Raw genomic sequence first — 57,671 nt, 5'->3', positions numbered from 1 at the left:
TTGCAAATGCTGCAACGGAGAATCGTCGTGGCGCAGGGTTTCGACCTGGTGCTGGGCGAAATAGCCGATCTGCAAACCCTTGCCGGTCTTCACCTCACCCGCCAACGGCGCAAGCGTGCCGGCGAGCGTTTTGATGAGCGTCGATTTGCCCTGACCGTTCGCGCCCAGCAGGCCGATACGTTGCTCGTTCTGCACCGACATCGTGACGTGCGGGAGGATGACCTTCTCGCTGCCGTCTTCGAGTGGATAACCGCAACGCACCGCGTCGAGGACGAGCATCGGGTTCGGTGCACTGTCGGCCGGGCGGAACTCGAACGTAAACGGCGACGCGATATGCGCGGGCGCGATGCGCTCCATCTTCTCGAGCGCCTTCATCCGGCTCTGTGCCTGACGTGCCTTCGTTGCCTTGGCCTTGAAGCGCGTGATGAACGATTCAAGGTGCGCAATCGTCTTCTGCTGCTTGTCGAATGCGCTTTGTTGCAGCACCAGTTGCTGGCCGCGCAGGATCTCGAACTGACTGTAGTTGCCGCCGTAGCGCTTGATCTGTTGATTCTCGATATGCAGCGTGACGTTGCAGACCTCGTCGAGAAACTCGCGATCGTGCGAGATCACGATCAGCGTACCGGGGTAACGCTTGAGCCAGTCTTCGAGCCAGACGATGGCGTCGAGATCCAGGTGATTGGTCGGTTCGTCGAGCAGCAATAGATCGGACGGGCACATGAGCGCCTGTGCCAGATTCAGACGCATGCGCCATCCTCCCGAGAAACTGGCGACGGGCAGTTGCGTTTGCGCGAGCGTGAAGCCGAGTCCGAGCAGCAGGGCTTCGCCACGGGCCGGGGCAGTGTAGCCGTCGGCGTCGGCGAAGGCGGCGTGCGCCTCGGCTTGTGCGTGACCGTCATGCGCAGCTTCGGCGGTCGCGATGGTCGCTTCGATCTCGCGCAGCCGCGTGTCGCCATCAAGCACATAGTCGAGGGCAGTGCGCTCGACGGCAGGCGTCTCCTGCATTACGTGGGCGACGCGCCAGCTGCTGGGCACGAAGACATCGCCGCCATCGGCGTGCAACTGACCGCGCAGCAACGCGAAGAGGGTGGATTTGCCCGCACCGTTGGCGCCGACGAGACCAACGCGCTCGCCTGGATTGAGCGTTACGGAGGTGTCCTCGAAGAGCGGCTTGGTGCCGCGTGCGAGGGTGAGGTGTTCGAATCGGATCACGAAAAAGGCCGAGGGGAAAGCGGGTCAGTTCGTCCCGGGGCCGCGTGGCGAGCCGGTGTCGCCGATCCAACAAGGAGCGAACGAGCCGTGCATCGAAACCATTGCGCGGGGGGACGGCAAAACCGGCATTTTACCGGTCTGAGCGCATGAAAGCGATGCGCACCCCGCCGCGCCTACAGAATTGGGGCGAAAAGCCGCGCCAGACGCATCACAATCTGACGCCAATTCGGAATCTTCCGAAACTCGTCCTTATTCAGCAGGACGGCTTGCTCGAAGTCGCGCGTCAGCATGTACGCGACGTCGTCGGCGAAGGCGCGGTCAACGGTGAGCAGCATGATTTCGAAGTTGAGACGGAACGACCGGTTGTCGAGATTGGCACTGCCGACGGCGGCTGCGCTGTCGTCGATCAGCACGACTTTCTGGTGAAGGAAGCCATGTTGATAGCGGTAGACGTGGATGCCGCTGCGTGCGGCCTCGAACGCGTACGAGGTGGTCGCCTCGAACACGACATAGTGATCGGCCCGGTCCGGGATCAGAATGCGCACGTCTACGCCGCGCAGCACCGCCAGACGCAACGCCGAGAACACGGCTTCGTCGGGCACGAAATAGGGCGTGGTGAGCCAGACCCGCTTCCGTGCGGCATTGATGGCGGTGACAAAGAAGAGGGATGACGTCTCCAATCGGTCGGCCGGGCCGCTTGGCACGACCTGACAGTGCATGTCTTCGCCGGAGGCTGCCGGCAGGCGGTTGAGTTCCGGTACCGTACCCGTGCTCCAGTGCCAGTCTTCGGCAAACGCGCGCTGAATTCCCACCACTGCAGGTCCGCGCACGGAGATATGCGTATCGCGCCATGGGGCCAACGGCGGCTTCTCACCGAGATATTCGACTCCGACGTTGTGTCCGCCGATAAACGCTTCGTTGCCGTCGATCACCACGATCTTGCGGTGATTGCGAAAGTTGAGCTGAAAGCGGTTGACGAAAATGCCGCGTTTGGCGGCGGCGAACTCGTGCACCGTCACACCGCCCTGGCGCAGCTTCTCGCAATAGCTGCTCGGCAGATCGTGGCTGCCGATACGATCGTAGAGGAAGTACACCTTCACGCCCGTCGCGGCGCGCGCGAGCAGGCGCGCGGACAAGGCGCGTCCGAGCGCGTCGTCCTTGACGATGAAGAACTGAACGATGACGTAGTCGCGCGCGCGGTCGATAGCGGCAGAGATGGCGTCGAACGTGGCCCGGCCGTTCACCAGCAGACGCACCCGATTGCCCGCCACGAACGACATACCCGTCATGGCGGTAAGCGCGGCAAATTCTGGGTGCGCTTCCATCGCGACCGGCGGCTCACCGCTCCACTGCGTCTCGCCCATGCGTGACTGCAGCGCCTCATTGCGCGCACGACGCGCCTCGACATAGCCGATGAACTTCGATCGGCCAAGGAACAGATAAGGGATGAGGGTGAGGTAGGGTATCGTCACGAGCGATACCGCCCATGCCACCGCCCCTTGCGACGTCCGTACCGTTAGAACGGCATGGATGGCCGCGACGACACCCATCACGTGAAGGCAGGCGACGGCAAAGCCGACGTCGAGCAAATTAAACGCCATGACGGACCACCTTCCTCCATGCCGTGAGTCGCGCGGACCCGGGAACCCGAGTGTAACCGGGGTGCGTGGACTTAGACGAGGGCTCGCGGTAAAACGCGAGCCCCGAGGGCATTACTGCATTACGGCAGATCGGCTGCCTGCACCAGGAAGACCATATCGTCGCCAGCGCTCGTCGCCAGCCACGTCATCGGCAGATCCGGGAACGCCGCCTCGACGAAGTGACGTTCGTTGCCGACCTCCACGACCAAAACGCCGTCATCGGTCAGATGCTCACGGGCACCGGCAATGATGCGGCGAACCACATCCATGCCGTCATCGCCGCCGGCCAATGCAAGGCGCGGCTCGTGATGGTATTCGGCCGGCAGCGCCTGCATCGAGCCTTCGTTGACGTACGGCGGATTGGTGAGAATGACTTCGTAGCGCTTGCCTTGTGGCAGCGGCGCGTAGAGATCGCCCAGATGTAGCGCGACGCGGTCTTCGAGGCCGTAGTCGGCCACATTGATCTTGGCGACGGCCAATGCGTCCGGGGAAATGTCGACCGCATCGATCTGTGCCGCCGGGAAAGTTTCGGCGGCGAGGATCGCAAGGCAGCCGGAGCCGGTGCACAACTCGAGCACGTCCGCGACGTCTTCGGCGTGATCGACCCATGGCTGCAAGGCGTTTTCGAGCAACTCGCCCACGAACGAACGCGGCACGATGACGCGCTCGTCTACATAGAACCGGCGGCCATGCATCCACGCTTCATTCGTGATGTACGACGCCGGCACGCGCTCGCCCGCCCGACGGTTGATGACTGACAGCACGCGCTCAATTTCCTCGGGCAGCAAACGCGCGTCGAGAAACGGGTCGAGCGTATCGATGGGCAGGTGCAGTGTATGCAGCAGGAGATACGCGGCCTCGTCGTAAGCCGTGGCCGCGCCATGCCCGAAGGCGAGTTCGGCCTCGGTAAAGCGCGAGACGGCGTAGCGCAGCAGATCGCGCAGCGTCCGGAACGGGTGGGGTGCCTGAGTCGTCATGATGATTACCTCGCGCGCCTTAGGCCACCAGACGCTTCAACACGCCGCGGTAGATGTTCTTGAGCGGTTCGATATCGGCCACGGCAATGTGTTCGTCGATCTTGTGAATGCTGGCATTGCACGGACCGAATTCGATGACCTGCGGGCAAATGCGGGCGATGAAGCGTCCGTCCGACGTGCCGCCCGTGGTCGAGAGTTCAGTCTGAAGCCCCGTTTCCTCGTGGATCGCGCTAGAGAGGGCTTCCGACAGGTCGCCGCGCGGCGTGAGGAAAGGCTGGCCGCTGATCGACCAGTCGAGCGTGTAGGTCAGGCCATGGCGGTCGAGCAGTTCGTGCACGCGCTGCTGGAGTCCATCGGACGTGCTGGCCGTCGAGAAGCGGAAGTTGAACATCACGGTCAGCTCGCCAGGGATGACGTTAGTCGCCCCGGTGCCTGCGTGAATGTTCGAAATCTGCCACGTGGTGGGCGGGAAATAGTCGTTGCCGTTGTCCCAGACCGTCTGCGTCAGTTCGGCGAGTGCCGGCGCGAACAGATGCGTCGGGTTCTTGGCGAGATGCGGATAGGCGATATGACCTTGGACACCCTTGATCACGAGCTTGCCCGACATCGACCCGCGGCGGCCGTTTTTGACCATGTCGCCCAACTGCTGGCTCGAAGTCGGCTCACCGACCACGCAGTAGTCCAGGCGCTCGCCGCGCGCCGTGAGCGCTTCGACAACCTTCACGGTGCCGTCAGTGGCCGGGCCTTCTTCGTCGCTGGTCAGCAGTAAGCCAATGGCGCCGGTGTGATCCGGATGTTGGGCGACGAATTCCTCCGAAGCGACCACAAATGCCGCGAGCGACGTCTTCATGTCGGCGGCGCCGCGACCGTAGAGCAGGCCGTTGCGATGCGTCGGTGCAAACGGATCGGAATGCCATTGTTCGAGCGGGCCGGTCGGCACCACGTCCGTGTGACCGGCGAAGACGAGCAGTTTGCCCTCGGTGCCACGCGTGCCGCGCTTGACCGCCCACAGGTTGGTCACGCCGTTTGACGCGATGGTCTCGCACGCGAAGCCGATCGCTTCGAGGCGGCGCGCCAGAATGGCTTGGCAGTCACGGTCTTCGGGCGTCACCGAGTGACGGGCGATCAGTTGCTCGGTAAGCGCCAGCGTGGCGCCTTGGGAGGAAGTCATGAAATCAGAATCGTGAGGCGTAACTGTCGGGCGTGAAGCCCACGGAAACCTTGCCGTCGGCCACCAGCACAGGGCGTTTGATGAGCGACGGGTTTTCGATCATCAGGGCGCGGGCGACCGACTCGTCGGCCGCCGCAGCCTGTTGCTCCGGCGAGAGCTTGCGCCACGTTGTGCCCTTGCGGTTGAGCAGCGTGGTGAGCGGCACCTGGGCGAGCCAGTTACCCAGCAGTGCGTCGTTCACGCCCGCTTTCTTGAAGTCGTGGAAGTCGTACGCCACGCCGCGCTCGTCGAGCCACATGCGCGCCTTCTTCACGGTATCGCAGTTGGGAATGCCATACAGCACTGCCGTCATCGCCAGAACTCCTGATGTCGCGATTACAAAAAAACGAGGCGCAACGTCGCAGCCAGGACTGCGACCGCGCCTCGTCGGTGCCGCGTGGACTTATTCGCCGCGCAGCAGGTCGTTGATCGCCGTTTTGGCGCGCGTTTGCGCGTCGACCTTCTTCACGATCACGGCGCAGTACAGGCTGTACTTGCCGTCCTTCGACGGCAGGTTGCCCGGCACGACGACCGAACCGGCCGGCACACGGCCGTAATGCACTTCACCCGTTTCGCGATCGTAGATCTTGGTCGACTGACCCAGATACACGCCCATCGAGATCACCGAGTTTTCTTCGACGATCACGCCTTCCACGACTTCCGAGCGGGCGCCAATGAAACAATTGTCTTCGATGATGACCGGATTGGCTTGCAGCGGCTCAAGCACGCCGCCGATACCGACGCCACCCGAGAGGTGAACGTTCTTGCCGATCTGTGCGCATGAACCGACGGTGGCCCACGTGTCGACCATCGTGCCTTCGTCAACGTAGGCGCCGATGTTCGTGTACGACGGCATCAGCACGACGTTCTTGCCGATGAACGAGCCGCGGCGTGCCACTGCCGGGGGCACCACGCGGAAGCCGCCGCGCGCGAAGTCGTCAGCGGTGTAGCTGGCGAACTTGCTCGGCACCTTGTCGTAGAACTGGCTGAAGCCGCCGGCGGGCATCACGGCATTGTCTTCGAGGCGGAACGACAGCAGCACGGCCTTCTTGATCCACTGGTTCACGATCCACTGGCCGTCTTGCTTCTGGGCCACGCGCAGGGCGCCCTTGTCCAGCTCGGCGATGACGTGGGCGACTGCCTCACGCACGTCGGCAGGTGCCGACTTGGCCGAAATCTCGGCACGGTTTTCCCAGGCTTGGTCGATGGTGGTTTGCAGTTGTTGCGACATGGCGAGAATCAGTTGCAGTAAGGATTAAAGGGATTGGCAGAACTGCACGATGCGCTGGGCGCCTTCGGTGCATTCGTCCACATCGGCCACGAGGGCGATGCGCACATAGTGCTCGCCCGGGTTGGTGCCGTGCGCCGCGCGACCGAGGTACGATCCGGGCAGTACGGCCACATTGTATTGCGCCAGCAATTGGCGCGTGAATTCCATGTCGGACAGGCCGGTTTTCGCATCAACCTTGGCCCACAGGTAGAAGCCCGCGTCCGGCAGGCGCACGTCGAGCACTTCGGCGAGCATCGGCGTGACGGTCTGGAATTTCTTCAGGTACTTGCTGCGGTTCAGGCGCACGTGGGCTTCGTCGTTCCACGCCGCGACACTCGCTGCCTGCACGGCCGGGCTCATCGCGCAGCCATGGTACGTGCGGTACAGCAGGAATTTCTTCAGAATGGCGGCGTCGCCAGCCACGAAGCCCGAGCGCATGCCCGGCACGTTCGAACGCTTCGACAGGCTGGAGAACACCACCAGACGCTCGAAACCGCGACCCAGTTGGTGGGCGGCCGCAAGACCGCCCAGCGGCGCGCGCTCCTCGTCGAAATAGATCTCGGAATAGCACTCGTCGGACGCAATCACAAAGCCGTACTGGTCCGAGAGTTCGAACAGACGCTTCCACTCGGCGAGGCCCAGCACGGCGCCGGTCGGATTGCCGGGCGAGCAGAGATAAACGAGCTGGACGTTGCGCCAGACATCCGCCGGCACGTCTTCGTAATTCGGGGCGAAGTTGCGCGCCGGATCGCTGTCGACATAGTAGGGCGTGGCGCCAGCGAGCAGCGTTGCTCCTTCGTAAATCTGGTAGAACGGGTTCGGGCACAGCACCCGCGCGCCGGGTTTGCTGCCATCGACCACCGCCTGTGCGAACGAGAAGAGCGCCTCGCGCGAGCCCGTGACAGGCAACACTTCGGTGGCCGGATTCACGTTGGGCAGTGCGTAGCGGCGCTCCAGCCACTGGGCAATCGCCGCGCGCAGGGGCTCGCCGCCCGCCGTGGCGGGGTAGTTCGAGAGGCCGCCCAACCCTTCGATCAGGGCTTCCTTGATGAACTGCGGCGTCGGGTGCTTGGGCTCACCGATGCCGAAGCTGATGGCCTTGTACGCACTGGCGGGCGTCACATCCGCTACCAGCGACTTCAGGCGTTCAAAGGGATAGGGCTGGAGCTTGTCGAGTAATGGGTTCACGAGAATTCAAACAGACTCAGGGCTAGGGTTCGCGATGCCACTCAGGGCAACGCTCGAGGCAATTCGGGCCGCGCGAGACGGCTGGGCCGGATCTCCCGGACACCGGCGCGCCATGATGCGTTTTCCGGCGCCGGGCTTGCGGATGGCATGCCACATATGGGTTCGCACTTATCCAGTACATCACGCAAAGGGGTTCCCGGACGCGCTCAAGAATGGCAAGATCGGCAAAGCGAAAATTATACCGTTACGGCGCCCACAAAGCGCGACCGCCGCGTAATTCAGCACATTCCGAGGCGCCAATGAGGCAAGTCTGCGGAGTATCTCAGGTTTTTCAGGAGTCAACAGTATGACCATAGCCGGCAACGGCGCGCACGGCCCGGCATCGAACGCCGGCGCTTCGCTGCGCACCCGGGCGGCACCCGCCTTGAGCATTCTCATCGGTTCCTCCGTGTGGGGACTGGCCTGGTTTCCCTACCGCATGCTTGGCCAGTGGGGCGTGGCGGCGGTGCCTGCGCAGATATGCACCGCGAGCGTGGCGTTGCTGCTGCTCACGCTGGTTTATCGTCGCTCACTTGGTACGCTGCGCTGGTCGTGGCTGCTGGCCGGTGTGGCGTTCGCGGGCGGCACGACCAACGTGGCGTTTGTCTGGGGGACGACGCACGGCCATGTCATGCGTGTGCTGCTGCTTTTCTATCTGACCCCTGTATGGACGGCGCTTTTCGCTCACTGGCTGCTCGGCGAGCGCGTCGGCTTGCGTGGTGCGGGCCTGATCGCGCTGGCGTTGGGCGGGGCGGGGCTGATGCTCTGGTCGCCCGAGTTGGGCTGGCCCGTGCCGAATAACCCCGGCGAATGGGCCGGAGCCATTGCCGGTGCGGCTTTCGCCCTCAATAACGTGCTGCTGCGGCGCGTCAGTCAGTCGTTGCCGGGGGTGCGCGCAGAAATGCGCAGTTGGACGCTTTATCTCGGCTGTGCGGTCGGCGGGTTGCTGGTGCTGCCGTTCGACGGTGGCGCCGAAGCTGGCCGTGCTACGGTCGCGGCCCTCACGTCGAGCGCCGCGACCGTAGCGGTTGTGCTGGCGCTGGGTTGCGCCATTGCGGCAACCAACGTCGTCGTGCAGTTCGGCCTGGCGCGTGTGCCGGCCAATCAGGCGGCGCTCATCATGCTCTTCGAAATTGTCGTGGCGGCCATTTCGTCCTGGTGGCTCGCCAGCGAAGGGCTGGGCGTGCGTGAAATCGCCGGCGGGCTGTGCATTGTGGCGGCCGGTGTCCTGTCAGGCATTTTGCCGGATTCGCGTCGTTGTAAATCCGCGACGGTAGGGGATGCGATGGTATGATGCGTACCGATGTTATATCGATGTAAGCGGCCTGCGCGCACCAGCGTGCGCAAGGCCCGACAGGACCAGCTAGCGCGTCTGCGTCTTTCCCATCATTCAATGACCGATAAAGCGAACCTGCCGTGCGTCTGACCTCCATCAAACTCGCTGGCTTCAAGTCATTCGTCGATCCGACGAACTTCGCGGTACCTGGCCAATTGGTCGGGATTGTCGGCCCGAACGGGTGCGGCAAATCCAACATCATCGATGCCGTGCGTTGGGTGCTCGGCGAGTCGCGCGCCTCGGAGCTGCGCGGCGAATCGATGCAGGACGTGATTTTCAACGGATCGACCGCCCGCAAACAGGCGAGCCGCGCGAGCGTCGAACTCGTGTTCGACAACAGCGCCGGGCGCGCCGCCGGGCAGTGGAGCCAGTACGCCGAAATCGCCGTCAAGCGCGTGCTCACGCGCGACGGCACCTCCAGCTACTACATCAACAACCTGCCGGCCCGTCGCCGCGACATTCAGGACATCTTCCTTGGTACCGGCCTCGGGCCGCGTGCCTACGCCATCATCGGGCAGGGGATGATCTCGCGCATCATCGAGGCCAAGCCGGAAGAGTTGCGCGTGTTCCTCGAAGAAGCCGCGGGGGTGTCCAAGTACAAGGAACGCCGTCGCGAGACCGAGAATCGCCTGCAGGACACGCGTGAAAACCTCACGCGCGTTGAAGACATTCTGCGCGAACTCGGCACCAATCTCGAGAAGCTCGAATCGCAGGCCGTTGTCGCCAACCGATTCAAGGACTTGCAGCGCGACGGCGAAGAGAAGCAGCAGTTGTTGTGGCTGCTGCGCAAGAACGAAGCCCAGAATGAACAAGAGCGTCAGCAACGCGCCATCGAATCGGCTCAGGTCGATCTCGAAGCCCAGATGGCGCGTCTGCGCGGTTCGGAAGCCGATCTTGAAACGCTGCGCGCCGCTCACTACACGGCCACCGACGCCGTACAGGCCGCGCAAAGCGCCATGTACGAGGCGAATTCGGAAGTCAGCCGTCTGGAAGCCGAGATTCGCTACGTTGTCGAGTCGCGCAATCGCGTGCAGGCCCAATTGGCCGCGCTCACCTCCCAGCGCGAGCAGTGGCAGGCCCGTTCCGCGCAATCGGAAGAAGAACTCGCGCTCGCCGAAGAAGAACTCGTCATCGCCGAAGAGCGCGCGGCCACCGCGCAAGATCAGGCAGCCGATCAGAACGACGCGCTGCCTGCGCTCGAAACCGGTTGGCGCGATGCGCAGAATTTGCTCAACGAGCAACGCAGCGAGATCGCCCAGGTCGAGCAGAGTTTGAAGCTCGAAGCAGCGCACCAGCGCAACGCCGATCAGGCCTTGCAGCAGTTGCAGCAGCGTCAGGAGCGTTTGCAAGGTGAGGCGCGCGGGCTCGACAAGCCCGATGAAGCCGAACTGGAAATGCAACGCGCCGACCTCGCCGAACATCAGGCGATGCTCGAGGACGCACAGGCCGAACTCGCCGATGCACAGGAACGGCTGCCTCGATTGGAAGCCGAGCGTGCCGAAGCGCAGGCTCGCGTGCAGTCGGAAGCCGCGACCATCGCGCAACTCGAGGCGCGTCTGACGGCGCTCAAGCAGTTGCAGGAAAGCGTGCAGACGGAGGGCAAGGTTCAGCCTTGGCTCGACAAACACGAGCTGGCGCAACTGCCGCGTCTCTGGAAGAAGCTGCATATCGAGCCGGGCTGGGAAAACGCGCTCGAATCGGTGCTGCGTGAGCGTCTTGCCGCGCTGGAAATCAGCAATCTGGACTGGGTGAAGGCCTTCGCGAGCGATGCGCCGCCGGCCAAACTGGCGTTCTATTCGCCGCCGCCAGCGGCCCGTCCGCTCGAAGCCCCGACCGCGTTGCGCCCGTTGCTCGCGTTGCTCCGTATCGACGATCCAGGCCTGCGCGCCGTATTGCAGGAATGGCTCGGTCACGTTTTCGTGGCCGACGATCTGACGCAAGCCATGGTCGCCCGGGCGCAACTGCCCGAAGGGGCATCGATTGTCGTCAAGGCGGGCCACCAGGTTACGCGCGTTGGCGTGCAGCTTTACGCCGCAGACTCCGAACAGGCCGGTTTGCTGGCCCGTCAGCAGGAAATCGAGAATCTGGGCAAGCAACTGCGTGCCCAAGCTCTGCTCGCCGACGACGCTAAGTCGAGCGCTGTGCGCGCGGAGGCGGCCTATAGTCAGGCGGCGCAGTCCCTGACCGAGGTGCGCGGACGTGCAGAGCGTGCCACGCAGCGCGTACACGCGCTGCAAATGGATGTGCTCAAGCTCACGCAAGCCTACGAGCGCTATAACGCCCGCAGCACGCAGATCGACGAAGAACTGAGCGAGATTGCCGCACAGATCGAAGAGCAGGTCGCGCTGCGCGCCGAGTCGGAAGCGAATTTCGAGCAAAGCGATTCGCGTTTGGCCGAATTGCAGGCGGCATTCGAAGACGGTCAACTCGAATTCGAATCGCTCGACAGTCAGCTCTCCGACGCACGCAACCGTGCGCGCGAGCTGGAGCGCCTGGCGCAGGAGGCGTCTTACGGTCAGAAAGGGATCTCGAGCAAGATCGACGAGCACCGCCGTAATATTCAGACGGCGCTTGAGCAGGCCGAACGTCTGGTGGTGTCGATCGAGCAGGCGCAGGCCGAACTCGCACAGATCACGGAGCAGACAGTCGAGAATGGCTTGCAGGACGCACTCGAATTACGCGCCGAGAAGGAAGAGATTCTCGGGGCTGCCCGTATCGAACTCGATGCGCTGACGCAAAAGCTGCGTCAGAGCGACGAAGAACGTCTTGCCGCGGAGCGCGGGCTGCAACCGCTGCGCGACCGCATTACGGAATTGCAGTTGAAGGAACAGGCGGCACGCCTGAACCGTGAGCAGTTCGTCGAGCAATTGACGACGGCCGAAGTCGATGAGGAGGCGCTCTCCGCCAAGCTCACGCCAGATCTGAAGCCGTCGTATCTGCAAGGTGAAGTCACCCGCATCAACAATGCGATCAATGCGTTGGGTCCGGTCAATATGGCCGCGCTCGAAGAGCTGGAAACGGCGCGCGACCGCAAGGTTTTCCTCGACGCACAGTCGGCCGACCTGAACGACGCCATCGAAACGCTCGAGGGCGCCATTCGCAAGATCGACGAAGAGACGCGGGTGCTGCTGCAAGGCACGTTCGACGAAGTGAACAAACATTTCGGCGAACTCTTCCCGATGCTGTTCGGCGGTGGACAGGCCAAGCTCATCATGACCGGCGACGAAATTCTCGACGCGGGCGTTCAGGTGATGGCGCAACCGCCGGGCAAGAAGAACTCTACGATTCATTTGTTGTCTGGTGGTGAGAAGGCGCTCACGGCGATTGCGCTGGTGTTCGGGATGTTCCAGCTCAACCCGGCGCCGTTCTGCTTGCTCGATGAGGTGGACGCACCGCTTGATGATGCCAACACCGAGCGCTACGCCAAGATGGTGGCGCGCATGTCGGACCGTACCCAATTCGTATTTATTTCGCACAACAAAATCGCGATGGAAATGGCCAATCAGCTCATCGGCGTCACCATGCAGGAACAAGGGGTGTCGCGGATCGTGGCGGTGGACATGGAGTCTGCGATCAATCTGGCCGAGATCGCCTGACCCCGCGCCTAAGATGGAGAAGAGAGAGGAACGCCGCGCATGAATGAACTGCAGCTGAGTTTGATTGCCGCAGGGGTAGTGGTACTGCTGGGGGTCGTGGCATATAACGCCTGGCAGGGCAGCAAAGCACGCGCACGCATCCCGCGTCGCATGCCGGTCGATGGTGCCGGTATCGACGCGACTGCAGGGACGCCCGACGCCGACGACGATCGCCCGTTCATCGAACCGACGCTTTCGCCCCCGCGCGTGCCTGCGCATTCGGGCGAGCGCCGTGAGCCGACCCTGGGCGGCCCGGCTGCGGCGTCCGGTACGTCGGTGCAGGATGCCTTTACCATTAACGAAGACGCCTGGGATGCGCCGCCTGCCGCACGCAAGCGCGCCGCACAGGAGGCGGCCGCTCTCGCGGCGCAAACCGATGGAGCGGGCGCGAGTACGGGCGAAACCCCATTGGTGACCGACGCCCACCTGCCGGGTCATCCCGACGAGCAAGCGCACGACGCGGAACAAGCCGCCGCTGTGAGCACGGTGGCGCGCGTCGACGCCGAACTCGCGGCCGACGACACCGTGGATGCCGCCGCGGCTGGCGCGGTGGCTGCGGCTGCCGCGGCGCCCGATGCCGAAACCCTTGCACACGCAGAAGGCGCTGCGGCGCCGGTGGCGGAGCCGGCTGCTTCGGCTGCTTCCGTTGCTCCGGTGGCGCCGCCGGCACCCATCGCGGCCGCTCGTCCCGCAGTGCCGAGCGGCCCGCCGCCGGTTATCGACGAGCGCATCGACTGCATCGTCGAACTGCCTTTGGCAAACATGGTGGCTGCGGAGCGCCTGATGCCGTTGACCGTGCGCATGCGACGTGCTGGCAGCAAGCCGGTCAACGTCGAAGGGCGTGCCGACGAGCATTCGCCGTGGGCGTTGATTCGCACCGGCGGACGCTACCATCAGTTGCGCATGGCCGTGCAGTTGGCCAACCGCGCGGGTGCGTTGAACGAAGTCGAGTTCTCGGAGTTCTCGAACCTCGTTCAGACCCTCGCCGACGCGGTTGACGCCTTGCCGGAACTGCCCGACATGATGGAGACGGTGGCCCGTGGCCGTGAACTGGACAATTTCGCCGCGCAATGCGACGCGCAACTGTCGGTCAACGTGCTCTCGGACGGTGCCCCCTGGTCGGCGAACTACGTTCAGGCGGTGGCGACGCAGGATGGTCTGCTGCTCTCGCGCGACGGCATGCGTTTCGTCAAACTCGATGCTCGCCAGAATCCGGTGTTCATGCTGCAATTCGGCGACACGAACTTCCTGCGCGACGATTTGACATACAAGGGCGGTGATTTGATTACGATGCTGCTCGATGTGCCGGTGGCCGACGAAGACCTGCTACCGTTCCGCCTGATGTGCGATTACGCCCGTTCGATCGGGCAGCGTATCGGTGGACGCGTGGTGGACGATCAGCGTCGGCCGCTTTCGGATGCTGCACTGCAAAACGTCGACAAGCAATTGCTCAAGCTCTACGAGCGCCTCGAGGCGCGCGGTCTGCCGGCAGGCTCACCGGTGACGCGCCGCCTGTTCAGTCAGTAACGACGAGTGCGGTGCACGGCAGACGACAATCTGTCAGGCACCGCGTTCGATGCACGCCGTTCACCGTCGGGGGAGCGGCGTTTTCATTCCGATTGATTGCTGCTATCGGCGACGCGCAGGTGCGTACGTCGAAGGCATAATGTTCTGACTTCTCGTATCCCGAGTTTCCAAGCATGTCCCAAACTTCAGTTCCGGGTCAGGGTGCGAACGCGCGAAAGGCGGCCGATGCAACGGCGGCTGCGCAACGTGCTGCCGAATTGCGCATCGAATTGGCGCGTCATAACCGCGCTTATTACGAAGAGGATGCGCCGCTGATTCCCGATGCCGAGTACGACCGCCTGTTTGGCGAGTTGGTCGCGCTCGAGACCGACTATCCCGAATTACAGCGCTCCGATTCGCCTACGCAACGCGTGGGCGGCAAGCCGGTGGAGGGGTTCGCGCCGGTTGTGCACCGTGTGCCGATGCTTTCACTGAATAATGGCTTCGCCGACGAGGATGTCGAGGCGTTTGATCGCCGTGTGTCCGATGGGCTCCGCGATGGCAACGCGCCGTCTGGTGATCTATTCGGCGCACCTGTTGAATATGCCGTCGAGTTGAAATTCGACGGTCTGGCGATTGCACTACGCTACGAGTATGGTGTGCTCGTGCAGGCGGCAACGCGCGGCGACGGCACGACCGGTGAGGATGTCACCGCGAACATTCGTACGATCAAGAAAATCCCGCTGCGTCTCGATACCGACAATCCGCCGGAAGTGCTGGAGGTGCGAGGGGAGGTGCTGATGTTCCGCGCCGACTTCGACAAACTCAATCGGGCACAGGAAGCGGCGGGCGAGAAGGTCTTCGTCAATCCACGCAACGCTGCCGCAGGCAGTCTGCGACAGCTCGATTCGAAGATCACGGCCAAGCGACCGTTGTCGTTCTTTGCTTACGGGGTGGGCGAATTGGCGGGTGCTCCGATGCCGGAGACACACTCGGCCCTGCTTGACTGGTATGTGACGCTCGGGATTCCGGTGAACGACCGCCGCGACGTCGTGCAAGGCGCCGCCGGGCTACTCTCGTTCTACCGGGCGGTCGGCGAGGCGCGTGAGACGCTGCCGTATGACATCGATGGTGTGGTTTATAAGGTCAATCGCCGCGACGAGCAGGACCGCCTTGGGTTCGTCTCACGCGCCCCCCGTTTCGCGCTGGCACACAAGTTCCCGGCACAAGAAGCGCTGACGATATTGCTGGACATCGAAGTGCAGGTGGGACGAACCGGCGCGATTACGCCGGTGGCACGGCTTGCGCCGGTATTTGTGGGCGGGGCGACCGTGACCAACGCAACGCTGCATAACGAAGACGAGATCCGTCGCAAGGACGTGATGATCGGCGACACGGTGATCGTGCGTCGCGCGGGCGATGTGATTCCTGAGGTCGTCGGGTCGGTGCTTGAGCGCCGGCCGGCCGATGCGCGGGCGTTCGTCATGCCGACGGCGTGCCCGGTGTGCGGGTCGGCCATCGAGAAGCTGCCGGACGAAGTGATTGCGCGATGCACCGGCGGATTGATTTGTGCGGCGCAGCGCAAGCAGGCGTTGCTGCACTTTGCCCAGCGCCGGGCGCTCGACATCGAGGGGCTTGGCGACAAGCTCGTTGAGCAACTGGTCGATCAGCAGATTATTCGGACACCGGCGGACCTGTTCAAACTGGGTGTGGCAAAGCTCGCGGTGCTTGACCGGATGGCCGACAAGTCGGCGTCAAATCTGGTGGCGGCATTGGAGACGGCGCGTCACACGACGCTGGCGCGGTTCATCTTCGCGCTGGGTATTCGTCATGTGGGCGAAGCGACCGCGAAGGACCTCGCACGCCATTTCGGCAAGCTCGACAACCTGATGGCGGCTAGCGTCGATGAACTGCTGGTGGTGCCGGACGTCGGGCCCATTGTGGCCCAGTCCATCGCCATTTTTTTCGGTGAGCCGCATAATGTCGAGGTGATCGAACAATTACGGGCAGCCGGCGTCACCTGGACGGAGTCCGAACCTGCGGCCGTGGCGCCGCTACCGTTGGCGGGCAAGACGTTCGTACTGACGGGCACGTTGCCGACGCTCTCGCGCGACGAGGCGAAAGCCATGCTCGAGGAGCGGGGAGCGAAGGTGGCTGGCTCGGTCTCGGCGAAGACCGACTATGTGGTGGCGGGCGCCGAGGCGGGCAGTAAATTGACGAAGGCAGAGGCACTTGGCGTGCCCGTGCTGGACGAAGAGGCTATGCGGGCAATGTTGGCCGCGCTTTGATGTGAGGACCCAACCGATGATTCGCGACATACTGAAGATGGGTGATCCGCGCCTGCTGCGTATCGCCAAAGCTGTGGAGCATTTCAATACGCCGGAGTTGGACGAACTTGTCGAAGATATGTTCGACACCATGAAGCATGCGAACGGCGCCGGTCTCGCGGCCCCGCAAATCGGCGTCGACCTGCAGGTGGTGATTTTCGGCTTCGAGCACAACGAGCGCTATCCGGATGCGCCGGAGGTGCCCAAAACCGTACTCATCAATCCCGTCATCACGCCGCTGACGCAGGACATGGAAGAGGGGTGGGAAGGCTGTCTGTCGGTGCCGGGGCTGCGTGGTGTGGTCAATCGCTACTCGATGCTGCGCTATGAAGGGGTCGACCAGACCGGTAACCCTATCGACCGAGTAGCCGAAGGCTTCCACGCCCGGGTGGTGCAGCACGAATGCGACCATTTGATCGGAAAGCTCTATCCGATGCGGATTACCGACTTCAGCAAGTTTGGCTTCACCGAGATTCTCTTCCCCGGACTCGATCCGAATAGCGACGACTGAGGTTTGATGCGGTTGGCCGGCGTTGTTCGTCAATGCGTCGGCATCAATGGCAATGAAAAGTGGCTATTGTGAAGCTCAGAATGAAAGCGACAGGAACAGCGCGAAGCGATATCTTCCGTGGTCTTAGGTGCTTCGCCTGAGCTTCTGGCTAGTTTCAGTATCCGTGGCTAGGGGGGGGTATAGCAGCCTGGCCGCCGGTAGGGCCAGCGGTGCCCCGGCGTACCACTTGCCCTGTCTCTTGGCCGACAAACAGCGATGACTGGCTACCGTGGGGGCGACCTGACAAGTACGGGCGAAACGTTTCCCAAGTTTCGGCGACCTGTGTCCATCTCCAGCACGGAACCTCTTTCTCCAGAAGCAGAGACGTGGCGACGGACAACGGAATCGTTCCGTCTGCGTGCAGAGGCTTTTGCCATGCAGTCGCTGCGCGAGCGAAATGCAATTCCTCGGCCACGGCCATAAAGCATCGAAGATGACGAAGATCCATCATCGTCAATGAGAAATCCTCGCAGCCCGAAATATCGCCCAAGAAACAATGTTTGCTCCCGCAGCGACTAGGCAAAGCAAAGCAGACTGAACCCCATCCCGGTATCGACAGCGATGCCTCCCCATATGGCGCCTGAAGCAACGGCTAGGTAAGTGAGAGCGCTGTTCAGTGCCGTGGCTATGCCCTTTGCCAAGAAGGCGGTCGAGAATGTCTCCTCGTAGCGTGCGGAGTGCCAGTTCTGATCCGTAGCGCAACACATACCCAGCCGCACCTGCACTCCCTACGCCTTGCGCACTTCTGACGGCTGTGACCTGCCCCCTTCAGGGGGGGGCAACGGGCGTCTAGCAAAGTCCCTTTAGTCTCAGAAGCCTTCGCCGGTGCGTAGGTAACGCCACTCGCCCACGGGCAGGTTGCCCAGCGTGATGCGTCCCATGCGCACGCGCTTGAGGCCGGTCACATGCAGACCGACGAGTTCGCACATCCGGCGAATCTGGCGCTTTTTGCCTTCCTTGAGCACGAAACGCAGTTGCTCCGGGTTCTGCCATTCGACCTGTGCGGGCTTGAGCGGTTGATCGTCGAGTTCGAGGCCGTGACGTAGAAGGGCCAGACGCTCTGCGGGGAAGTGCGCCTCGACGTTTTGCTCATGCTCGTTGTACGACACGCGCACGAGGTATTCCTTCTCGATATCCGAGTCTTCGCCGATCAGTTGCTTGGCGACGCGGCCATCCTGCGTCAGGACGAGCAGCCCCGTCGAGTCGATGTCGAGGCGGCCGGCCGGTGCAAGGCTGCGCAGATGCGACGGCGAGAAACGTACGCCGGCATCGTCCTCGGACCAATGGTGTTCACGTGTCACCAGTACGACGGCGGGTTCGTAGCCGTCTTCGGCTTGTCCGGAGACGTAGCCCACGGGTTTGTGCAGCAGGATCGTGACGCGATTGGCCTGCTCCTTTCGTGCGGCTTGCACCACAGTGATTTCCTGCGTCGGCAGAATCTTCGTGCCGAGTTCGGTGATGACCTTGCCGTCAACGCGCACCCATCCCTTGGCGATCCACTCATCGGCTTCGCGACGCGAGCACAGACCGAGTTCCGACATGCGCTTGGACAGACGCAGCGACCCGGCGGCATCATGATGGACCTTGATGTCGTCGTCATCGTCGCGGGTTGCGCGCGGCGCGCGTGCAGGACGTGTCGATCGCGCAGCCTGGGTGTCTCGATCATCACGAGCGAAGCGGCCGCGTGGCGCGCTTTCAGTGGCACGGCGCGGGCGGTCGTCATCGAAGCGGCGCGGCGCGCGGTCGTCGGTGCCACGTTTGGCGGGGCGAGCGTAATCGTTGCGGGCACCACCTTCGGTGGCACGACGCGGGCGGTCTTCGTCGAAACGACGTGGTGCGCGGTCGTCTGTGCTGCGCTTGGCGGGACGGGCGTAATCGTTGCGGGCACCACCTTCGGTGGCACGGCGCGGGCGGTCTTCGTCAAAACGACGTGGTGCGCGGTCGTCTGTGCTGCGCTTGGCGGGACGGGCGTAATCGCTGCGGGCGCCACCTTCGGTGGCACGACGCGGGCGGTCTTCGTCGAAACGACGTGGTGCGCGGTCGTCTGTGCCGCGCTTCACCGGACGAGCGTAATCGCCACGGGCGCCGCCTTCGGTGCTGTGACGCGGACGGTCTTCGTCCAAACGTGCGGGGCGCGCCCCTGCAACGCGCTCACGTTGACCACGCACCGGCGGACGTTCACCCATGGGGCGCTTTTCATATGGCTTCGCCGCGCCGGTAGCGGGTTTGCGTGGCGCAGCGCCACTGCCAGCAGGGCGACGCGCGCCGGCCGGCGTCGCGGCATCGTCTGCCGGACGCGGACGCGCCGGTTTTGCCGCAGGCTTCTTTTTCGCGCCGCTGGCGTCGAGCATTGACGCGGGCACGGCCTTGGTCGTACGACGCAGTGCGCCGGACGAACGCACCGGTGCGCGGGTCTTGTCGAGCGTGCGGGGATGTTTGGCGCCGAGTTTGGCGCGCGGGGTATCGCTCATGGTTCCAATGCTTCTAGTAATTCGGTCTCGACGGCAATTTGCAGGCGATTGTCCTGCAAACGGCTGCCATCAAGCAGGAACGTATCTTCGACACGTTCGCCGAGGGTATTGATGCGGGCGGTACGCACGCTCACGCCATGACGCGCAAGTACGCGAGCGACCGCATAGAGCAAGCCGGTGCGGTCGTTAGCCGACACCGACAGCAGGTAATACTGGCCACGTTCGTCAGGCCGCAAATCGACGCGCGGCGTGACCGGGAAGCTACGCGAACGTCGTGGCAACCGTCCTTTGTTCGGCTCCGCCAGAGGCTCGATGCGCGTGAGCAACGACACCAACTCGCTTTCCACCAGATTGATGATGTCACGGTAGCTGGTATCGAGGCCTGGGTCCGTCAACAGGAAACTATCCAGTGCGAAGCCGTGGCTGGTCGTGTGCACCTTGGCATCGAGAATCGACAGCCCCTTGCGCTCGAAATAGCCGCATATGCGAGCGAACAGATCGACCTGATCGCGCACGTACACCATGACCTGAAGCCCTTCGCCAATCGGCGACGGGCGCGCCTTGACGATCGGGACGGCGCTGTCGACGTGTCGCCACAAATGACGCGTCTGCCATGCGACGTCCGCCGGATCGTTGCGCAGGAAGTACGCAACGTCGAGTGTGTTCCAGAGCGCTTCCTGCGCGCGCTCAGGCACGGTGTACAGTCGCAGCAGCCCGAGTGCTTCCTCTTTTCGCGTTTTCAACTGCGAATGCGGATCAGGGTTCGCACCGCCCAGCACCTGCAAGGTAAGCCGATAAAGGTCTTCAAGCAGCTTGCCCTTCCAGGCGTTCCAGACTTTGGGGCTGGTGCCGCGAATATCGGCGACCGTCAGAAGATACAGCGCTGTCAGACGCCGTTCGTTACCGACCTTTTCCGCAAAACGCCGGATGACCTCGGGGTCGGTCGTGTCCTGCTTTTGCGCGACGGTGCTCATCGTCAGATGCTCACCGACAAGCCAGACGATCAGCTCGGTATCTTCCTTGTCGATGCCGTGACGCGTGCAGAAACGTCGCGCGTCGGCCATGCCGAGTGTGGAGTGATCGCCGCCACGGCCTTTCGCAATGTCGTGGAAGAGGGCCGCAATCGTCAGTACCCATGGCCTGTCGAAGTTCGCGATCAACTGGCTGCAGAACGGGTACTCGTGCGTGTGTTCTGCCACGGCAAACCGGCGGATGTTGCGCACGACCATCAGGATGTGCTGATCGACCGTGTACACGTGATACAGATCGTGCTGCATCTGTCCGACCACGCGACGGAAGTTGATCAGATACCGGCCAAGCACGCTCGTCTGATTCATCAGGCGCAAGGCATGCGTGATGCCCTGCGGTTGCTGAAGAATTGCAAGAAACGTGCGGCGGTTCTCGGCATCGGCGCGCCATTGCGCATCCATCAATTCGCGGGCATTGTACAGCGCCCGTAGCGTCCGCGCCGACAGCCCTTTCACGCCCACGACCTGCTCATATAGCAGGAATGTCTCGAGGATCGCGTTCGGATGACGTTGGTACAACTCGTCATCCACGATCTCGATCATTCCCTGCTTCTCGACGAAACGCTCGTTGATCACACGGGTGACGCCGCTGGTCTGCGGGAACAGGCGAGCCTCGACGTTGAGCAGCAGCACCGTATTGAGCTGGGAGACGGCCTTCGCCGCCCAGTAGTAGCGGCGCATCAGTTGCTCGCTGGCGCGCTTGGTCGTTGTCGCGTTGAAGCCCAGACTCTGCGCGAGCGATGTCTGCATGTCGAACACGAGCACATCCTGACGCCGCCGTGCGAGCAAGTGAAGCCGTGCCCGCAGCCCCTTCAGGAATTGTTCGTTGCGGCGCAATTCCTTCAGTTCGCGATCGGTCAGCAAGTCCCGTGCGAACAGTTCCGACCAGCTATTGCCAAGGCCCGCCGCCTTCGTCATCCAGAGAATGACCTGCAGATCGCGCAGACCGCCGGGGCTTTCCTTGCAATTCGGTTCGAGGCTGTATGGAGTGTCCTGATATTTTGCATGACGCTGACGAATTTCCAGTTGCTTGCTGCGGAAAAATGCGCGCGGATCCAGGTCTGCCGAAAAGCGTTGTTCGAATTCGTCGAACAAGGCACGGTTGCCCGTCAAAAGCCGCGCTTCGAGCAGGCTCGTTTGCACCGTAACGTCGGCGTGCGCTTCGGTGATGCACTCGTCGACCGTACGCACCGACGAGCCGATTTCGAGTCCGATGTCCCAAAGGAAGCCGATGAACGGCTCTACGTGCGACGTGAGCGCCGCTCCCTCGGCGTTCCGATGCAACAGGAGAATGTCGACGTCCGAGTGCGGATACAGTTCGCCGCGTCCATAGCCGCCGACTGCCACGAGCGCGAGATTGTCGGGCATCTGACACTCGGCCCATGCTTCGCGCATGGCCTGATCGACGGCCTGACACATGCCGTGCAACAGGGTGTCGATTTTGCCGTGCGCGGAAAAGCGTTCGACAAGCTCGGCCTTGCGTTCCTTGAGGGCCTGACGTAACGGAGAAGGGGCGTGCGCACGCGCGTGCATGACGGCTTCCTGAGTATGTAAGTAATGAGCCAGGCCGGGTGGGTGGCCGCCCGTTCGGCAGGCGGCCGGACGATATGAATGCTCAGGCTGCTGCCGCGAATGATGTTACGTACGACGAGCCGGGCGGCGGCGGGGGCGTCAGCGCCGAGTGCGTTAGCACTTCGTGCCCCGTCTCCGTCACCAGCACGGTGTGCTCCCACTGCGCCGACAGGCTGCGATCGCGTGTCTTGACCGTCCATTGGTCGGGCATCGTTCGAATCTCGCGCTTACCGGCGTTGATCATCGGCTCGATAGTGAAAATCATCCCGGTTTGCAGCACGAGCCCGGTGCCCTGCCGACCGTAATGCAGAATCTGCGGATCCTCGTGAAATACCTGGCCGATGCCGTGGCCGCAGTATTCGCGCACCACGCTATAGCCCTGGGCTTCGGCGTGGGTTTGAATCGCCTGACCGATATCGCCAAGATGCGCGCCCGGGCGTACCTGATTGATGCCGAGCCACATGCATTCATACGTGACTTGCGTCAGGCGCTTGGCGAGGATCGAGCCTTCGCCGACGATGAACATCCGGCTGGTGTCGCCGAAGTAGCCATCCTTGATGACGGTGATGTCGATATTGAGCGCATCGCCGTTCTTGAGCACCTTGTCGCCGGGAATGCCGTGGCAGATCACATCGTTGACCGAGATGCAGGTGGCCTTGGGGTAGGGCGGATAGCCCGGCGGTTGGTAATTCAGCGGCGCCGGTACGGTGCCCTGTTCCTTGATCATGTACTCATGGCAGAGGCGGTCGAGTTCCCCGGTGGAGACGCCGGCGTGCACGTGCGGCGTAATGAAATCGAGCACTTCGCTGGCCAGTCGACAGGCGACGCGCATCATTTCAATGTCGTGGGCATTCTTGAGAGTGATGGCCATTGCTGAATCGGACAAGTTGCATAAACAGTGCCGCATTATCGCACCAATGGACGGTTTTCGCCCCGTCTGGCGCGGATTTCGGAGCGTTCCGACAATGAATTGCCGATGTTCCGGGTGGTGGGCGGGCTGCAGAGCGAATCGGGTCGAATGCCGCGCGAACCGGGCGTTTCCGGCTTGTCATCACGAGTTCACACGCCGCTTGAGCGCTGGCGTGGTGCAATGCTATAATCTCGGGCTAAGTCGAGGACGAGTTGCTAATAAGGCCGAGGGTTTTCCCTTGGTTTTCAAGGGTCTTCACCGGGATTTGTGGGCATTTTTGCCCCAATGTGGTGCCGGATGGCGCTGCGCCCGGTGAGGTGTCGGGTGGCAAATGTCGTCATCGGCTTGGAAATCTTGAAATCGCGGGCCGGCGCACCCAGGGTGCCCGATCTTCCCGGGCGGGCCATGCAAAGCTGTATGGCAGTCTGGCGAAACGGGTACGGCAGCCGGTCTAAGACCTAACCCTCACGGAGAATCACATGTCTGTCACGATGCGTCAGATGCTGGAAGCGGGCGTCCACTTTGGTCACCAAACCCGTTTCTGGAACCCCAAGATGGCCCCGTATATCTTCGGCCATCGCAACAAGATTCACATCATCAACCTCGAAAAGACGTTGCCGATGTACCAGGACGCACTGAAGTATGTGCGTCAACTGGCAGCAAACCGCGGCACGATCCTGTTCGTGGGCACGAAGCGTCAAGCGCGTGAAATCGTGGCGGAAGCCGCAGGCCGCGCCGGTATGCCTTTCGTCAACAACCGTTGGCTGGGCGGCATGCTGACGAACTTCAAGACGCTGAAGTCGTCGATCAAGAAGCTCAAGGACATGGAACAGGCTCTGGAAGCCGGCGAGCAAGAGCGCATGAGCAAGAAGGAAGCGCTGCTGTTCGATCGTGAAATGGCCAAGCTGCAGAAGTCGATCGGTGGCGTGAAGGAAATGGGCGGCATGCCCGACGCCATCTTCGTCGTCGACGTTGGTTACCACAAGATTGCCATCACCGAAGCCAACAAGCTGGGCATTCCGGTGATCGCCGTGGTCGATACGAACCACTCGCCGGACGGCGTTGACTACGTCATCCCGGGTAACGATGACTCGAGCAAGGCGGTTGAGCTGTACGTGCAAGGCGTTGCCGATGCGATCCTCGAAGGCCGTGCAAACGCCGTCAAGGAAGTCGTGGAAGCCGTTCGCGGTGATGGCGACGAGTTCGTCGAAGTGAACGAAGAGGCGTAAGCGGCCACCGCTGCGTAACAAAGGGGGCTGCTTGTGGCGCCCCTTTTTTTTAGTCCGATTTCCCCGCGTCGGGTGCGCGGGGCGCCGTGAGCGGGCAGTGCGGCCGTTCGGGCGCCATCCTCTCCCGACTGATTCGATATACAGGAGTAACGATATGCCGGCAATTACTGCAGCAATGGTGGGCGAACTGCGCGCCAAGACCGATGCGCCGATGATGGAATGCAAGAAGGCGCTGACCGAAGCCGACGGCGACATGGTCCGTGCTGAAGAAATCCTGCGTGTCAAGCTGGGTAGCAAGGCCAGCAAGGCCGCCAGCCGTATTACGGCAGAAGGCGTGATCGCTGCCTACATCGATGGCGGCAAGGGTGCCGTTGTCGAAATCAACTGCGAAACCGACTTCGTCTCGAAGAACGACGACTTCCTGAAGTTCGCCAACGACGTGGCCAAGCTGGTCGCCGAGCACAACCCGGCCGACGTGGCGGCGCTGTCGGCGCTGCCCCTCGAAGGCAAGACCGTCGAGCAGGTGCGTGCCGACCTGATCGGCAAGATCGGTGAAAACATGACGATCCGTCGCTTCCAGCGTTACGAGACGTCGGGCAAGCTGGCTGCGTACCTGCACGGCACGCGTATCGGCGTGGTCGTCGAGTACGAAGGCGCTGACGCTGAAGTGGGCAAGAACGTCGCCATGCACATCGCCGCCATGAAGCCGGTGGCCGTGTCGGGCGATCAGGTCTCGCCGGAACTGATCGAGAAGGAGCGTAAGGTCGCTGCCGAGAAGGCTGCCGAATCGGGCAAGCCGGCAGAGATCGTCGCCAAGATGGTGGAAGGCAGCGTGCAGAAGTTCCTGAAGGAAGTCTCGCTGTTCAACCAAGCTTATGTGAAGGACGATAAGTCGACCGTCGAGCAGATGCTCAAGGCCAACAACACGTTGGTCAAGGGCTTCACCATGTTCGTGGTTGGCGAAGGCATCGAGAAGAAGCAGGACGACTTCGCTGCCGAAGTGGCCGCACAAGTGGCCGCTGCTAAGCAGTCGTAATTCGCGCAGTATCGCAGTATCCGGGGGCGGCGGTGCCGTCCCCGTTGTTTCATCCAGAATACCCCAACAGTGCCCGACCAGACTTCTTAAGGACCGTCATGTCTACTCCTTACAAACGCGTACTTCTCAAGCTCTCTGGTGAAGCCCTCATGGGTGATGATGCATTCGGCATCAATCGTGCGACCATCGAGCGCATGGTTGGCGATATTGCCGAAGTCGTTCGCCTGGGCACGCAATTGGCCGTCGTGATCGGCGGTGGCAATATTTTCCGGGGTGTGGCTGGCGGAGCCGCCGGTATGGATCGTGCGACTGCCGACTATATGGGCATGCTGGCCACCATGATGAACGCCCTGGCGCTGCAAGATGCCATGCGTCACGCCGGTATCGAGGCGCGTGTACAGTCCGCGCTGCGCATGGATCAGGTCGTTGAACCGTACATCCGCCCGCGTGCGATCCGTCAGCTCGAAGAGGGCAAAGTCGTGATTTTCGCCGCAGGTACGGGCAACCCGTTTTTCACGACCGACACGGCGGCTGCGCTGCGCGGCTCGGAAGTCGGCGCCGAAGTGGTGCTCAAGGCGACCAAGGTCGATGGCGTGTACTCGGCTGACCCCAAGAAGGACCCCAACGCGGTAAAGTATTCGACCATCAGCTTCGATGAGGCCATTTCGAAGAACCTGCAGGTCATGGACGCGACTGCTTTCGCGCTGTGCCGCGATCAGAAGATGCCGGTGCGCGTTTTCTCGATTGTGAAGCCGGGCGCGCTCAAGCACGTTATCCTCGGCGAAGACGAGGGAACGCTCGTCCACGTTTGAGCTCAAATTGCGGCGTTGGCGCGTAATGGTGCGCCAACGCCGTGTCATTTACGTTTTGCGTAACAATTCAAGGTTTGGAGGTTGTCATGAGCGTTGCTGACATCAAGAAAAATGTCGAGCAAAAGATGAAAAGCTCGATCGAGTCGTTCAAGAACAACCTGGCGAAGATTCGTACCGGTCGCGCACATGCCGGCCTGCTCGATCACGTGCAGGTGGATTACTACGGCTCGATGGTACCCATCTCCCAGGTCGCTAACGTGAACCTCGTAGACAGTCGTACGATCGGCGTGCAGCCGTGGGAAAAGAAGATGGTTCCCGTGGTCGAGAAGGCCATTCGCGAATCGGACTTGGGTCTGAACCCCGCCACGCAAGGCGATCTGATTCGTGTACCGATGCCCATGCTGACCGAAGAGCGTCGTCGCGAACTGACCAAGCTGGTCAAGTCGGAAGGCGAGTCCGCCAAGGTTGCCGTGCGTAATCTGCGCCGCGATGCCAACGAGCAACTCAAGAAGCTGGTCAAGGACAAGGAAGCCTCGGAAGACGATGAGCGCCGTGGCAGCGACGAAGTTCAGAAGCTCACGGACAAGTTTGTCGCCGAGATCGACGAGTTGGTGAAGCAGAAAGACGCCGAGATCATGACGGTCTGAGTGCCGAGGCACTCACCGTAAGATCTCCGCCGACTTTCGCGCTCGACTCTCGCGCCGTATCTCAATGGGTTTTCTCAGCTCTTCGCTCTCTGTTCCCGAATCAGCGAGCATTCCGCGCCACGTCGCCATCGTCATGGATGGCAACGGGCGTTGGGCTACCAGTCGTAAATTGCCCCGCGTCGCAGGGCATAAGCGTGGCGTCGATGCCGTGCGTGAAGCGGTGACGGCATGTGCCGAACTCGGCATCGAGTACCTGACCCTGTTCGCGTTCAGTTCCGAGAACTGGCGTCGTCCGCAGGATGAGGTCTCGACGCTGATGCAGCTTTTCATCCTCGCGCTCGAGCGCGAGGTGGGGAAGCTGCACAGTAATGGAATTCGTCTGCGTGTGATCGGTGCGCTTGAAGCGTTCGAACCGCGCATTCAGGAGCTGGTCAAGCGGGCGGAAGAGCGTACGCGAGACAACAAAGGTCTCACGCTGACCATCGCTGCCAACTACGGTGGACGATGGGACATTCTGCAAGCCGCACAGAAGCTCGCTGCCGCGCGTGTCGCGCAGGGCGGAGCGGCTGCGCTCGAGGCGTCGTTCAGCGAGGACGATCTCGCGCCTTACCTGAGCATGGCGTACGCGCCGGAGCCGGATCTTTTCATTCGAACTGGCGGCGACCAGCGCGTCAGTAATTTTCTGCTCTGGCAACTGGCGTACACTGAACTATATTTCACCGAAGAATTCTGGCCGGACTTCAACGCCAATACGCTCAAGCGGGCCGTCGCCGAGTTTCAACAGCGCGAGCGCCGCTTCGGCCGTACCAGTGCGCAAGTTCAGAACCCCTCGGGACAATCCGCCTGATGCTCAAGACACGCGTTATTACCGCTGTCGTACTTCTCGCCATTCTCTTGCCTGTGATCTTCGTCGGTACGCCGGCGCAGTTCGCATTGCTCGCTGCCGTTATTGTGGCCGCCGCCGGCTGGGAATGGGGGCGGCTCGTTGGTCTGAACGGAGCGGGGGCCGTCTTCTATGGTGCACTCGCGCTGCTGGGCGTGGGCTTCACATGGGTGGGCGGCTGGACACTTTCGTCGATCTGGCTCAAACCCGCCGCCATCTTCTGGCTGCTGGCCGGACCCTATACGCTGGCGCGTAAGCCCGCAACCAAGGGAGCATGGCGCGGTTTGTTGCTCGTCGCCGGCCCGGTGTTGCTGATTGCGGCGTGGCAGGCGCTGTGTCTTGCGCGTGAGCGTGGCGTGGCATTTCTTCTCTCGGTACTCGTGATCGTTTGGCTTGCCGATACCGGCGCCTACTTTGCCGGTCGCGCGTTCGGCCGTCGCAAGCTTGCTCCCTCGATCAGTCCCGGGAAGTCTTGGGAAGGCGCTGTCGGAGGATGGCTGTTGGTGCTCGTGGCCGCTGCGGCGGTGCTCGCGAGCGGCTTGCAGGCGCCGACCATCGTTTCTCATCTCGCAGACACGCTCGGCCTGGCACTTGGCGCATTGGCGCTGACGGTGCTGGTGGCTTTTTCGGTCGTGGGCGATCTGTTCGAATCTCAACTCAAGCGGCAAGCCGGTGTAAAAGATTCCAGCGCGCTGCTGCCCGGCCATGGGGGGGTGCTCGACAGAATCGACGCATTGCTTCCTGTGCTCCCACTGGCTCTGCTCTTCGTCTGATCATGTCGCAACATCTCTCTATTCTTGGCTCCACCGGCTCCATCGGCGTTAGCACGCTGGATGTGGTGGGGCGTCATCCCGACCGATTCTCCGTCTATGCGCTGTCGGCGCACCGCAATCTGGATCGCCTGTTCGAGCAATGTGTCGCGCATCGCCCGAAGGTGGCGGTGGTGGCCGATGCGCAAGGCGCCCACTCGCTTGCGGCGCGCCTGGCCGATGCCGGGCTGAAGGTCGAAGTGACTTATGGTCCGCAGGCGTTGATCGAGATTGCGCAAGCGTCTGAAGTCACCATGGTCGTGGCTGCCATTGTCGGTGCCGCCGGGCTCCAATCGACCCTTGCCGCCGCTCGCGCCGGCAAGCGCATTCTGCTCGCGAACAAGGAGTCGCTTGTGCTCTCCGGTGCGCTGTTCATGGCAACGGCCGAGCGCGCGGGAGCCACGTTGTTGCCGCTCGACAGCGAGCACAACGCCATCTTCCAGTGCTTGCCGCAAGTGGCCGGGGAAAACCGGGTTTCGACACGCGGTGTGGAAAAGCTGGTCTTGACGGCTTCGGGAGGCCCGTTCCGCGAGCGCGAACTGGCCTCGCTCGAGAACGTCACACCGGACGAAGCGTGTGCGCATCCGAACTGGGTGATGGGCCGCAAGATTTCGGTGGATTCCGCCAGCATGATGAACAAGGGGCTCGAGGTGATCGAAGCCCGCTGGCTATTCAACATGCCGCCCGAGAAGATCGAGGTGCTGATTCATCCGCAGAGCGTGATCCACTCGATGGTGACGTATGCCGATGGTTCGACGCTCGCGCAGCTCGGCAACCCCGATATGCGCACGCCGATTGCTCACGCGCTTGCTTTCCCTGATCGCGTAACGTCGGGCGTGACGGGGCTCAATCTCGCCGATATCGGCAAACTGACTTTCGAAGCACCGGATCTGCGCCGTTTCCCGTGTCTGCGTCTGGCGTTCGACACGCTGCGCAGCGGCGGCACAGCCGGTGCACTGTTGAATGCCGCCAATGAGATTGCGGTCGCGGCATTCCTGGAAGGACGCATTCGCTTTACCGCCATCGCGCAAGTCGTGGAGCAAGTGCTCGATGCCGTCGCGGTGGGCGAAGCCACCTCGCTCGATGTCGTGCTCGAGGCCGATCGTCGTGCTCGCGAGTTGGCAGCGGGTATCGTCGCCAAGCTGCCGGCGCCTGCGTCGTCCTGACGCTCAGGCGTATGTCGTAACGTCCCCTGGGGCTCGAATTCGCTCATGACTCTGTTGACCACGTTGCTCGCGTTTGCCGTCGCCATTGGCGTGCTGGTGGTATTCCATGAGTTGGGCCATTACTCCGTGGCACGCCTGTGTGGCGTTAAGGTTCTGAGATTCTCGGTCGGGTTCGGCGTGCCGTTGTTCAAGTGGACGATGGGCCGCGATCGCACGGAGTGGGCCGTCTGCGCCTTGCCGCTTGGTGGCTACGTCAAAATGCTCGACGAACGGGACGAGACGCAGATCGTTGCGCCGGAAGATCGCGCGCGCGCCTTCAATCAGCAGTCCGTCTACAAGCGTTTTGCCATCGTTGCGGCCGGTCCGGTCGCAAACTTCCTCCTTGCCATCGCGCTGTACGCGGGTCTGAATCTGGCCGGCGTGACCGAGCCCATCGCGCGTATTGCGCCGCCGGCGGCAGGGACGTTGGCGGCGCGCGCAGGCATGTCCGGTGGTGAGCTGATTACCGGTGTCCGCGAGAACGGCGGCAGTCCCGACGAAGCGGTTGGCGATGAAGCGCCCGTGCGTTCCTGGGAAGATCTTCGCTGGCGTCTGGTCGATCCGGTGATCGACGGACAGCGCGTCACGCTGGTGGCGCGTACCCGCGACGGTCGTGCCGAGTTCATGCTGGATGCCGCCGGTCAGCATTTCGATGCCGACGGCGAGCAGGACTTCATGCAGCGCCTCGGGCTGGTGCCGTCGGCGCGCGTCAAGGTGGGGCAACTGATGGCCGGCGGGGCCGCCGGTCTTGCTGGGTTGCGGGTCGGTGACGAAATCACTGCAATCGACGGTAGCCCCGTCGGATCGGCGAAGGCCCTGGTGGACGCCGTGCGTGCCCATCCAGGTAAGCCGATGACCCTCACGGTGCGGCGCGACGGTGCGTTGCGCAACATGACGCTGACACCGAGTGCGGAGGTCGATCCGGCCGAGGCGGGTGGGGCGCGCGTTGGCAAGATCGGTGCGGCGCTGGCCAGTCAGGTCGACACGGTGACGGTGCGTTACGGGTTATTCGAGGCGATTGGGCGTGGTGCGCAGCGCACGTGGGACGTCACGGCGTTCAGCGTGCGGATGTTCGGAAAGATGATCACCGGGCAGGCATCGCTGAAGAATTTGAGCGGGCCGGTGACGATTGCAGACTATGCGGGGCGTTCGGCCAGACTCGGGCTGGATTATTTCGTTGCCTTTCTCGCGCTTGTCAGCATTAGCCTTGGCGTATTGAATCTGTTACCAATTCCAGTTTTGGACGGTGGCTATCTGTTATATTATGCGGTCGAAGCGATAACCGGTCGGGCAGTTTCCGAGCGGTGGCAAAGCGCGCTGCAACGAGTGGGCATCGTTTGCATCCTTGCGCTCTCCGCCGTAGCACTTTTCAATGACCTGTCGAAGTTGCTGCACTAGACAGCGTCACGGGCCTGCCGTCGCAGGCAAATCCGAGTTTTTACGATTCAATTGTTTCTTGGGGAAGCAAGTTGTCGAATAAATACCACCTTGTTCCGAAGACCCTGGTGATTGCGGTTCTGGCGGCACACAGTTTCTTGGCACGCGCCGTCGAGCCGTTCGTGGTCAAGGATATCCGAGTGGAGGGCTTGCAGCGCATCGAACCCGGTACCGTGTTCTCGTACTTGCCAGTCAAACCGGGTGACAAGTTCAACGACGATAAGGGCACCGAAGCAATTCGTGCCCTTTATGCAACGGGCCTGTTCTCGGACGTGAGCGTTGAAGCGCAAGGCAGCGTGCTGGTGGTGCATGTCAACGAGCGTCCCGCGATTGCTTCCATCGACTTCCTTGGCATCAAGGAATTCGACAAAGACGGTCTGAAGAAGGCACTGCGCTCGGTCGGCCTGACCGAAGGCCGCACCTTCGATCGCAACCTGCTCGACAAGTCGGAGCAGGAACTCAAGCGTCAATACCTTACGCGCGGTTACTACGCTGCCGAGGTGAAGACGACGGTCACGCCGCTCGAGCGTAACCGCGTGGGTATCCAGTTCGCCGTGACCGAAGGCCCGAAGGCGACGATCCAGCAGATCAACTTCGTTGGCAACAAGGCGTTCTCGTCGTCGGATCTGATGGCGGAGATGGAACTCGGCACGCCGAACTGGCTGTCGTGGTACTCGAAGAACGACCTGTACTCCAAGGACAAGCTCACGGGCGACCTGGAAAAGCTGCGTTCGTTCTATCTGAACCGCGGTTATCTGGAATTCAACATCGACTCCACCGACGTTTCGATCACGCCGGACAAGGACGAGATGTTCCTCACGATCAACCTGCATGAAGGCGAGCCGTACAAGGTATCGGACGTCAAGGTTGGCGGCGAGATGCTGGGCAAGCAGGATGACATTCAGAAGCTCGTACAGTTGAAGCCGGGCGACACTTTCTCTGCGGCCAAGCTGCAAGCCAGCACGAAGGCGATTTCCGATCTGCTGGGTAACTACGGCTTTGCGTTCGCCAATGTGAACGCCCAGCCGACGATCGATCGCAACAACCACACGGTGGCGTTGGCGCTGACGATCGATCCGGGCCGTCGCGTGTACGTTCGCAAGATCAACATCGTGGGCAACTCGCGCACGCGTGACGAAGTGATCCGCCGCGAACTGCGCCAGCTCGAAAGCTCGTGGTATGACGCCGACCGCCTCAAGCTGTCGCAGGATCGTATCAACCGTCTCGGCTACTTCACCGACGTGAACGTGACGACCGAGCCGGTAGCCGGTTCGAACGATCAGGTCGACCTTCAAGTGAAGGTGGAAGAAAAGCCGACCGGCACGATCAACGTGGGTGCGGGTTTCTCGTCGACCGACAAGGTGGTGCTGCAAGCCGGTATCAGCCAGGACAATGTGTTCGGTTCGGGTACCTCGCTGTCGGTGAACGTGAATACCGGTAAGACCTACCGTACGTTGGCTGTCACGCAGGTCGATCCGTACTTCACGGTCGACGGTGTGAGCCGTATTACCGACATCTACTACCGTACGTATCAGCCGCTGCTGCTCACGAGCAATTCGGATTTCCGTATCAACACGCTGGGCGGTAACCTGAAGTTCGGTGTGCCGTTCTCGGAAGTCGACACGGTGTTCTTCGGTATCGGCTTCGAACAGACGCGTCTGCACCTGACGAGCGATGGCACGACGCCGCAACGCTATATTGATTACGCCAACCAGTTCGGTTACGTCAGCAACAACTACCCGCTGACCGTGGGCTGGTCGCGCGATTCGCGTGACAGCGCACTGATCCCGAATCGTGGCCACTATCAGCAGGCCAACATCGAAATCGGTACGCCGATCGGAACGACCAAGTACTTCCGTGCTTACTACCAGCACCAGTACTACTACCCGGTGAGCCGTGGCTTCACGCTGGCGCTTAACGGTGAAGTCGGCTACGGCCACGGGATGGGCGGTCAGCCGTTCCCGATCTTTAAGAACTACTACGCGGGTGGTATCGGTTCGGTGCGGGGTTACGAGCCGAGTTCGCTGGGTCCGAAGGACACCAACGGCGAGCCGCTGGGTGGTGCTTCGAAGCTGATCGGTAATATTGAACTGACGTTCCCGCTGCCAGGCACGGGTTATGACCGCACGCTGCGTATCTTCACGTTCCTGGACGGTGGTAACGTGTTCGATAACGGCCAGGCGATTACCTTCAATAACCTGCGCTATTCTTACGGTTTCGGCCTGTCGTGGATTTCACCGATTGGCCCGCTCAAGCTCTCGATGGGCTTCCCGCTCGTCAAGAAGACGGGCGATCAGTATCAGAAATTCCAGTTCCAGGTCGGTACGTCGTTCTAACGACGACACATCGATCGGTTCCGAACGTTTCATCGTTGTGAGGGGTAATACATTGAACGGTATCCGTAAGCATTGCCTTCGCGGCCTTGCCGCGGCGTTGCTGGCTGGTGCGGCATTCGCCGCCATGGCTCAGGATGCGCGCATCGCCGCTGTCAACTCGGATCGCATTCTTCGCGATTCAGCGCCGGCCAAGGCCGCACAAGCCAAGCTCGAAGCCGAGTTCTCCAAGCGGGACGCGGATCTGCAGGCGATGGCGCAACGTCTCAAGGCGATGTCGGACAAGCTCGACAAGGACAACCCGACGTTGTCCGATGCCGAGCGTGCCAAGCGTCAGCGTGATCTGGCAGCCGCCGACACTGAGTTCCAGCGCAAGCAACGCGAGTTTCGTGAGGACCTGAATCAGCGTCGCAACGAAGAACTCGCGGCCGTGCTCGATCGCGCCAATCGCGTCATCAAGCAGATTGCGGAAGCGGACAAGTACGATCTGATCGTGCAAGAGGCGGTCTACGTGAGTCCGCGTATCGACATTACCGACAAAGTGCTCAAGACGCTGAACGCAAGTTCGGGTAGCGGCACTGGTGGCAAGTGACGGGCGCGTCGTCCACGCCGGCATTGCCGTCGGTGTCGCTGGCTCAATTGGTCGCCCGCTTCGGTGGCGACCTCGTGGGTGACGGCGACGTCGCGGTCGATGGTCTGGCACCGCTCGATCGCGCGAGCGCCAAGCAACTCGCGTTTCTGTCCAATCCGTTGTATCTCGCCGAAGTGCCCAATTCGGGCGCGGCGGCCGTGATTCTCTCCAAAGCCGACTTCGACAAGCTGCCGTCGTATGAAGGGCGCGCGTGGATCATCGCGCCGAATCCGTATGCGTACTTCGCGCGCGTGGCTCAGATGTTCGCGCAAGCCGCGGCGCCTGTACCGCCTGCCGGTATTCATCCGAGCGCAGTCGTCGATCCGACGGCTGTTGTGCCGGCGTCGTGCGTCATCGGTCCGAATGTCGTGATCGAGGCGGGGGCGCGTCTGGGCGAGCGGGTTCGTCTGGTGGCGAACGTGTTCGTCGGTCGCGGTACGACGTTGGGTGACGACGTGCTCGTCTATCCGAATGCCACGCTTTACCACGCGACCGTGATTGGCGCGCGTTGCGTGATTCACGCGGGCGCGGTGATCGGTTCGGATGGTTTCGGATTCGCGCCCGACTTCTCTGCCAATGGCGGCGAGTGGGTAAAGATTCCTCAGGTGGGACGTGCGGTGATCGAGGACGACGTCGAAATCGGCGCATCGACCTCCATCGATCGCGGTGCGATGGCCGATACGGTGATCGAGCGCGGTTGCAAGATCGATAATCAGGTGCAGATCGCGCATAACGTGCGCGTGGGAGCCTATACGGTGATTGCCGCATGTACGGGCATCGCCGGCAGCAGTACTATCGGGAAATTCTGCATGCTGGGCGGCGCCGTGGGCGTGGCCGGGCATGTGACGATTGGCGACCGGGTCATCGTGACGGCAAAGTCGGGGGTGTCGAAGTCGATTCCTGGCCCGGGAACCTATACCAGCGCGTTTCCGGCTATCCCGAATGCCGAATGGAACAAAAACGCGGCCATCATGCGTAATCTGGACAAGATGCGCGACCGCGTGCGTCAACTTGAAGCGAAGGTCAAAGACCTGCAGGACAAATGAGCGAGACCACTATTACCATCGACATCCACAAGATCATGAAGCTGCTGCCGCATCGGTACCCGATGCTGATGGTGGACCGCGTGATCGGCCTGGAGCGCAAAAAGAACATCAAGGTCATCAAGAACGTCACGATCAATGAGCCGTACTTCACGGGTCATTATCCGCAGCGTCCGGTGATGCCGGGCGTGCTGATCGTCGAAGCGCTGGCGCAAGCCGCTGCGCTGCTCACGTTCTCGGAAGAGGCGGTGCACGACGAGAACACGCTGTACTACTTCGTGGCTATCGAGAGCGTTCGCTTCAGGCGTCCGGTCGAACCGGGTGACCAACTCGTGCTCGACGTCGATTTCGTGAGCGAGCGCCGCGGCTTCTACAAGTTCAAGGGCAAGGCGTTGGTAGAGGGCGAGACCGCGGCGGAAGCCGAGTTCATGTGCATGGTCAAGAAGAACGGCGAATAACCGGAATCGAGATGCTCATGACCCATATTCATCCCACTGCAGTCGTCGATCCGAAGGCGCAACTCGCTGAGGACGTTGCCGTCGGTCCCTATGCGATTGTCGGGCCGAATGTGACGATCGGCGCCGGCACGCAGATTCTTGCGCATACGATTGTCGACGGCCATACAACGCTGGGCGAGGGCAACAAGATCGGCCCGTTCGCGTCGATCGGCGGCAGCCCGCAGGATATGAAGTACGCTGGCGAGCCGACGAAGCTTGTCATTGGCGATCGCAACACGATCCGCGAATTCACGACCATCCACACCGGTACGGTGCAGGACGGTGGCTTGACCGGTATCGGCAATGACAACTGGATCATGGCCTACGTGCACATCGCTCACGACTGCCACGTGGGCAACCACACGGTGTTCTCGAGCAATGCGCAACTGGCCGGCCACGTCCAAGTCGGTGACTGGGCAATCATTGGCGGCATGACCGGTGTGCATCAGTTCGTGCGCATTGGTGCGCATTCGATGGTGGGCGGGGCTTCGGTACTCGTGCAAGACGTGCCGCCGTTCGTGATTGCGTCGGGCGACCGCGCTGTGCCTTATGGCATCAATGTCGAGGGGCTGCGTCGCCGTAACTTCACCGCCGATGCCATTACCGCGCTGCGTCACGCGTATAAGCTGCTCTATAAGAGCGGTTTGACGCTCGACGAAGCGAAGGTGCAGATCGAGGCCTTTGGCAACGCAGGTGCGCCAGATGTCTTCGACGCCGTGCGCTCGCTGCTCGATTTTCTCAATACTGGCACGCGCGGTATCGTGCGCTAATCTATGCCGCCGACCCTTTCCGGCGCCGGCCAGCGAACCCTGGCGATGGTGGCAGGGGAGCTGTCTGGCGATCTCATTGCCGGCAACGTTCTTGCCGGCCTCAAGCAGAATCTTCCGGCCGACATCGCATACGCGGGTGTCGGTGGTCCGCATATGGCGGAGGAGGGCTTCGACGCCTATTGGCCGATCGACAAGCTCTCCGTCATGGGCTATGTCGAAGTCATCAAGCATCTGCGCGAGATTCTCTCGATTCGCAAGCAACTTCGCGAGCGTTGGCTGGCGGACAAGCCGCTGGCATTCGTGGGTTTCGACGCACCCGACTTCAACTTCGATCTCGAAATCAAGCTGCGCGAAGCGGGCATTCCCACGATCCATTTCGTGAGCCCGTCGATCTGGGCTTGGCGAGGTGGGCGCATCAAGAAGATCAAACGCGCGGTCGATCACATGCTGTGCCTGTTCCCGTTCGAGCCGGAGATTTACCACCGGGCGGGTATCGATGCGACGTTCGTCGGCCATCCGATGGCCGACAAGATTCCGATGGTGCCCGATGTCGCCGGTGCGAGGGCGAAGCTGGCGCTCCAGGGAGATAGCCCTGTCGTCGCCATCCTGCCGGGCAGCCGGACATCCGAGGTGCAACGTCTCGCGCCGGTGTTTTTCGCGGCGATGCGTTTGCTGGCCAAGCGCGACCCGTCGATTCGCTTCGTCCTCCCGGCCGCCACGCCGCGCCTGCGTGTGCTGATGCAATCGATCCTGGACGCGCACAGCGACCTCAATCTGACCGTGACCGAAGGCCGAGCGCCCCTTGCGCTCGAAGCCGCAGATAGTGTGCTACTCGCCAGCGGAACGGCTACGCTGGAAGCAGCGCTGTACAAGAAGCCGATGGTCATCTCGTATAAGGTGCCTTGGCTGACGGCGCAGATCATGAAGCGTCAGGGCTATCTGCCGTATGTTGGGTTGCCGAATATCCTGTCGGGCGAGTTCGTCGTGCCGGAGTTGCTGCAGCATTTCGCGACCCCTGAAGCCCTCGCCAATGCCGTCTGGAAGCAGTTGATCGACCCGGCGTTGCGCGAATCCTTGCAGGCGCGCTTCACGAAGATTCACGAACAACTGCGCCAGAACACGGCGGCGCGTTCGGCCGAAGTCATCGAGCGCGTGTTGCGTGAGAAAGGGCGGATATGAGCGAGGAAGTCAAAGCGCGCCGTGTCGCACGTAAAGTCTCATCGGACGAAGACGTTACGCCCGGCGCTGGCAGGCCGCGTACCCGTGCCGCCAAAGCGGCGTTGCCGCAGATGGCGCTCGACCTGTTTGCCGACGTGGCCGCCGATCTGACCTGTGGCGTGGATGAAGTCGGGCGCGGCCCGCTGGCCGGTCCCGTCGTGACGGCAGCGGTGATTCTCGATCCGTCGCGTCCGATCAAGGGGTTGGCCGATTCGAAGAAGCTCACGGCCCAGCGTCGTGAGGCGCTTTATGAGGAGATCGTCGAACGCTCGCTCGCGTATTGCATCGCCGAGGCGAGCGTGGCGGAGATCGATTCCCTGAATATCCTCCATGCGACGATGCTCGCGATGCAGCGTGCCGTGAATGGTTTGCCGCGCGTACCGACGCTGGCGCTGATCGATGGCAATCGCTGCCCCGCGCTGCCGATGCGTGCCGAGGCCATTATCAAAGGCGACGATACGGTGCCTGCGATTTCGGCGGCGTCGATTCTTGCGAAGGTCACGCGCGACCGTCAGTTGGTTGCCCTGCACGAAGAATTCCCGCAATACGGTTTCGACGAACACGTCGGTTATGGCACGCCGCGCCATCTGGAGGCGCTTCGCCTGCACGGTCCCAGCCCGCATCATCGCCAGTCCTTCGCGCCGGTTCGAGAGGCGTTTGAAATCTTCGGCGTGCTTACTGTTTCTCGTCTGGCGCGTTCGTCATGAAGCTCATCAGTTCCAAAGACAATCCGTTCTACAAGCGCCTGAAGCAACTGGCGCAGTCGAACCAGCAGCGGCGCAAGCTCGGTCAGACATTGCTGGAAGGTGTGCATCTGGCCGATGCTTATCTCGACGTGCTGGGGCAGCCGCTCGTATGCGTGGCAGCGGAACCGGCGCTTGAGAACGACGAAGTCGCGCAGATCTGGGCAAGAGTGGAGGCCGAGCGTCGCGTGTGTTTGCCACAGGCACTCTTCGAGCCGCTGTCGACGCTCGTCAACGGCGTGCCGCTGCTGTTCGTCGTGGAGGTGCCCCCGGGGCATCTGCCGACGTCGCAAAAGACGGACTGCGTCATCCTTGATGCCGTGCAGGACGCGGGTAATGTCGGTTCGATTCTCCGCAGTGCAGCGGCGGCCGGCGTTCGCGACGTGTATTGCATGTCGGGCACAGCGCTCGCGTGGTCGAGTAAGGTGCTGCGTGCCGGAATGGGCGCGCATTTCTCACTGAATATCGTGGAGCATTGCACGTCGGATTCGCTCGCGCCGCGTCTGTCGGTGCCTCTGCTGGCGACGAGTTTGCAGGCGAGCACATCGCTGTACGAGCAGGATTTACGCGCGCCTGTGGCATGGGTTTTCGGCAATGAAGGTGCCGGCGTGTCGCCACATTGGCTCGAGCGCGTGCAGACGCCGATTCGTATTCCGCAGCCGGGCGGTATGGAGTCGCTCAACGTGGCGGCGTGCGCTGCCATCTGCCTGTTCGAAGCGGTGCGTCAACGACTGTCCTGAGCGGGTTCGCGAGAGTGCGTGGTGCAAACAAAAAGGGACGCCGATGGCGTCCCTTTTGTCGTCAGCGCAGCCGCAAATCGCATGGCTGAAAGACGTCAGTAGACGTCACGCTCCAGTTTGATTTCCTGCAGGATGGTCGTGGCGATTTCTTCAATCGACTTGTGTGTCGACGACAGCCATTTGATCCCTTCGCGGCGCATCATCGCCTCGGCCTCGTTGACCTCGTAGCGGCAATTTTCCAGGGACGCATACTTGCTGCCCGGACGACGCTCGTTGCGAATCTCCGAGAGCCGTTGCGGATCGATGGACAGCCCGAAGATCTTGTCCTTGTACTGATCGAGCGTGGAGGGCAGCTTTTCGCGCTCGAAATCTTCCGGAATCAACGGATAGTTCGCGGCCTTCACGCCGTATTGCATGGCGAGATAGAGCGTGGTCGGTGTCTTGCCGCTGCGCGATACGCCTACGAGGATCACGTCGGCGCTTTGCAGATTCTTGTTGGACTGACCGTCGTCGTGCGCGAGCGAGAAGTTCACCGCCTCGATCCGGTTCTTGTAGGCCTCGCTGTCGGCGTTCTGGTGAACGCGGCCGATGGCGTGCATCGACTTGAGGCCCAGCTCCACTTCCAGCGGTTCGATGAACGTCTGGAACATGTCGAGAATCACGCCCTGGCAATTGCGCAGAATCTCGTTGGCCCGCGCGTCGACGAGTGTGCTGAAAATGATCGGCCGGACATTCTCCGTTCGATACATTTCATTGATCCGTTGTGCCGTTTCATAGGCTTTATCGACCGAATCCACGAACGGAACGCGAATCTGACGGAAACGCATTTCGAATTGTGCGAGGATCGAATGCGCGAACGTTTCGGCGGTAATTCCGGTGCCGTCGGACACGATGAAGACCGGGCGTGCAGCAACCGGTGTGGCCGCTGCGGCGGAGGGCATAGGGGAATTTCCGGTAGTCGAGGAGTCGCTCATGCGCAGAATCGCAAATTGGTGCATTGCACGGTAGAATAGCGGCAACTTGTTGGATAAGCAATTGCGCAGCCATCGCGCGCTGCCCGGCCTCAGGCCCGTCTGGCGGGGCGCAGCGGGCAATTCCGATGGCTCGATGCAGGTCGTCGGGTGCTAGCCCCTGGTTCTCGACGCAGCCCAAGCGCGATTTCTTATCCAACAGGTCGATCGGTCCACGTCAGTCCCAACCGATTCTCCGAGAATTTTTTTTCTTACCTTAGGGGCTTTTTATGACTAACGCAGCACACGACGGCGCCTACGTGGTGCCGTTTGAGCATCTGCGCATGACCGACGTCGAGTCGGTCGGCGGCAAGAATGCATCGCTTGGCGAAATGATCAGCCAACTGGCCAGCGCCGGCGTGCGCGTGCCGGGTGGTTTCGCCACGACGTCTTTCGCATTCCGCGAGTTCCTGCACCACAACAATCTGACCGAGCGCGTTGCCCAACGCCTCGAGGGTCTGGACGTGGATAACGTCAAGGCGCTCGCGGAAGCCGGTGCCGAAATCCGTCAATGGATCGTCGACGCACCGCTGCAGCCGCAGCTCGAGAAGGAGATCCGCGAGCAGTTCGCGCGCATCGCAGACGGCCAGCCGGACGCCTCGTTCGCCGTGCGTTCGTCGGCAACCGCCGAAGATCTGCCGGACGCCTCGTTCGCCGGGCAGCAGGAAAGCTATCTGAACGTGGTCGGTATCGAAGACGTGCTTGATCGCATGAAGCACGTGTTCGCCTCGCTGTACAACGACCGTGCCATCTCGTATCGCGTTCACAAGGGCTTCACGCACGCCGAAGTGGCGTTGTCTGCCGGTGTGCAGCGCATGGTTCGCTCGGACTGCGGCGCGTCGGGCGTGATGTTCACGATCGACACCGAGTCGGGTTTCCAGGACGTCGTCTTCATCACAGCCAGCTACGGCCTGGGTGAGACGGTCGTGCAGGGCGCCGTGAACCCGGACGAGTTCTACGTTTTCAAGCCGACGCTCAAGGCAGGCAAGTACCCGGTCATTCGCCGCACGCTTGGCTCGAAGCTCCTCAAGATGGAATTCACGCAACCGGGCGAGCCGGGCCGCGTGAAGACCATCGATGTGCCGATGGAGCTGCGTAACCGTTACTCCATCACCGACGACGATTGCGTCGAACTGGCCAAGTTCGCGCTGATCATCGAGAAGCACTATGGTCGTCCGATGGACATCGAGTGGGGTAAGGACGGCAAGGACGGCAAGATCTACATCCTGCAAGCGCGTCCGGAGACGGTCAAGAGCCAGGCCGTCGGCAAGGTTGAGCAACGCTTCAAGCTCAAGGGCGATGCCCCGGTGCTGGCAACGGGCCGAGCCATCGGTCAGAAGATCGGTGCAGGTCCGGTGCGTGTGATCATGGACCCGAGCGAGATGGAGCGTGTGCAGCCGGGCGACGTGCTGGTGGCTGACATGACCGACCCGAATTGGGAGCCGGTGATGAAGCGTGCATCGGCCATCGTGACCAACCGTGGCGGCCGTACCTGCCACGCGGCGATTATCGCGCGTGAGCTGGGTGTGCCGGCAGTGGTCGGCTGTGGTGATGCAACCGACGTGCTCAAGGATGGCGCGCTCGTGACCGTCTCCTGCGCCGAAGGCGACGAAGGCAAGATTTACGACGGTCTGCTCGAGACCGAAATCACCGAGATCCAGCGCGGCGAAATGCCGAAGATCCCGGTGAAGATCATGATGAACGTGGGCAACCCGCAACTCGCCTTCGACTTCGCGCAACTGCCGAACGAAGGGGTGGGCCTGGCGCGTCTGGAGTTCATCATCAATAACAACATCGGTGTGCACCCGCGCGCGATTCTCGAGTACCCGAACATCGACGCCGATCTGAAGAAGGCGGTTGAATCGGTGGCGCGTGGTCATGCATCGCCGCGTGCGTTCTACGTCGACAAGCTGGCCGAAGGCATTGCCACGATCGCCGCAGCCTTCTATCCGAAGAGCGTGATCGTGCGTCTGTCGGACTTCAAGTCCAACGAGTACAAGAAGCTCATCGGCGGTTCGCGTTACGAGCCGGACGAAGAAAACCCGATGCTGGGTTTCCGCGGTGCGTCGCGTTATATCTCGGAAGATTTCGCCGAAGCGTTCGAGATGGAATGCCGTGCACTCAAGCGCGTGCGTGACGAAATGGGTCTGACCAACGTCGAGATCATGGTGCCGTTCGTGCGTACGCTGGGTCAGGCCGAGCGTGTGGTCAACATGCTGGCTGGCTACGGTCTGAAGCGTGGCGAGAACGGTTTGAAACTGGTGATGATGTGCGAAGTGCCGTCGAACGCCATTCTGGCCGACGAGTTCCTCGAGTTCTTCGACGGCTTCTCGATCGGTTCGAACGACCTGACGCAGCTCACGCTGGGTCTGGATCGCGATTCGGGCATGGAACTGCTGGCCAGGGACTTCGACGAACGTGACCCGGCCGTGAAGTTCATGCTGACCCGCGCGATCAAGGCGTGCCTGTCGAAGGGCAAGTACGTCGGCATCTGCGGTCAGGGCCCGTCGGACCATCCGGATCTGGCCGAATGGCTGGCGAAGGAAGGCATTGCCTCGATGTCGCTCAACCCGGATACGGTCATCGAAACGTGGCAACAACTCGCCAAGCTGGCGAAGTAATCGTCACGATTACGACCTGAGTTGGGACGCGTCCGAGCGGCATCTCGGACGCAACCGAAAGGCTGGGCAATCCTTGGGGATGCGAGCGCTGATCGGTTGGTTTCGTGCTATAAACCCCGGTAATACACCGGGGTTTTTTTATGTCTGGGAGTTGTGATGGAGCAAGCTTGGCTTTGGTTCGGCGTTGCCGGATTGACCGTGGTGCTGGAGCTGGCAAGCGGAACGTTCTATCTCCTGATGGTGGCGCTCGGCATGACGGCTGGCGGCATCGCGGCGGTATTGCGCATCGACTGGCCGCTGCAGTTGGTGATTGCAGCGGTGGTGGCGGGCGTGGCCGTCTGGTTCCTGCGTCGCAGCCGGTTTGGCCGGCGGCGTATCAAGGTTGACGCAACGGCAGATCCCAACACCAATCTGGACATCGGGCAGCAATTGCATATCGAGACGTGGCAGGCTGATGGCCGTGCACGGGCGATGTACCGTGGCGCGGAGTGGGATGTCGAGCTAATGCCCGGTGAGGCCGCAGATGCAGGTTGGTTTGTTATCCGGGAGGTGCGTGGCAGTCGATTGTTCGTTGCACACGTGACGGTGTGATTGCGGGGCGACTTGAGTCCATGCATCTACGTGAGAGTTAGGCATTACCTCATTACCCGCTAGGGGATAGCTCGTTTTCGAGCGTCCACGTCGCATCGGGTCTGTGTTCCGTTACGATGCATGGCCTGCCATCGTGGGTGACGAGGAACCAGCCTGCCGTAATGGCGGGCGCTTCAGGGGGAAACATGTTCGATCTATCCAACGTCGCGTTTATTGTTTTTATCATCGCCGTGGTCATTGCGGCGCGTTCGATCAAGATCGTGCCGCAGCAGCATGCGTGGGTGATCGAGCGTCTCGGTAAATACCATGCGACCCTCACGCCGGGGCTCTCGATTGTCGTGCCGTTCGTGGACCGCGTGGCCTATAAGCATTTGCTCAAGGAAGTACCACTCGACGTGCCGAGTCAGGTTTGTATCACCAATGACAACACGCAGTTGCAGGTCGACGGGATTCTGTACTTTCAGGTGACCGATGCGATGAAGGCGTCGTACGGCTCAAGCAACTACATCGTGGCCATCACGCAACTTGCGCAAACGACGCTGCGTAGCGTGATCGGCAGGCTTGAGCTCGACAAGACGTTTGAAGAGCGCGCGTTCATCAACCACACCGTGGTCAATGCGCTTGATGAGGCAGCGTCGAACTGGGGGGTGAAGGTGCTGCGTTACGAGATCAAAGATCTCACTCCGCCGAAAGAGATTCTGCACGCCATGCAGGCGCAGATCACGGCCGAGCGCGAGAAGCGTGCACTGATCGCGGCATCGGAAGGCAAGCGGCAGGAGCAGATCAACCTGGCGACCGGCGCACGCGAAGCGGCTATCCAGAAGTCCGAAGGTGAGCGTCAGGCGGCGATCAATCGGGCGCAAGGTGAGGCGTCGGCCATTCTGGCGGTGGCGGAGGCGAACGCCGAGGCCATTCAAAAGATTGGGACGGCGATTCAGACGCAGGGCGGCATGGAGGCCGTCAACCTCAAGGTGGCCGAGCAATACGTCAACGCGTTCGGCAATCTCGCCAAAACGAACAACACGCTGATCGTGCCGGGCAATCTCACGGATTTGAGCGGCATGATTGCTTCGGCGCTCAAGATCGTGCGCGGCACCGAAGGGGGATCGACCCCGGGAGGCGATGGCGGCGGTGTTGGTGGCTTCGGTAATTCGACTCCCCGGCGCTAAACTGGCGCAACAATGAAAAACGGCCCAGATGGGCCGTTTTCTTTTGGTGGTTGGCAAACGTGTTGGCTGTATCGCGCGCACCATGCCGATGCTGCGTCTCAGGTGGGTGTGCGCATCAAACGTGCTTTTTCGCGATCCCAGTCGCGTTTCTTTTCCGTCTCGCGCTTGTCGTGAAGCTTCTTGCCCTTGGCTAGCCCGATCTCGCATTTCACCAGACCTTTGCTGTAGTGCAGGTTGATGGGAACGAGCGTGTATCCGCGTTGCTCCACCTTGCCGATGAGTTTCTTGATTTCGTCGGCTTTCAGCAGGAGCTTGCGGGTGCGCACGGGGTCGGGCTTGATGTGCGTCGATGCGGTTTGCAACGGGCTGATGTGCGTGCCGATCAGGAATATCTCGCCATTCTTGATGACGACATAGCCTTCCTTGATCTGCGCCCGCCCGGCGCGAATTGCCTTGACTTCCCACCCCTCGAGCGCGATCCCGGCTTCGTATCGCTCCTCGATGAAGTAATCGAAGAAGGCCTTCTTGTTGTCAATGATGCTCATGGATCCTTGGCGGGTAACTTGGTCGGACCCGGTGAGTCGGGCTCGGGTAAAATAGCGATTTTAACAAAGAGTCTCGGCAAGAGGCGGCTTGCGACGCGCGGGGGTCGATGCAGCATCGATCGCAGGCGTGCCGTGCGAACGCCTCGCCCGACAGACGATGGCCGAAGTCAGTAAAACCGTTCTCGTGCATTTCTCCGATGAGCAGATGTACGACCTGGTGACCAATGTCGCCGATTACCCCAAATTCCTGCCCTGGTGCGGTGGTGTCGAGATTCGACATCAGGACGAGCACAGCATGGAGGCGTCGCTGATGATTGACTTCAAGGGGCTGAAGCATTCGTTCGCGACGCGCAATATTCAGACGCGTCCGGACTCCATTCAAATGACGTTCGTCGAAGGGCCCTTCAAGCGTTTTCACGGCACGTGGAAATTCACCGCGCTGCGCGAGAACGCCTGCAAGATCGAGTTCGGCCTTCACTACGAATTTGCGAATTTTCTGCTCGAGAAGGTCATCGGGCCAGTGTTCAGTCACATTGCGAATACGTTCGTCGACGCGTTCGTCAAGCGCGCGGAGGCCGTGTATGTCAAATGAGCTGAATGTCGAAGTCTGCTATGCGCTGCCTGACGAGCAAACGATCATTCCGTTGACGTTGCCGCAAGGCGCCACAATGCGTGACGCGATCGAGCGTAGCGGTGTGCTGCAACGCTTTCCCGAGCTGGATTTCGCGCGCATGAAAGCCGGCGTCTTCGGCAAGGTTCGTGTGCTCGACGCCGTAGTGGAAGCGGGCGATCGCGTCGAGATCTACCGCGTGCTCAAGGCTGACCCCAAGGTGGCGCGTCAGCGACGTGTTGAGAAAGTGCGTAACGAGGGAAGCCGGGAAGGGCAGAAGTGGCTGGGGAGCCGTCGCGGGAGCTAGGCCGGCGACAGACTCCCGGCCCTGCACCGGTCAGTGTGTCGATCCCCGTGAATGCAGCCGTACCGACGCGCTGACGCCCGCGAGCAGCAACACAATGGCCGCGAGTTCGAGCAGGCGCGGTACGCGCTGTTCGTAAATGAAGCCATAAATCAGCGCGAACAGCGTTTCAAACACGATCATCTGGCCTGACAGGGTCAGCGGCAGCCGCCGGCTCGCCGCATTCCAGAACGCGTTGCCGATAGTCGATGCGCCTATCGCCACGGCGATATTCACGATCAAGAACATTTGCCAGTCGCGCGGCACTTCGGTCGCTGCCGGGGGTGGCAGCAACACGGCCGGGACAGCCAGCGCCAAGGCCAGAACGCCAGTGGCGACGCCTGTCAGCAACGACCATTCCTGACTCGTGAAGTGTCCGAATCGCGCCAGATAGCGGGCATTGGCCACGGCGTACCAGGTCCAGCTCACCAGAGCACCGACGGCGCAAGCGATGCCCGCGAGCGTCAGCCGCCAGTCCCCGCCACTTGCCGAGGCGTGGGCGAACACGTCGACATTGATGCAGACGATACCCGCAGCCACCAGCGCCAATGGGCCCGCCAGCCGGGACAGGGGCATGGCGCCGTGATCGCGGCTGCCGACCAGCGTGACCGTCACGGGCAGCACGCCAACGATCAGCGACGCGGGGGCGATGCCGGCCATCTGTACGGCGCCGGCGAGGAACAGGTAATAGATGAGGTTGCCGACCAGACTCAGCCGGAATAACGCGCGCCAGTCATGGCCAGTGACGGTATGCCGCAGGCGCGCCCAGAGCGGCGCGAGCAGCGCGGCTGACACCAGCCCGTAAAGCACGTAGCGGGCAGCCGACAGTTCCAGCGGCGAGAAGCCGGGCAGCAGGCGAGGGGCCAGAAAGACCAGTCCCCACAATGCGCCCGCCGCCAATCCGAAAGAAATGCCTTGCCCCATGAAGTTCGCGCCCGTGGTTCGTGGTATCGAGATGTCGGTGATCCGTACCGCCCGGTGCGCCGGTTGTGCCGGTCAGGGCGGTGCAGGAAGGGCGCAAGAATAGCATGGGGCCGACGCGTGCCGATTGTGAAATCCGGCATTCAGCGGGCCGGGGCGCCGACCCAAAAGGGGAGCGAAACGTACGCGAGTCATCTCTCGGGGAAAAAGCCCCTTGACATGTGGGGGCGGACGTTCCATGCAACTCGCGATTTCTGTATAATTCGATTTTGCGCCTACAGGATTTGCCATGCGTCTGATCCAAAAAGCACTCACTTTCGATGACGTGCTCCTCGTCCCGGCGTACTCCGCCGTTCTCCCGCGCGACACCAAGCTGAAAACCAAGCTCACGCGCAACATCATCCTGAACATGCCTTTGTTGTCGGCCGCCATGGATACGGTGACCGAAGCGCGTCTTGCCATTGCCATGGCGCAACAGGGCGGTATCGGCATTATTCACAAGAATCTGAAGCCGGCCGAGCAGGCGCGGGAAGTCTCGAAGGTCAAGCGCTTTGAGTCGGGTGTTCTGCGCGACCCGATCACGATTCCGCCGCACATGAAGGTTCGCGACGTGATCGCGCTGTCGCGCCAGCATGGCATTTCCGGTTTCCCGGTCGTCGAGGGCGCACAGCTCATCGGGATCGTGACTAACCGCGACCTGCGTTTCGAGAGCCGCCTGGATGAGCCGGTGCGCGCGATCATGACGCCGAAGGAGAAGCTCATCACCGTGCGTGAAGGCGCTTCGCCGGCCGACGCCGAGCAACTGATGCACAGCCACCGCCTGGAGCGCGTGCTGGTCGTCAACGATGCTTTCGAGCTGCGCGGCCTGATGACGGTCAAGGACATCATGAAGGCGACCGAGCACCCGCTCGCGAGCAAAGACGAGCACGGCAAGCTGCGCGTTGGCGCGGCAGTGGGTGTGGGTCCGGACAATGAAGAGCGTGTCGAGTTGCTGGTGGCTGCCGGCGTCGACGTGATCGTGGTCGATACGGCTCATGGCCATAGCCAGGGCGTGCTCGACCGCGTACAGTGGGTCAAGAAGCATTTCCCGCAGATTGAAGTGGTGGGCGGCAATATCGCCACGGCGGGTGCTGCGCGGGCCCTGATGGAACACGGTGCAGATGCGGTCAAGGTCGGTATCGGCCCGGGCTCGATCTGCACGACGCGTATCGTGGCCGGTGTCGGTGTGCCGCAGATCACGGCAATCGCCAATGTGGCCGAAGCTCTCGAAGGTACGGGCGTTCCGCTGATTGCCGACGGCGGCATTCGCTACTCGGGCGACATCGCCAAGGCGCTGGCCGCGGGGGCGCACACCGTGATGATGGGCAGCATGTTCTCCGGCACGGAAGAAGCGCCGGGCGAAGTGTTCCTGTATCAGGGCCGTTCATACAAGAGCTACCGCGGCATGGGCTCGGTGGGCGCGATGAAGGATGGGGCTGCTGACCGTTACTTCCAGGATCCTGCGAACAACGCCGACAAGCTGGTGCCGGAAGGTATCGAAGGCCGCGTGGCCTACAAGGGCAGCGTGAACGCCATTCTCCATCAATTGACCGGCGGTATCCGCTCGTCGATGGGGTATCTGGGTTGCCAGACGATCGAAGAACTGCACAAGAACGCCGAGTTTGTTCAAATCACGGCCGCCGGCATGCGCGAATCGCACGTGCACGACGTTCAGATCATGAAGGAAGCCCCCAACTACCACGTGGAGTAATCGCCCATGAAGGCCATGTTGCGTACGGTACTGTTCCTCAATGCGGCGCTGAATCTGGCACTTGGTGTGCTGCTGATTGCGTCGTTCTGGTCATCGCTGTACGCGGCCATTGAAGTGCCCGCGCCATCGCCCGTGCTCTATGCGCAGGCGCTCGGTGTAGCCTTCATCGGCGTGGCCTGGCTGCAATGGCACGCCACCGTGAACGGCCAGTTGACGGCGACCGTCGCGAAAGTGACGGGGCATATCAATTGGGTGACCGGTGCGTTCGTGCTGGGCTGGCTGATCTCCGGCCAACTGGCGGTGACGGGGGGCGGCAAGTTGTTGATGCCGGCGCTTGGTGCTGTCCTGTTGGTGGTGGGCGCCATTCTCGTCAAGCTGGCGTCGAGCGTGCGCACGAAAGAGCGCGTGCAGGCGGCGCAGCATGCCGGCGGAGGAGCGCGTGGGGGTGCCGTGAGCGACACCCGGCGCAACGCACCGTACGATGACGCCGATGCCCGGGCCCTCGACGAGGCCCGAGGCACGCGCGCTGAGCCGCGCATGGAGACGCCTGGGGGCGGCTCTACCTCCGTCAACACTACGCCGGTCGCGCCTGCGGGCAGCACCGGCACTGTCACGCCTGTGCCTTCCGCCACGGCGCCGACGTCCAACGAATCCACTTCTTCCGTACCTCACGATGCACGACAAAATCCTCATTCTTGACTTCGGCTCGCAAGTCACCCAGCTCATCGGCCGCCGCGTTCGCGAAGCGCGCGTCTACTGCGAGATTCACCCGAACGACGTTTCGGACGAGTTCATTCGCGAATTCAATCCGAAGGCCGTCATTCTGTCGGGTAGCCACGCGAGCACATATGAGGATCAGGATCTGCGCGCCCCGCAGGCGGTGTGGGATCTGGGCGTGCCGGTGCTGGGCATTTGCTACGGCATGTTCGCGATGACGGTCCAACTGGGCGGTCAGGTTGAGGCGAGTAACCATCGCGAGTTTGGTTACGCCGAGGTGCGTGCGCATGCGCATACGCCGTTGCTCGAGGGCCTTGAGGATTTCCGTACGACCGAAGGTCACGGCATGCTCAAGGTGTGGATGAGTCACGGTGACAAGGTCACGCAATTGCCGCCGGGTTTTGCGCTGATGGCGTCGACGCCGAGCTGCCCGATTGCCGGTATGGCCGACGTGGTGCGCAACTACTACGCGGTGCAGTTCCACCCGGAAGTCACACATACGGTGAAGGGGCGCGAATTGCTCGAGCGTTTCGTGCTGCAGATTGCCGGCGCGAAGCCGGACTGGATCATGCGCGATCACATCGAGGAAGCCGTCAAGGCAATCCGCGAGCAAGTGGGCGACGAGGAAGTGATTCTGGGCCTGTCGGGCGGCGTAGATTCGAGCGTTGCGGCGGCGCTGATTCATCGCGCGATCGGCGATCAACTGACGTGTGTGTTTGTCGATCACGGTCTGTTGCGTTTGAACGAAGGCCACATGGTGATGGAGATGTTCCAGGGGCGTCTGCACGCGAAGGTCGTGCATGTCGACGCCGCTGACCAGTTCATGGGCCATCTGAAGGGCGTGACCGATCCGGAGCAGAAGCGCAAGATCATCGGCCGTGAATTTGTCGAAGTGTTCCAGGCCGAAGCGAAGAAGCTGAAGAACGCGAAGTGGCTGGCGCAGGGCACGATCTATCCGGACGTGATCGAGTCGGGTGGCGCGAAGACGAAGAAGGCGACGACAATCAAGAGCCACCACAATGTCGGCGGCTTGCCGGAGACGCTGGGTCTGAAGCTGCTTGAGCCGCTGCGCGATCTGTTCAAGGACGAAGTGCGCGAGCTGGGTGTGGCGCTGGGGCTGCCGCATGACATGGTCTATCGTCACCCGTTCCCGGGCCCGGGGCTGGGCGTGCGGATTCTGGGCGAAGTGAAGCGCGACTACGCCGACCTGCTGCGTCGTGCCGATGCGATCTTCATTGAAGAGTTGCGCAACACGGTCGAGCCGAACAGCGGCAAGACGTGGTACGAATTGACGAGCCAGGCGTTCGCGGTATTCCTGCCGGTCAAGAGTGTGGGCGTGATGGGCGATGGCCGCACGTACGAATGGGTCGTGGCGCTGCGCGCTGTGCAGACGCAAGACTTCATGACGGCGCATTGGGCACACCTGCCGCACGACCTGCTCGGCAAGGTCTCGAATCGCATCATCAACGAAGTTCGTGGGTTGAACCGCGTTGTTTATGACATCTCGGGCAAGCCGCCGGCAACGATCGAATGGGAGTGAGATCAGGTCCTCCGGGGACTATCGCAGGCTATCGAAAAACTGTCGTAACGTGTTGATCTAAGGGGGAATGCGTCACGACAGCTATCGGTGGCTATCGCCGGTCAGCGGAACAAGTTGGCGGTGGAATTGCCGGTAAGAACTGAGGGTCGGATTAAGACCGGTCCTGTTCACTATCCAGACCAAAGCCGTCTTTGACGGTAAAGGTCTTCTCGGGAAAGCTTGTTTTATGCGGCTTTCCCGGCATCAGCAGATCTCCTGGCCCCTGACGGTAAAGGCCGTCACGAAACAGGAGAAAAACCTCGATGCTTACCGACACAGCGCTGCGCAATCTCAAGCCTAAGTCCAAGATTTATAAGGCTTCAGACCGCGACGGGATGTACGTAACGGTATCGCCTACCGGTACCGTCACCTTCCGCTACTACTACCGCCTCAACGGACGCCGCGAAACTCTTGCCATTGGCCGCTACGGACCTGCCGGTATTTCGCTGGCTCTTGCCCGTGAAAAGCTGATCGACGCCAAAAAGGCCGTCGCTCAGGGCAAGTCCCCCGCGCCGGAGAAGCAGCGCGAGAAGCGCCGCCTGACCGCCGCCAAGACATTCGGCGAGATGACCGGGAAGTGGCTGGCGGGCACCCGGATGGCCGACAGAACCAAGGCGATGCGCAAGAGCATCGTCGATCGGGACATCTTGCCGGCCTTCGACAACCGCTAGCTCCGCGAAATCGCCTCCGACGACCTGTGAGCCTTGTGCAACAAGGTGAAGGATCGCGGCTTGTCGCCGCTTGAGATCCGCCTGATGGCGCGACGGATGGAATCGGTGGCGACCTATCCGGCCATCCGGCTGGCGTTACGCATGATCCTGCTGACTGATCTTCGCGTGCCCGGTCAGCCTTAAGGCCGACCTCGACCTCGACCTCGACCTCGACCGCTACGCGGCGCTGCACGCGCAGGCGTATGGTGAGGCGATCGATGCCGCGACGCTGACTCCGCACATGCGGGAGGCATTCATGGCGGGGGATCGAGGATTCAAGAAGGGCCCTGCGCCCTGAGGAGCGGCAACACAGCCGACATGATGGCGCTGCCCATCACCCCAAGGCATATCCTGGCCCCACTAGCCGCTGTGGTCAGGATTTGGTGGAAATCAACACGGAAGCACTAGTTTGCATGCGCGCTTGGCGAATGTCGCGCGCCGGTGGTTGACCAAACATCCGGGCGTACTCGCGGGTGAACTGGGGGACGCTTTCGTAGCCGACGTGATGAGCGGCGCGGGTGATCGACGTGCCTTCGACCAGCATGCACCGACGCGCTTCGAGTAGGCGGAGTTGTTTCTGAAACTGCAGGGGCGTTAGCGTGGTGATGTTGCGGAAATGCGTATGGAAGCCTGACAGGCTCATGCCCGCGGCATTGGCCAGCGTTTCCATCCGCACTGGCTTGGCATACTGTTCGCGAATGACTGAGATTGCGCGGGCAATTCGCTGCGTGTGACTATCGGTGACGCCCAGCGCACGAATGGCGCTACCGTGTTGCCCGGACAGTAGCCAGAAATGCAGTTCGCGCACCAACTGGCGGCCTAGCACTGCCAGTGCGGCGGGGCGCTCCAGCAGCTTGAGCAGGCGCAGCGCGGCCTCGGCAACCTCCGCCTCGGTTGGATCGACTCGCACTGGCTGATCCATCACGTAGGGGAGCGCGCCTATCTCGCCAACTAACTCGGCAATGATGGCCGCATCGAGCTCGACGACCAGCGAGTAATATGGGGCTGCCAGGCTCGCTTTTGTAATCTGGCTGACTGTCGGCACGTCGGTGCTGATCAAAAGCGACTGACCAGCGCCGAAATCAAAGCTGCGATTGCCCATGGTTACCCGTTTTTCGCCTTGCAGTACCACGGCCACCAGCGGCTTGTTGATTGCATATTGCAGCGCGGACGCCGCCGTCTCACGGAGGATGACTATGCCATCGATCAAGGTGGGTGCGACACCTTCGGGATTGATATGTGCGTCGGCGTAGCGGCGCGCCAGTTGCAGCAGCGAGCCATCGGAGCTGTGGGCGATGGGTTCGGCCCGACCGGAGGATTGGGTAAGTGCTTTCATGGATTTAGGCAATCATTTCATCCGTCATTTTCCTATCTGTATTAGAGTTGTTAGCCGTTCTTAGGGCAAGAAAAAACGATCGAGCAAGAATCTCGCATGATCGAGCAACCCGGGCAGGGCGGGAGTTCCTACACTGGTCTCACACCAACAAGGAGCGTTCCATGACTGCCATTTCTCTCGTCACTGGCGCTAGCCGAGGCCTCGGCCGTAACACCGCACTGAGCATCGCCCGCCATGGCGGTGATGTGATCGTCACCTACCGGGGCGGCAAAGAGGGAGCCGACGCCGTCGTCGCTGAAATCCAGGCGCTCGGCCGCAAAGCTGTTGCTCTGCAACTGGATACGGGCAATGTGGCCTCCTTTGCAAACTTCGTCGCTGCCGTTCGCAAGGCGCTCACCGACACCTGGGGCTGCGACACGCTCGACAATCTGGTTAACAACGCCGGTCATGGCGAAATGGCGGACTTTGCGGCTACTACGGAGGCGCAGTTCGATTCCCTGTTCAATGTCCACGTGAAGGGCGTGTTCTTCCTCACCCAGGCGTTGCTGCCGTTGCTCGCCGACGGCGGTCGCATCGTCAACTTTTCTTCGGGGCTGACGCGCGTCTCGTTCCCGGGCTTTTCTGCCTACTCGGCCGCCAAGGGCGCAGTGGAGATTCTGTCGGTCTACATGGCCAAGGAATTGGGTACGCGCGGGATCGCCGTCAACACCGTGGCCCCCGGCGCCATCGAAACCGACTTCCTGGGTGGCGCCGTGCGCGACATCCCAGACTACAACAAGGCTTTCGCCAGCATGACGGCCCTCGGTCGCGTGGGAGTGCCCGATGATATTGGCCCGATGGTCGCCAGCCTGTTGGGCCCCGACAACCGCTGGGTCAATGGCCAGCGTATCGAAGTCTCCGGCGGGCAGACCATCTAGGTTGCCGCAACGGGATGCCGTCTTCGGGCTGCATCCTTCACACCCCGAATCCAGATCACGGTGGTCCGTACATGCCCACGCTCATCATTCATTCACCCGCAGGCACCTTTAGTGCCGACGATCGCAAGCAAATCGCGAGTTCGCTCACTCAACTAGGACTTGATTGCGAGTCGCTGCCGTACTCGCCGTTGGTGATCAGCACCGTGTGGATCTACTTTGCCGACTATCCCGCTGATTCGGTATTTATGGGCGGTGCTCCTGCATGGATGCCGGTCGTCACACTCCAAATCTACGTGATCGCCGGGGGTCTGGATGACGCTGGGAAGTGCAAGTTGATCGAAGGCGCAACCAGCATTCTCGATCGCCGTCCGGCCAGCACCTCCGTGGCTCCGGTCTATGTCGTGATCCATGAAATCCCTGAAGAGAACTGGGGGATTTTCGGACACCAAGCTGATTTGACGGCGCTTCGCGCTAGCGCGGTGGACGCCCCAGCGATTTGAAGGTTAGTTACGCAACCAATCCGTGGTCTGGATTTCTCAATGCAGATCATATCTATACATCGGGACATGGGCCGCTAGCCGCGGATGGCACGCCGCAACCTTCGAACCGCGCCCGACATGTTGTCGGGTCGCGTTGCGCCGAATCCGATCACGAGCCCGGCTTCGCCACCTGTCCGGAAATGAGGTGACAGCGGCGGCGTTTGCAACCCCAGCGCCGCTGCGGCGCCCCACACCGTAAGGTCAACATCCGGTGTGTCCGCATCGCGCAGCCTAGCGACGAGATGCAGTCCGGCGTTCGGAGCAGTACCCCAGTCGAGTACATCGGGACAATGACGTTCAAGCGCGGTCAGTAGCGCATCTCGCCGCTCTGCGTAGAGCATCCGCATGCGGCGCAGATGTGTGGCGAAATGTCCTTCGCCAATGAATTCCGCGAGGACGACCTGCAGAGGCGGCGGTGATTGTCTGTCGACCAGCCCGCGGGCATGCGCGAACGCGCCGGCAAGACTGGGGGGCGCTATCAAAAAACCGAGCCTGAGACCGGGCGCGAGCACCTTTGCGAACGTACCGACGTAGACGACACGATTCGCCGCCGACTGCCGAGCGAGTGCGCGTAGCGGTTGCAGCGGTCGGCCTGCGTAGCGATAGTCGCCATCGCAGTCGTCCTCGACAATCCACGCACTCGCTTGTTCAGCCCAGTCCAACAGGGCGAGCCGGCGCCGCAGACTCATGGTTACACCCAGAGGATATTGATGCGATGGTGTGACGACGGCAAGACGTGCTTCACCGGCGAGACGCATGCCGGCATTGACGTCGAGTCCTTCCATATCGACCGGCACTGGCACGATGCGTGCTCCGGCGCTCTCAATCGCGCTATGTCCGGCAATAAAGCCCGGGTTTTCGACCCACACGGCGTCGCCTGGGTCGGTGAGCAAGCGCGCGGCCAGCTCGATTGCATGCTGCGAGCCAGATGTGATTACGACGTCGTCCGCGCCGCAGGGCAGGCCACGCGTCGCGCCCAGATGTTCGGCAATGGCGGCGCGCAGCGGCAGAAAGCCTGCCGGATCGGCGTAACCAAGTTGATCGATGGACGGTCGGCTACGCCAGAAGCGGGCGGACAGGCGCGCCCAGGTGTCATACGGAAACGCATCGAGGGCAGGTGTACCTGGCGCCAGCAGGCCAGGACCGCGCGGTACCGGCGTAATGGGTAGCTTGACGAGCCCGCTGCCACGCCTGGAAAGCCCTCGGTAGGCATCGTCGCGCGCTGCGGTCTCCGACACTTCACGTCCGATGGCAGGCGGCGCGAGATCTTCCGGAAGCACATCGGGTACGTAGATGCCGGAGCCGCGTCGCCCTTGTGCATATCCCTCCGCGACCAGTCGATCGTAGGCAAGCACGACGGTCTGCCGCGATACACCCAGTTCCGCCGCAAACGACCGCGATGGCGGCAGCCGCGCGCCAGGACGCAAGTGACCACGCAGTACAGCGTTGCGTAAATGACTGGCAATTTGCTCCTGGAACGGGAGAGCGGACGCCGGATCGACGATGAAAGTCCCCCAGACCGGTAGCGTAGCGCGTTTGTTCATGATTGAAAAGTGGACTGATCTATTTTCCAAAAGCGGGTTTATGCGATTGTGCCACCCATTGCTATCGTGTGAAGCACGTCATTCCTCTTTTCGAATTCGCACATGGCTATCGAAGCATCTCCGTTGCAGCGCCGCTTCGCGCTCGCCTCGCTCTTCGCCGGCGTGTTTCTGCCGCCGCTCGACTACTTCATCGTCAATCTGGCGTTGCCAGCCATACACGTCGGCCTGAAGGCCAGTGAGGCACAGATCCAGTTCACGGTTTCCGCATATGCGCTCGCTTACGCCGTCATGCTGATTACGGGCGGGCGTCTTGGCGACTTATATGGGCGTCGCCGCGTTTTCATGATCGGGATGGCGGCATTTGTTGTAGCGTCAGCGCTATGTGGAGTGGCGACCAGCGGAGCGCAATTGGTTGCCGGTCGGGTTCTGCAAGGCATAAGCGCCGCGCTCATCACACCGCAGGTCCTCGCTTCAATCCGCACGGTTTTTCCCATACAGATGCAGGCGCGACTGATGGGTATCTATGGATTCGTGTTTGGACTTGCCTCTGTGGTTGGCCAAATCGGTGGCGGTGCGCTAATCGACTTACATCCATGGGGACTCGACTGGCGCGTCGTCTTTCTCGTTAATGTGCCAATTGGCCTGCTCGCACTTGGCGGCGCATGGCGATTTCTGCCGGAAAATCGCGCGGAGCACCGTGCGCGTATCGATGTGCCAGGAGTGGTCACACTGACAATCGCGTTGATCATGCTAATTTATCCACTAACCGCAGGGCGTGAGCTTCATTGGCCGGTGTGGATGCTATGGAGTCTTGGTCTGAGTGTGCCGGCGTTCGTCATGTTTATTGGGCTAGAGCGACGCATCGAGCTCCGATCGGGCGGCCCTCTCGTCGATGTCTCAGTGCTTGGCCGTCCCGTCGTAGCCATTGGACTGTTGCTGGCATTCCTTTTCTACTGTATAGCCTCATTTTTCCTCACGTACGGCATCTTCCTGCAGGAAGGACTTGGCTGGACGCCTTTGCGGTCCGGTCTTGGCCTTGCGCCTTATGGCGCTGGCTACCTGCTCGGTCCACTCGCAACACCATGGCTCGCGCGCCGCATCGGAGACGGTTTGTTGCCGCTCGGGTTCGGCTGCCTTGCGAGCGGCTTCGCACTTTGCGCAATGCAGTTGGGGCATGGTGTCCCAGGTTCTGGGTTCTATTTCGGCTTGCTAATCGCTGGTACAGGGCAAGGGATGGCGCTCCCGACATTGCAGCGGATCGTACTGACGAACGTAGATGCAGGACGCGCTGGCATGATCGCTGGAGCTATTGTTGCGATGCTCTACGTTGGCGCTGCCTTCGCGACGGCTTGCATTGGCGGTGCGTTCTTTGCTGTGCTTGGCAATGGTAGCGACGCAGCGGCATACGCTCAGGCGATGCGTGTGGGGCTCTGCTGGATGCTGGTACCGCTGGTTGCCGGCTTCCTGCTCAGCATCTGGATGACGCGGCGTCGCGAGCGTGCGACGGTAGTCGTGCGGAGTTCATGATGCGACTGGCAGTGCGGTAACCGGGATACCCGGCACATGTGACTTGGCAGCGGGCATTCATTCAGGGTATCCATTGGTCAATTGGTTTTGCGATGACGCTGTTGTTTTCGGATACGTCATGTGCCATCTGGAATTCGGTGCGGAAAGGTAAGTGAGATGAAGAGGGGGCAGTCATGGAGTTTCGTCACCTCCGATGTCTCATGGCCGTTGTTGAGGAACTTCACTTTGCCCGGGCCGCGGAGCGACTGCACATTGAGCAGTTGGAGCGGCCCCCTGAAACGCCGGACACAGTCACCCACTTACAATAACGGGTAGGCATAAGACTGTGTTTTTGACTA

The 57,671-nt window shown here is 61.6% G+C and carries 47 protein-coding genes and 3 pseudogenes (1 of these 50 running past the window's edge); 35 read left to right on the top strand and 15 right to left on the bottom strand.

Going from position 1 to position 57,671, the window contains the following annotated elements:
• The 7 genes from PHO31112_RS23265 to dapC all read right to left on the bottom strand — a co-directional run.
• Positions 1 to 1,212, bottom strand: the 5' portion of a protein-coding gene (locus PHO31112_RS23265) for an ATP-binding cassette domain-containing protein (protein ID WP_150623551.1). The gene continues 729 nt to the left of window position 1, outside the view; 1,212 of the gene's 1,941 nt are visible here — the first part of the coding sequence; its start codon is at positions 1,210 to 1,212; the stop codon falls past the left edge of the window.
• 173 nt (positions 1,213 to 1,385) lie between these two features.
• Positions 1,386 to 2,813: a cardiolipin synthase gene (cls, locus tag PHO31112_RS23260; protein ID WP_150623549.1), complete on the bottom strand. Its 1,428-nt coding sequence runs from the start codon at positions 2,811 to 2,813 to the stop codon at positions 1,386 to 1,388.
• A gap of 119 nt (positions 2,814 to 2,932) precedes the next feature.
• On the bottom strand, positions 2,933 to 3,829 hold the full coding sequence (prmB, locus tag PHO31112_RS23255) for a 50S ribosomal protein L3 N(5)-glutamine methyltransferase (RefSeq protein WP_150623547.1): 897 nt from the start codon (positions 3,827 to 3,829) through the stop codon (positions 2,933 to 2,935).
• Between the two features lie 19 nt (positions 3,830 to 3,848).
• The gene (dapE, locus tag PHO31112_RS23250; RefSeq protein WP_150623545.1) at positions 3,849 to 5,000 is read right to left on the bottom strand and encodes a succinyl-diaminopimelate desuccinylase; all 1,152 of its coding nucleotides are present in this window, start codon (positions 4,998 to 5,000) and stop codon (positions 3,849 to 3,851) included.
• Positions 5,001 to 5,004: 4 nt separating this feature from the next.
• A complete protein-coding gene (locus PHO31112_RS23245; protein ID WP_150623543.1) occupies positions 5,005 to 5,352 on the bottom strand; it encodes an ArsC family reductase in 348 nt (115 codons plus the stop codon).
• Between the two features lie 90 nt (positions 5,353 to 5,442).
• Positions 5,443 to 6,270 (bottom strand): 2,3,4,5-tetrahydropyridine-2,6-dicarboxylate N-succinyltransferase, encoded by an 828-nt coding sequence (gene dapD / locus PHO31112_RS23240; protein WP_150623541.1) that lies wholly within the window; start codon positions 6,268 to 6,270, stop codon positions 5,443 to 5,445.
• Between the two features lie 24 nt (positions 6,271 to 6,294).
• The gene (gene dapC, locus PHO31112_RS23235) at positions 6,295 to 7,497 is read right to left on the bottom strand and encodes a succinyldiaminopimelate transaminase (RefSeq protein ID WP_150623539.1); all 1,203 of its coding nucleotides are present in this window, start codon (positions 7,495 to 7,497) and stop codon (positions 6,295 to 6,297) included.
• Positions 7,498 to 7,843: 346 nt separating this feature from the next.
• Here dapC and PHO31112_RS23230 point away from each other — a divergent pair, with 346 nt between their 5' ends.
• The 5 genes from PHO31112_RS23230 to def all read left to right on the top strand — a co-directional run bounded on the left by PHO31112_RS23230 (position 7,844) and on the right by def (position 16,851).
• Positions 7,844 to 8,830, top strand: coding sequence for a DMT family transporter (locus PHO31112_RS23230; RefSeq protein ID WP_150623537.1), 987 nt, complete (start codon positions 7,844 to 7,846; stop codon positions 8,828 to 8,830).
• Between the two features lie 122 nt (positions 8,831 to 8,952).
• The gene (gene smc, locus PHO31112_RS23225) at positions 8,953 to 12,468 is read left to right on the top strand and encodes a chromosome segregation protein SMC (protein ID WP_150623535.1); all 3,516 of its coding nucleotides are present in this window, start codon (positions 8,953 to 8,955) and stop codon (positions 12,466 to 12,468) included.
• A gap of 39 nt (positions 12,469 to 12,507) precedes the next feature.
• Positions 12,508 to 14,034 carry a cell division protein ZipA C-terminal FtsZ-binding domain-containing protein gene (locus PHO31112_RS23220; protein WP_150623533.1) on the top strand — a complete coding sequence of 509 codons (1,527 nt, stop codon included), beginning with the start codon at positions 12,508 to 12,510 and terminating at the stop codon, positions 14,032 to 14,034.
• 173 nt (positions 14,035 to 14,207) lie between these two features.
• On the top strand, positions 14,208 to 16,301 hold the full coding sequence (ligA, locus tag PHO31112_RS23215) for an NAD-dependent DNA ligase LigA (protein ID WP_150623531.1): 2,094 nt from the start codon (positions 14,208 to 14,210) through the stop codon (positions 16,299 to 16,301).
• 16 nt (positions 16,302 to 16,317) lie between these two features.
• Positions 16,318 to 16,851 (top strand): peptide deformylase, encoded by a 534-nt coding sequence (gene def, locus PHO31112_RS23210; RefSeq protein ID WP_150623529.1) that lies wholly within the window; start codon positions 16,318 to 16,320, stop codon positions 16,849 to 16,851.
• 848 nt (positions 16,852 to 17,699) lie between these two features.
• On the opposite strand, the gene PHO31112_RS23200 is transcribed toward def, so the two are convergent.
• From PHO31112_RS23200 to map, 3 genes are all read right to left on the bottom strand, one after another.
• Positions 17,700 to 19,361, bottom strand: coding sequence for a pseudouridine synthase (locus PHO31112_RS23200; RefSeq protein WP_150623525.1), 1,662 nt, complete (start codon positions 19,359 to 19,361; stop codon positions 17,700 to 17,702).
• Complete coding sequence (locus PHO31112_RS23195) at positions 19,358 to 21,922, bottom strand: [protein-PII] uridylyltransferase (protein WP_150623523.1); 2,565 nt, start codon at positions 21,920 to 21,922, stop codon at positions 19,358 to 19,360. Before PHO31112_RS23195 ends, PHO31112_RS23200 begins: the two co-directional genes overlap by 4 nt.
• Positions 21,923 to 22,004: 82 nt before the next feature.
• Positions 22,005 to 22,832, bottom strand: coding sequence for a type I methionyl aminopeptidase (map, locus tag PHO31112_RS23190; RefSeq protein ID WP_150623521.1), 828 nt, complete (start codon positions 22,830 to 22,832; stop codon positions 22,005 to 22,007).
• Between the two features lie 518 nt (positions 22,833 to 23,350).
• On the opposite strand from map, the gene rpsB reads away from it, so the two are divergent.
• The 16 genes from rpsB to PHO31112_RS23110 all read left to right on the top strand — a co-directional run bounded on the left by rpsB (position 23,351) and on the right by PHO31112_RS23110 (position 38,904).
• Entirely contained in the window at positions 23,351 to 24,100 is a 750-nt protein-coding gene (rpsB, locus tag PHO31112_RS23185; RefSeq protein WP_010803861.1) for a 30S ribosomal protein S2, read from the top strand.
• Between the two features lie 154 nt (positions 24,101 to 24,254).
• On the top strand, positions 24,255 to 25,136 hold the full coding sequence (gene tsf, locus PHO31112_RS23180) for a translation elongation factor Ts (protein ID WP_150623519.1): 882 nt from the start codon (positions 24,255 to 24,257) through the stop codon (positions 25,134 to 25,136).
• A 98-nt stretch (positions 25,137 to 25,234) separates the two neighbouring features.
• Positions 25,235 to 25,948 (top strand): UMP kinase, encoded by a 714-nt coding sequence (gene pyrH / locus PHO31112_RS23175; protein WP_010803863.1) that lies wholly within the window; start codon positions 25,235 to 25,237, stop codon positions 25,946 to 25,948.
• Between the two features lie 86 nt (positions 25,949 to 26,034).
• Complete coding sequence (gene frr, locus PHO31112_RS23170; RefSeq protein ID WP_010803864.1) at positions 26,035 to 26,595, top strand: ribosome recycling factor; 561 nt, start codon at positions 26,035 to 26,037, stop codon at positions 26,593 to 26,595.
• A 64-nt stretch (positions 26,596 to 26,659) separates the two neighbouring features.
• Positions 26,660 to 27,442 carry a polyprenyl diphosphate synthase gene (gene uppS / locus PHO31112_RS23165; protein ID WP_150623517.1) on the top strand — a complete coding sequence of 261 codons (783 nt, stop codon included), beginning with the start codon at positions 26,660 to 26,662 and terminating at the stop codon, positions 27,440 to 27,442.
• Positions 27,442 to 28,251, top strand: coding sequence for a phosphatidate cytidylyltransferase (locus PHO31112_RS23160; RefSeq protein WP_150623513.1), 810 nt, complete (start codon positions 27,442 to 27,444; stop codon positions 28,249 to 28,251). Before uppS ends, PHO31112_RS23160 begins: the two co-directional genes overlap by 1 nt.
• A gap of 2 nt (positions 28,252 to 28,253) precedes the next feature.
• Positions 28,254 to 29,453 carry a 1-deoxy-D-xylulose-5-phosphate reductoisomerase gene (gene ispC / locus PHO31112_RS23155; RefSeq protein WP_150623511.1) on the top strand — a complete coding sequence of 400 codons (1,200 nt, stop codon included), beginning with the start codon at positions 28,254 to 28,256 and terminating at the stop codon, positions 29,451 to 29,453.
• 45 nt (positions 29,454 to 29,498) lie between these two features.
• Positions 29,499 to 30,890 carry an RIP metalloprotease RseP gene (gene rseP, locus PHO31112_RS23150; protein ID WP_150623509.1) on the top strand — a complete coding sequence of 464 codons (1,392 nt, stop codon included), beginning with the start codon at positions 29,499 to 29,501 and terminating at the stop codon, positions 30,888 to 30,890.
• A 71-nt stretch (positions 30,891 to 30,961) separates the two neighbouring features.
• Complete coding sequence (bamA, locus tag PHO31112_RS23145) at positions 30,962 to 33,265, top strand: outer membrane protein assembly factor BamA (protein WP_174995846.1); 2,304 nt, start codon at positions 30,962 to 30,964, stop codon at positions 33,263 to 33,265.
• Positions 33,266 to 33,389: 124 nt separating this feature from the next.
• Entirely contained in the window at positions 33,390 to 33,854 is a 465-nt protein-coding gene (locus tag PHO31112_RS23140; RefSeq protein WP_246178491.1) for an OmpH/Skp family outer membrane protein, read from the top strand.
• Complete coding sequence (lpxD, locus tag PHO31112_RS23135) at positions 33,851 to 34,939, top strand: UDP-3-O-(3-hydroxymyristoyl)glucosamine N-acyltransferase (protein ID WP_246178485.1); 1,089 nt, start codon at positions 33,851 to 33,853, stop codon at positions 34,937 to 34,939. The genes PHO31112_RS23140 and lpxD overlap by 4 nt, the downstream gene beginning before the upstream one ends.
• Positions 34,936 to 35,394 carry a 3-hydroxyacyl-ACP dehydratase FabZ gene (gene fabZ / locus PHO31112_RS23130; RefSeq protein ID WP_150623505.1) on the top strand — a complete coding sequence of 153 codons (459 nt, stop codon included), beginning with the start codon at positions 34,936 to 34,938 and terminating at the stop codon, positions 35,392 to 35,394. The genes lpxD and fabZ overlap by 4 nt, the downstream gene beginning before the upstream one ends.
• Positions 35,395 to 35,411: 17 nt before the next feature.
• On the top strand, positions 35,412 to 36,203 hold the full coding sequence (lpxA, locus tag PHO31112_RS23125; protein WP_150623503.1) for an acyl-ACP--UDP-N-acetylglucosamine O-acyltransferase: 792 nt from the start codon (positions 35,412 to 35,414) through the stop codon (positions 36,201 to 36,203).
• A 3-nt stretch (positions 36,204 to 36,206) separates the two neighbouring features.
• Positions 36,207 to 37,382 (top strand): lipid-A-disaccharide synthase, encoded by a 1,176-nt coding sequence (lpxB, locus tag PHO31112_RS23120; protein ID WP_174995845.1) that lies wholly within the window; start codon positions 36,207 to 36,209, stop codon positions 37,380 to 37,382.
• Between the two features lie 110 nt (positions 37,383 to 37,492).
• Positions 37,493 to 38,128 carry a ribonuclease HII gene (rnhB, locus tag PHO31112_RS23115; protein ID WP_174995849.1) on the top strand — a complete coding sequence of 212 codons (636 nt, stop codon included), beginning with the start codon at positions 37,493 to 37,495 and terminating at the stop codon, positions 38,126 to 38,128.
• Positions 38,125 to 38,904, top strand: a complete 780-nt coding sequence (locus PHO31112_RS23110; protein ID WP_150623499.1) for a TrmH family RNA methyltransferase — start codon at positions 38,125 to 38,127, stop codon at positions 38,902 to 38,904. The genes rnhB and PHO31112_RS23110 overlap by 4 nt, the downstream gene beginning before the upstream one ends.
• Before the next feature lie 95 nt (positions 38,905 to 38,999).
• Here PHO31112_RS23110 and ppsR read toward each other — a convergent pair whose 3' ends face one another.
• Positions 39,000 to 39,845 carry a posphoenolpyruvate synthetase regulatory kinase/phosphorylase PpsR gene (gene ppsR / locus PHO31112_RS23105; protein ID WP_150623497.1) on the bottom strand — a complete coding sequence of 282 codons (846 nt, stop codon included), beginning with the start codon at positions 39,843 to 39,845 and terminating at the stop codon, positions 39,000 to 39,002.
• A gap of 299 nt (positions 39,846 to 40,144) precedes the next feature.
• Between ppsR and ppsA the strand changes: the two genes are divergently transcribed.
• From ppsA to PHO31112_RS23090, 3 genes are all read left to right on the top strand, one after another.
• Positions 40,145 to 42,535, top strand: a complete 2,391-nt coding sequence (gene ppsA / locus PHO31112_RS23100) for a phosphoenolpyruvate synthase (protein ID WP_150623495.1) — start codon at positions 40,145 to 40,147, stop codon at positions 42,533 to 42,535.
• A gap of 156 nt (positions 42,536 to 42,691) precedes the next feature.
• Positions 42,692 to 43,126 (top strand): NfeD family protein, encoded by a 435-nt coding sequence (locus PHO31112_RS23095; protein ID WP_150623493.1) that lies wholly within the window; start codon positions 42,692 to 42,694, stop codon positions 43,124 to 43,126.
• Positions 43,127 to 43,311: 185 nt separating this feature from the next.
• Complete coding sequence (locus PHO31112_RS23090) at positions 43,312 to 44,295, top strand: SPFH domain-containing protein (RefSeq protein WP_150623491.1); 984 nt, start codon at positions 43,312 to 43,314, stop codon at positions 44,293 to 44,295.
• 98 nt (positions 44,296 to 44,393) lie between these two features.
• Here the strand turns inward: PHO31112_RS23090 and smpB are convergent.
• Positions 44,394 to 44,843: pseudogene (smpB, locus tag PHO31112_RS23085) on the bottom strand (SsrA-binding protein SmpB); the annotation flags it as partial.
• 154 nt (positions 44,844 to 44,997) lie between these two features.
• Here smpB and PHO31112_RS23080 point away from each other — a divergent pair.
• Both PHO31112_RS23080 and PHO31112_RS23075 read left to right on the top strand, forming a co-directional pair.
• Positions 44,998 to 45,432: a type II toxin-antitoxin system RatA family toxin gene (locus PHO31112_RS23080; protein ID WP_150623489.1), complete on the top strand. Its 435-nt coding sequence runs from the start codon at positions 44,998 to 45,000 to the stop codon at positions 45,430 to 45,432.
• Positions 45,422 to 45,757: an RnfH family protein gene (locus tag PHO31112_RS23075; protein WP_150623487.1), complete on the top strand. Its 336-nt coding sequence runs from the start codon at positions 45,422 to 45,424 to the stop codon at positions 45,755 to 45,757. Before PHO31112_RS23080 ends, PHO31112_RS23075 begins: the two co-directional genes overlap by 11 nt.
• A 30-nt stretch (positions 45,758 to 45,787) precedes the next feature.
• Here PHO31112_RS23075 and PHO31112_RS23070 read toward each other — a convergent pair whose 3' ends face one another.
• Entirely contained in the window at positions 45,788 to 46,717 is a 930-nt protein-coding gene (locus PHO31112_RS23070) for a DMT family transporter (protein WP_150623485.1), read from the bottom strand.
• Positions 46,718 to 47,003: 286 nt separating this feature from the next.
• Between PHO31112_RS23070 and guaB the strand changes: the two genes are divergently transcribed.
• The 5 genes and pseudogenes from guaB to PHO31112_RS23045 all read left to right on the top strand — a co-directional run bounded on the left by guaB (position 47,004) and on the right by PHO31112_RS23045 (position 51,768).
• Positions 47,004 to 48,464 carry an IMP dehydrogenase gene (gene guaB, locus PHO31112_RS23065; protein ID WP_150623483.1) on the top strand — a complete coding sequence of 487 codons (1,461 nt, stop codon included), beginning with the start codon at positions 47,004 to 47,006 and terminating at the stop codon, positions 48,462 to 48,464.
• Positions 48,465 to 48,470: 6 nt separating this feature from the next.
• Positions 48,471 to 49,163 carry a hypothetical protein gene (locus tag PHO31112_RS23060; RefSeq protein WP_150623481.1) on the top strand — a complete coding sequence of 231 codons (693 nt, stop codon included), beginning with the start codon at positions 48,471 to 48,473 and terminating at the stop codon, positions 49,161 to 49,163.
• Positions 49,138 to 50,721 carry a glutamine-hydrolyzing GMP synthase gene (gene guaA / locus PHO31112_RS23055; RefSeq protein ID WP_150623479.1) on the top strand — a complete coding sequence of 528 codons (1,584 nt, stop codon included), beginning with the start codon at positions 49,138 to 49,140 and terminating at the stop codon, positions 50,719 to 50,721. The genes PHO31112_RS23060 and guaA overlap by 26 nt, the downstream gene beginning before the upstream one ends.
• Positions 50,722 to 51,023: 302 nt before the next feature.
• Positions 51,024 to 51,596: pseudogene (locus PHO31112_RS23050) on the top strand (tyrosine-type recombinase/integrase); the annotation flags it as partial.
• On the top strand, positions 51,586 to 51,768 hold the full coding sequence (locus PHO31112_RS23045) for a DUF2274 domain-containing protein (protein ID WP_150623580.1): 183 nt from the start codon (positions 51,586 to 51,588) through the stop codon (positions 51,766 to 51,768). The pseudogene PHO31112_RS23050 and the gene PHO31112_RS23045, both read left to right, overlap by 11 nt.
• Positions 51,769 to 51,843: 75 nt before the next feature.
• Here PHO31112_RS23045 and PHO31112_RS23040 read toward each other — a convergent pair whose 3' ends face one another.
• Positions 51,844 to 52,806 carry an AraC family transcriptional regulator gene (locus PHO31112_RS23040; RefSeq protein ID WP_150623477.1) on the bottom strand — a complete coding sequence of 321 codons (963 nt, stop codon included), beginning with the start codon at positions 52,804 to 52,806 and terminating at the stop codon, positions 51,844 to 51,846.
• Positions 52,807 to 52,967: 161 nt separating this feature from the next.
• Here PHO31112_RS23040 and PHO31112_RS23035 point away from each other — a divergent pair, with 161 nt between their 5' ends.
• Together PHO31112_RS23035 and PHO31112_RS23030 are read left to right on the top strand one after the other, a co-directional pair.
• Complete coding sequence (locus PHO31112_RS23035; protein WP_150623475.1) at positions 52,968 to 53,723, top strand: SDR family NAD(P)-dependent oxidoreductase; 756 nt, start codon at positions 52,968 to 52,970, stop codon at positions 53,721 to 53,723.
• Positions 53,724 to 53,794: 71 nt separating this feature from the next.
• A complete protein-coding gene (locus PHO31112_RS23030) occupies positions 53,795 to 54,223 on the top strand; it encodes a tautomerase family protein (RefSeq protein ID WP_150623473.1) in 429 nt (142 codons plus the stop codon).
• 74 nt (positions 54,224 to 54,297) lie between these two features.
• Here the strand turns inward: PHO31112_RS23030 and pdxR are convergent, their stop codons facing one another.
• Entirely contained in the window at positions 54,298 to 55,806 is a 1,509-nt protein-coding gene (gene pdxR, locus PHO31112_RS23025) for a MocR-like pyridoxine biosynthesis transcription factor PdxR (protein ID WP_150623471.1), read from the bottom strand.
• A 102-nt stretch (positions 55,807 to 55,908) separates the two neighbouring features.
• On the opposite strand from pdxR, the gene PHO31112_RS23020 reads away from it, so the two are divergent.
• Positions 55,909 to 57,333 carry an MFS transporter gene (locus PHO31112_RS23020; RefSeq protein WP_150623469.1) on the top strand — a complete coding sequence of 475 codons (1,425 nt, stop codon included), beginning with the start codon at positions 55,909 to 55,911 and terminating at the stop codon, positions 57,331 to 57,333.
• Between the two features lie 173 nt (positions 57,334 to 57,506).
• Positions 57,507 to 57,593, top strand: a pseudogene (locus PHO31112_RS27435) (LysR family transcriptional regulator); the annotation flags it as partial.
• Positions 57,594 to 57,671 lie beyond the last annotated feature (78 nt).

The sequence above is a fragment of the Pandoraea horticolens genome (assembly GCF_902459555.1).
GTDB classification, from domain to species: Bacteria; Pseudomonadota; Gammaproteobacteria; order Burkholderiales; family Burkholderiaceae; genus Pandoraea; species Pandoraea horticolens.
Note: the sequence above shows the minus strand (reverse complement) of the source record. Positions and strands in the feature narration are given on the sequence as shown.

Coding starts and splice junctions, on each gene's coding strand:
- cls (WP_150623549.1), bottom strand. CDS start 2,813: ATGGCGTTTAATTTGCTCGACGTCGGCTTTGCCGTCGCCTGCCTTCAC.
- prmB (WP_150623547.1), bottom strand. CDS start 3,829: ATGACGACTCAGGCACCCCACCCGTTCCGGACGCTGCGCGATCTGCTG.
- dapE (WP_150623545.1), bottom strand. CDS start 5,000: ATGACTTCCTCCCAAGGCGCCACGCTGGCGCTTACCGAGCAACTGATC.
- PHO31112_RS23245 (WP_150623543.1), bottom strand. CDS start 5,352: ATGACGGCAGTGCTGTATGGCATTCCCAACTGCGATACCGTGAAGAAG.
- dapD (WP_150623541.1), bottom strand. CDS start 6,270: ATGTCGCAACAACTGCAAACCACCATCGACCAAGCCTGGGAAAACCGT.
- PHO31112_RS23230 (WP_150623537.1), top strand. CDS start 7,844: ATGACCATAGCCGGCAACGGCGCGCACGGCCCGGCATCGAACGCCGGC.
- PHO31112_RS23220 (WP_150623533.1), top strand. CDS start 12,508: ATGAATGAACTGCAGCTGAGTTTGATTGCCGCAGGGGTAGTGGTACTG.
- ligA (WP_150623531.1), top strand. CDS start 14,208: ATGTCCCAAACTTCAGTTCCGGGTCAGGGTGCGAACGCGCGAAAGGCG.
- def (WP_150623529.1), top strand. CDS start 16,318: ATGATTCGCGACATACTGAAGATGGGTGATCCGCGCCTGCTGCGTATC.
- PHO31112_RS23200 (WP_150623525.1), bottom strand. CDS start 19,361: ATGAGCGATACCCCGCGCGCCAAACTCGGCGCCAAACATCCCCGCACG.
- PHO31112_RS23195 (WP_150623523.1), bottom strand. CDS start 21,922: ATGCACGCGCGTGCGCACGCCCCTTCTCCGTTACGTCAGGCCCTCAAG.
- map (WP_150623521.1), bottom strand. CDS start 22,832: ATGGCCATCACTCTCAAGAATGCCCACGACATTGAAATGATGCGCGTC.
- rpsB (WP_010803861.1), top strand. CDS start 23,351: ATGTCTGTCACGATGCGTCAGATGCTGGAAGCGGGCGTCCACTTTGGT.
- tsf (WP_150623519.1), top strand. CDS start 24,255: ATGCCGGCAATTACTGCAGCAATGGTGGGCGAACTGCGCGCCAAGACC.
- pyrH (WP_010803863.1), top strand. CDS start 25,235: ATGTCTACTCCTTACAAACGCGTACTTCTCAAGCTCTCTGGTGAAGCC.
- frr (WP_010803864.1), top strand. CDS start 26,035: ATGAGCGTTGCTGACATCAAGAAAAATGTCGAGCAAAAGATGAAAAGC.
- uppS (WP_150623517.1), top strand. CDS start 26,660: ATGGGTTTTCTCAGCTCTTCGCTCTCTGTTCCCGAATCAGCGAGCATT.
- PHO31112_RS23160 (WP_150623513.1), top strand. CDS start 27,442: ATGCTCAAGACACGCGTTATTACCGCTGTCGTACTTCTCGCCATTCTC.
- ispC (WP_150623511.1), top strand. CDS start 28,254: ATGTCGCAACATCTCTCTATTCTTGGCTCCACCGGCTCCATCGGCGTT.
- rseP (WP_150623509.1), top strand. CDS start 29,499: ATGACTCTGTTGACCACGTTGCTCGCGTTTGCCGTCGCCATTGGCGTG.
- PHO31112_RS23140 (WP_246178491.1), top strand. CDS start 33,390: ATGGCTCAGGATGCGCGCATCGCCGCTGTCAACTCGGATCGCATTCTT.
- fabZ (WP_150623505.1), top strand. CDS start 34,936: ATGAGCGAGACCACTATTACCATCGACATCCACAAGATCATGAAGCTG.
- lpxA (WP_150623503.1), top strand. CDS start 35,412: ATGACCCATATTCATCCCACTGCAGTCGTCGATCCGAAGGCGCAACTC.
- lpxB (WP_174995845.1), top strand. CDS start 36,207: ATGCCGCCGACCCTTTCCGGCGCCGGCCAGCGAACCCTGGCGATGGTG.
- rnhB (WP_174995849.1), top strand. CDS start 37,493: ATGGCGCTCGACCTGTTTGCCGACGTGGCCGCCGATCTGACCTGTGGC.
- PHO31112_RS23110 (WP_150623499.1), top strand. CDS start 38,125: ATGAAGCTCATCAGTTCCAAAGACAATCCGTTCTACAAGCGCCTGAAG.
- ppsR (WP_150623497.1), bottom strand. CDS start 39,845: ATGCCCTCCGCCGCAGCGGCCACACCGGTTGCTGCACGCCCGGTCTTC.
- ppsA (WP_150623495.1), top strand. CDS start 40,145: ATGACTAACGCAGCACACGACGGCGCCTACGTGGTGCCGTTTGAGCAT.
- PHO31112_RS23095 (WP_150623493.1), top strand. CDS start 42,692: ATGGAGCAAGCTTGGCTTTGGTTCGGCGTTGCCGGATTGACCGTGGTG.
- PHO31112_RS23090 (WP_150623491.1), top strand. CDS start 43,312: ATGTTCGATCTATCCAACGTCGCGTTTATTGTTTTTATCATCGCCGTG.
- PHO31112_RS23080 (WP_150623489.1), top strand. CDS start 44,998: ATGGCCGAAGTCAGTAAAACCGTTCTCGTGCATTTCTCCGATGAGCAG.
- PHO31112_RS23075 (WP_150623487.1), top strand. CDS start 45,422: ATGTCAAATGAGCTGAATGTCGAAGTCTGCTATGCGCTGCCTGACGAG.
- PHO31112_RS23070 (WP_150623485.1), bottom strand. CDS start 46,717: ATGGGGCAAGGCATTTCTTTCGGATTGGCGGCGGGCGCATTGTGGGGA.
- guaB (WP_150623483.1), top strand. CDS start 47,004: ATGCGTCTGATCCAAAAAGCACTCACTTTCGATGACGTGCTCCTCGTC.
- PHO31112_RS23060 (WP_150623481.1), top strand. CDS start 48,471: ATGAAGGCCATGTTGCGTACGGTACTGTTCCTCAATGCGGCGCTGAAT.
- guaA (WP_150623479.1), top strand. CDS start 49,138: ATGCACGACAAAATCCTCATTCTTGACTTCGGCTCGCAAGTCACCCAG.
- PHO31112_RS23040 (WP_150623477.1), bottom strand. CDS start 52,806: ATGAAAGCACTTACCCAATCCTCCGGTCGGGCCGAACCCATCGCCCAC.
- PHO31112_RS23035 (WP_150623475.1), top strand. CDS start 52,968: ATGACTGCCATTTCTCTCGTCACTGGCGCTAGCCGAGGCCTCGGCCGT.
- PHO31112_RS23030 (WP_150623473.1), top strand. CDS start 53,795: ATGCCCACGCTCATCATTCATTCACCCGCAGGCACCTTTAGTGCCGAC.
- pdxR (WP_150623471.1), bottom strand. CDS start 55,806: ATGAACAAACGCGCTACGCTACCGGTCTGGGGGACTTTCATCGTCGAT.
- PHO31112_RS23020 (WP_150623469.1), top strand. CDS start 55,909: ATGGCTATCGAAGCATCTCCGTTGCAGCGCCGCTTCGCGCTCGCCTCG.